Origin of the sequence: Acetobacterium sp., assembly GCF_041752335.1 — a bacterium.
Taxonomy (GTDB): domain Bacteria; phylum Bacillota; class Clostridia; order Eubacteriales; family Eubacteriaceae; genus Acetobacterium.
On record NZ_JBGSHG010000009.1, the window covers coordinates 1 to 57,671 of the forward strand.

A 57,671-nucleotide genomic window follows, 5' to 3' on the forward strand; every position below is an offset into this window, starting at 1 on the left:
CATCATCGATTTTTCCTTTGTTTATGAACTGGTAAAGGATCAATACAGCCCAATCGGGCGGGGATCAAAAGACCCGGCCATGATGGTTAAAATTTTTCTTCTGGAATTCCTGTATCGTCTTTCCGACGTGCAAGTCGTTAACCGAATTCAGACCGATATTGTGTTCCGGGAACTGTGCCCGACACAAACTTATATGGTCGTTTTTCGGAGGTTTCCCCGACACCAACTTATAAACTTATTGGAATAAGTCAGCCAGGAGCAGAATCCAGCAGTCCTTCATCCCGGAGGCCATCACTGCCGCCGGTTTAGACGTTTCATTTGGCCAATTCCTCAAAGGCAGCCTGATGTTTTTTAAGAATGCGTTTGGCAATGGCGTCAACTGCTTCGTCATCGATCACTTCTTCTTCCTGAAACTGGCTGAACTCAATCAGGTCATAGCGGGGGTACTGTTTTTAAAAATAATGGCCGCTATTTTCATCCATATGCCAGCTAACCGATGAAGCGACCATCGCCGGTAATTATGGCGAATTATGTGGCTATCATTTATTTTCAGTTATGAAACCAATCGAAAGAGCAAAAATGAACAAGAATTTGGCCTTGTCAAAGGTGTTTTTGAGAAATACATCTTTGACAAGCAGATTACTAAAAAGAAAAATTCAGTCAATGCCATATAGGCTGTTGGCAAAGGAGATGGCGTCTATCTTAGAGTCCTAAATCCAGATGGTTCCCTTAAAGAAATTAAATTTTTTAAAAAGTGGTCTTCAAGGTAAACCATTGATAATATGGATGCGGTTCAAGTCTTAATAAAATAGCTAGCTGTCAAAGTGAAAGGGTGTAAAAAATGTCAGAGCTTCAAAATCAGGCAATTATTAATGAGATCAGACAAATACTACAATCAGCTCGGGAAAATGTTGCAAGAGCTGTTAATAATGAGCTGTTAATAATGAGCTTTTATTCGCTTACTGGAACATCGGCAAAATCATTGTTGATAATGAACAAGCTGGATCGGAAAAGGCAGAGTATGGAAAACAGTTGTTGAAGTCATTATCAAAAGAACTGACCCGGGAGTTGGGCAAAGGGTTTTCGCGTTCGAATCTACAGAACATGCGATTATTATATTTAAATTATCCAATTTGCCAGTCACTGTCTGGCAAATTGAGTTTTACCCATTACTGCGAATTATTTACGGTATCTGATAAAAACGCAAGATCTTTTTATGAACAAGAAGCATTGAATTCAAACTGGTCAGTGCGTGAAATGAAAAGACAGATTGATACGTCGCTTTTCGAGCGAATGCTTCTCTCGGAAGGAAAAACGAATAAAGAGAAGGTATTGATGTTAGCTAAAGAAGGTATCGTTTATCGGAAACCGAATGATATTTTGAAAGATCCCTATGTTTTTGAATTTCTTGGAATACCGGAAAACAAGCCTATGCTAGAAAAAGACCTGGAAAAAGCGCTAATTATTAAGATTGAAAATTTTTTACTTGAACTTGGGAGAGGATTTATGTTTGTTGGTTCTCAGCAGAGAATTACGCTTGGGAACACACATTATTATGTGGATATGGTTTTTTACAATAAAATACTGAAGGCTTATGTTTTGATTGATCTAAAAATGGGAAGTCTCAAACCTGAAAATATTGGACAAATGAATATGTATGTTAATTATTATGCTAGTGAAGTAAATGACGAGGACGATGAAAAACCAATGGGTATCATTCTGTGTGCGGATACATCTGAGATCGTTGCAGAATATGCATTGGGTGGACTTGAAAATCAGATTTTTGCTTCCAAATACGTCTACTATATTCCCAATAAACAAGAACTAATTGAACAGGTCCAATCAGTTCTTAATGAAATTGGCGAGAAAAACAAGAAAATTTTGGACTGACACGAAGACAAGGGTGGTTTTAATCCCATTCGATTTCCGCCAAATAAAAAGGGCCAGCATAAACGCCGGCCCTGGTCCCCGACAGGACGTAAAACGTCTCGGGCAACTCTGTTAATGTCATTATACCATCAAAATTAGAATAATCAAGATTTGGGTCTGAAACAATTCAGCTTGTGTTGACCTACTTACTTGCTTCCTCAATCGCCACCGCAACCGAAACCGTTGCGCCAACCATTGGGTTATTACCCATTCCGATCAGTCCCATCATTTCAACATGGGCAGGAACAGATGAAGAACCGGCAAATTGAGCGTCGGAGTGCATTCGGCCCATGGTGTCGGTCATCCCGTAGGACGCTGGACCAGCTCCCATATTGTCAGGATGGAGGGTTCGGCCGGTACCGCCGCCGGAGGCAACGGAGAAATATTTTTTGCCTTGTTCCAGGGCTTCCTTTTTATAGGTACCAGCAACCGGGTGTTGGAAACGGGTCGGGTTGGTGGAGTTTCCGGTGATGGAAACATGAACCCCTTCGTGATGCATGATGGCAACGCCTTCTTGAACATCATTTGATCCGTAACAGTTAACCGCAGCGCGTTCGCCATCGGAATAAGGTGTTTTTGAAACGATGTTAAGCTCGCCGGTGGCAAAATCATAATCGGTTTTGACATAGGTAAAGCCGTTGACCCGGGAAATAATCAGAGCGGCGTCTTTTCCCAAACCGTTTAAGATAACCCGTAAAGGTTTGACCCGAACCTTGTTGGCTGAGCGGGCGATGCCGATGGCACCTTCAGCAGCAGCAAAAGATTCATGGCCGGCCAGGAAGGCGAAACATTCGGTGTCTTCTCTTAAGAGCATGGCGCCGAGGTTACCGTGACCTAAACCAACCTTACGTTGTTCAGCAACCGAACCGGGAATACAGAAAGCCTGTAAGCCTTCGCCGATCACTTCGGATGCGTCGGCAGCATTGGTAATACCGCGTTTAATCGCCAGGGCAGCACCTAAGGTGTAAGCCCAGCAGGCATTGTCAAAACAGATGGGTTGAATGCTTCTAACAATTTCAGCCACATCAATGCCTTTTTCATCACAGATAGCCTTTGCTTCTTCTAAAGAGGCAATGCCGTTGGCAGCTAAAACTTCTTCAATTTTAGCGATTCTTCTTTCATAACTTTCAAATAATGCCATGTGATTTCCTCCTATTCTTTTCTTGGATCGATGTATTTGACAGCATCGTCGAATTGTCCGTATTTACCAGAAGCTTTTTCTAAAGCGGCTGCTGGTTCAACGCCGTTATTGATACTTTCCATCATTTTTCCAAGATGGACGAAGGAGTAACCAACAATCTCGTCGTTTTTGTTTAACGCCAATTTCTGGATATAACCTTCGGCAATTTCAAGGTAGCGAGAACCTTTGGCAAGGGTACCATAGGTAGTCCCAACCTGGCTTCTTAAACCTTTGCCCAAATCTTCAAGTCCGGCGCCAATCGGCAGTCCGCCTTCGGAGAATGCCGTTTGGGTACGGCCATATACGATTTGTAAAAACAATTCCCGCATCGCGGTGTTAATTGCATCACAAACTAAATCTGTGTTAAGTGCTTCTAAGATCGTTTTGCCTGGCATAATTTCAGAGGCCATTGAAGCTGAATGAGTCATTCCCGAACAACCAATGGTTTCAATCAGACATTCCTCGATGATGCCATCCTTTACATTAAGGGTTAGTTTACAGGCGCCTTGTTGGGGGGCACACCAGCCAATACCATGAGTTAAACCTGAGATGTCGGTAACATCTTTTGCCTGAACCCATTTTCCCTCCTCTGGGATTGGGGCACAACCGTGGTTTGCATTATTGCCAACGGTACACATTCTTTTAATTTCGTGAGAATATTCCATTCATTAATCTCCCTTCAAAAAATTACTCCTTTAATTATAAACTTTAAAATTCAAAAAAAACAGGTAATATTTTGTTAATTGTGAAAAATGGAGAAAAATACCCGAATTGGACAAAAAGTTTAATTGAAGAAATGGGTAAATCGATGTAGAATAGGGCAAGAGCCTAAAATAGGTGAATTTTATTTTGGGACTGGGAACTTATCTTAACACTTAATTAAATAATAATGATACATAATCGGTCAGTTGATCTCAGGATTGATTGAGAAGGGGTGTAAACAATGGAATTGAAAAACAAACTTAGCCTGGGAGCAAAAAGAGTGGAGTACTTAATGGAAGAGTATTTCAATCGGGAAAAAACGCTGGGCTTTTGTAAGGCATGTCCAAATTTTTCCAAGTACTGGTCCTGCCCTCCTTACGCATTTGATGAAGCAATCTTTTTAAAACAGTTTAAATATATGCATATTATTGGCAGACAATTCGAGGTGCCCCGGGATGATCTGAGAAATGTTCGTGATCCCGAAGCGGTTAAAAGCTATAGCACCGATAAGCTCCAGGCGATCAAGGTGATGACCTGGAAAACGCTACTGGAAATTGAAGACGAGGTGGATGGCGCTATCGGCCTGATTCCCGGCAATTGCCCGATTTGTGAAACCCAGGGGATGGAATGTGCCAGAAAAACCAATCAGCCCTGTCGTAACTCAAAGCTGATGCGTTTTTCATTGGAGTCGTTAGGCTTTAATGTGACGGATCTGTTAAAGTATGAGGTCGGCATGTCGATGAAATGGGGGGACACCTATCGTTTACCGGAGGTGTTAACTTCCGTATCGGCGATCCTCTGTAACGAAGAAATTCCCAAGGATATCCTGAAAAAATATTTCCCGGATAAAAAGAAAAGCTGGGAAAAGAAGGATCAGCGAAATCCTGAAACGGAATTTCATACCTCGGAAACCATCAAACCGGAAGAAACCATCCACGGCGGCAGTGCTGCGGTTCTGGCCAAGGCAAAAATCATCGATGAGGAGATCCCACCTTATCGACCGCAGAAAAGCTGGGTCGGCTACAAGGCTGAAAAGAATCCTGAAGATGACGCCATGAAAAAGGGCTACGCGGTCACCATTCAAGGCGAAGAAAAACTGATTCCAGAACAAACTGCGGCAGAAGTCGAAGCTGAAAAGATCTATGATGAAGATACTGCTCCGGGAGCCAAAGCGGAAGAAGCTGCCGTGGCAGCGGTTGTCGAAGCGGCGCCCCCTGTGGCGGAAGTGGTTGAAGAAGAGGATGACGCCAAGTATCAATGGCTGGGCTTTAAGGCGCCTCTTGATGACGACGAAATTGTCAAACGCCCAATCCCCAAAATGACCGAACTGATTCTGGATGGTGAAGAAGTACCGGCGGTTGAAGATACTCAGGAACCGGCGGCAGCGGCCGAAGTTGCAGCGGAAGTAGTTCCCGAAGAAGATTGCACCCCGTATTATGATAAAACCGATGCGGAAATGGCAGCGGATGACGCAGCGATGGAAGAACCAGCAGTCAGTTTGGCAGCAGTTGAAGAAGCGGTTGCGGAAGTGGTTGAAGAGCCAGTTGAAGAGCCAGTCGAGGAAGAAGACGACTCCAAATATCAATGGCTGGGCTATAAGGCCCCGCTGGATGACGATGAACCAATTGTTAAAAAATCCACCCTGGCCAGCTTGAATATTCCCGAATAAAATAAAGTTGATGATCTAGATTGTGTTGGGGATGGGTGCATCGTCCCGGGCACAATCTAATTTGCGCTAAGGCAGCGGTCATCATCTTGGATAAACAGATAATATAGCACATGGTAGTTAGACAATTACCTAAATAAAACAATTTGAAGGAGAGAAATCATGTATTATTCAGCAGATATTGGCGTTATTGGCGGTTCTGGTCTCTACGAATTAAGTGCAGACGTGAAGAAAATTGAAGTGGATACCCCTTACGGCAAGCCCTCGGATGATATCAGCCTGGTCAAGGTGGGCGAAAAAACCGTGGCATTTTTGCCGCGACACGGCAAAGAACATACATTGAACCCTTCGGAAATTAATTACCGGGCCAATATCTTTGCCTTAAAAAGCCTGGGTGTAAAAGCGATTATTTCGCCCTGTTGCGTCGGCAGTCTGAAATTTGAGATGAAACCCGGGGATTTTGTAGTCACTGATCAGTTTATTAATATGACCTCTGGCCGTAAGGATACTTTCTTTGAAAAACCCAAGGTTAATCATATCAGCTCGGCTCATCCCTATGATCATAATCTCCGTGTCATGGCCATGGAAGCGGCGAAAGAGTGTGGCATTACCGCACACTTCGGCGGCACCGTGATTGTTATCAACGGCCCCCGTTTCTCGACCGTCGCCGAAAGCCGGATGTTTGCGATGATGGGTGCCGATGTCGTTAATATGACCCAGTATCCCGAAGGTTATCTCTGTCTGGAACAGGAAATCCCGGTTGTGAACATTGCTCTGATCACTGATTATGATGCCGGCCTGGAAGACCATCCGGATATTAAACCGGTCACCAATGAGGATGTCATCCGGGTTTTAAATGAAAATACCGAAAAAGTAAAAGCGCTGATCTTTAAGCTCATCGATAAATTAGAGGTGTAGGCTTGAAACCAGTTTATTTAGAAGATGGGGAGCTGAAGCTGATTGATCAGACCAGGCTTCCCACCGCGTTTATTGTCCATTCGTATACTGATTATCGGAAAATTGCCAAAGCCATTGTCGATATGATCGTTCGCGGAGCACCGGCCATCGGGGTAACCGCTGGCTACGGTGTTTATTTTGGTGCGTTGGAATATCAAAATGAGCCAAAAGATGTTTTTTATGATAAAATGAAAGAAGTTTGCGAATTACTGGCGTCTACCCGTCCCACCGCCGTGAATTTATTCTGGGCGATTAAGCGGATGGAAGACGTGATGGCGGCCAATGCCGATAAAGAACCGGTAGAGCTGGTTGCGATATTAAAGGATGAAGCCCAGGCCATCTGTGCCGAAGACATTCAAATGTGTCGCGATATGGGCAAACATGGCGCCGAGCTGATCCATCCGAATGATACCATTTTGACCCACTGCAATGCTGGTGCTCTGGCTACCGCCGATTACGGCACTGCCCTGGGGGTGATCCGGGCGGCTCACGAAGCGGGCAAAAACATTTCCGTTTATGCCGACGAAACCCGGCCTTTTTTACAGGGCGCCCGGCTGACGGCTTACGAGCTTCACGCCGACGGCATTCCGGTAACGCTGATCACCGATAACATGGCTGGCTGGATGATGAAGCTGGGCAAAATTGACGGTGTCATTGTGGGCGCGGATCGGATTGCGGCTAATGGTGATGTGGCCAATAAAATCGGTACCTATTCGGTGTCGGTTCTGGCCAAAGCCCACGGCATCCCGATGTATGTGGCGGCACCGACCTCAACCATTGATTTCGCCATGAAATCTGGCGATGAGATCGTCATCGAACAGCGGGACTGTCGCGAGATCAGCCATATTGGCGGGGTTCAGGTGGCACCAGACGGGGTCGCCATGGAAAATCCGGCCTTTGATGTCACCCCCCACCAGAATGTCACCGCCATCATCACCGAAAAGGGTGTGGTCTATCCCCCCTATGACATCAATATTCCCAAGCTGAAAGAATAAGAATAAAGCTAAAGGATGAAGTATGAAAGTAAATATATTATTTCCCGTTCTTGATGAAGAGCGGCGCCTGGAAAAGGGGATTTTAAAAACCCTGGTTTTCCTCAAAAAAAACAAGTTGTTTGATTATCAGCTGACCATCATCGATAACGGCTCCACCGATGCCACCGCGGCCATCAGCCGACGCCTGTGCGAAAAGCATCCCGAGGTCCATTATCTGAAAACCCCGGAACGGGGGGTGGGAGTCGCCCTGCGAACCGGCGCGGCGGACAATAGTTGTGATATTATCGGCTATATGGACATTGATCTTTCCACCAATATTGAGCATCTCAGACAGGTTAAGGATATTTTTGAAAATCAGCCCGATGTAAAGATTATCAAGGGCTCCCGACTGATGAAAAATTCCACTGTGATGGGACGTAAGCCTTCGCGAGAATTTACCTCCCGGGGACTCAATGGACTTTTGCATGTGGTGTTTAAAAATAAGTTTACCGATGCTCTCTGCGGCTTTGATTTTTACCGTAAAGAGACCTTTGACGATTTGATTGCTGCTTCCAGCCAGGACAATGGCTGGTTTTATTGCGTTGAGCTGCTGCTGCGGGCCGAGCGCCTGGGCATTGAAGTTCATGATATTCCGGTGATCTGGGAAGATGATTATGATACTAAGGTAAAGGTTGTTAAAACTGTGGTATCCTATCTCAAGCGGATCAAATTTTTAAAGTCAGAATTTATCAGAGAAGATCGTCAAAAGACTAAATCCTGACAGCAGAGGAGACAAGATGAAGGTACCAGCAAATAATTTACTACGACATTTTCAAGAACATCAGCAAGAATATGAAAATAAAGCATTGGAAATTTTAAGAAGCGGCAACTACATTCTCGGGAATGAAGTGGACCGCTTTGAAAAAGATTTTGCAAAATATATTGGCACCAATTACTGCGTTGGCCTGGGGAACTGTTTAGATGCCCTGTGGCTTTCTTTTCGTGTTTTGGGTATTGGCGCCGGCGACGAGGTCATTGTTCAGGCCAATACCTATATTGCCAGCGTGATGGGGATCACGATTAACGATGCCACCCCGGTTTTTGTGGAGCCGGACGCTTTCCATAGTATCGACGCGGATAAAATCGAAGCGAAGATTACCGAAAAGACCAAAGCCATTCTGGTGGTCCATCTTTACGGCACCAGCTGCGAAATGGATAAGATCGTGGCGATTGCCAGAAAACACAATTTCCGGCTGGTGGAGGATTGTGCCCAAAGCCATGGCGCCACCTATCAGGGTCAGATGACCGGCTCCTTTGGTGATATCGGCTGTTTCAGCTTTTATCCGTCCAAAAATCTCGGTGCTTTCGGCGATGGTGGTGCCATTACCACCAACAGCCCGGAACTGGATCAGGCCTTTCGGATGTATCGTTTTTACGGCAGTGAAAAGCGCTATTATAATAAGGTCGTCGGCACCAATTCGCGGTTGGATGAACTCCAGGCCGGGTTGCTTAACGTCAAGCTTCGTTATCTGGATCAGCTTAATGCTGACCGCAACCGCGTTTGCACGGCCTATCTAAACAAGATGAACAACCCGGTGATCCAGTTGCCCAAACTGCGGGACCAGGCCACCACGGTCTGGCATCAGTTTGTCGTTACCACCTCCTATCGGGATGAACTAAAGGATTATCTGGAAGCTGCGGGCATCGGCAGCATCATTCATTATCCGATTCCACCCCATTTGTCGGAAGCCTATGCCTATCTGAACATCGGCCGGGGCAGTCTGCCGATTACCGAAAAACTGGCGGATCAGGTGCTTTCGTTGCCTTTGTTCTATGGCATGACTGATGACGAAATCGATGCCGTGGTGACGGCCATCAATGCCTTTGTGCCCAGGGCGCTGGAGTCATAAATGACGGGGAATAATAATACCTGGGACAAAATCATTATCGGCGCCGGTCTTTACGGTCTTTACGCCGCCAAGACCTGTGGCGAGCGGGGCGAGCGGGTACTGGTGCTGGAATGGGAAAAATCACCATTTCAACGGGCTACCTATATCAACCAGGCCCGGGTCCATATGGGTTACCACTACCCCCGGTCCTATGCGACAGCGATTAAATCGGCGCATTATTTTAATCGTTTTATCAAGGATTATGATTTCTGCATTCACAGTGAATTTGATCAGGTTTATGCCACCAGTGACAGCTTCAGCTGGACCAATCGGGAACAGTTTACCCAATTTTGTCAGGCGGCGGAGATTCCCTGTGAAGAATTATTTCCCGAGAAATATTTTAAAAAGGGACTCTGTGATGGGGCCTACCTGACCAAAGAATACACCTATGACGCCGGGATTCTGGGCCAGTATTTTGTCGATGCCCTGGCAAAAATGAAGGGGGTTGAAATCCGCTACGGGGTCCGGCTGCAGACGATTGAAAAGGACTCGGATGTCTATGCCCTGACCCTGGAAAATGGTACAGTGGTAGAAACCGCTTTTCTTTTGAATGCCACCTATGGCTCCACCAATCAGATCCTTGATCTGGCCGGTTTTGAGCCCTTTAAGATTAAGTATGAACTGTGCGAAATTATTCTCTGCCAGCCGCAAAAGAAGCTGACAGAGGTGGGCATCACGGTGATGGACGGGCCCTTTTTTTCGGTGATGCCCTTTGGCAAAAGCGGCTATCATTCCCTGACCTCGGTGACTTTTACGCCCCATCTGTCGTCTTTTGACAGCTTACCCCGATTTAACTGTCAGGAACAGAGCCGAGGTTATTGCAGTCCCAAGCAACTGGGAAACTGTAATGATTGCATCGCCAAACCGCAATCGGCCTGGCCCTATATGTCCACTATGGCCGAGAAATATCTAAAGGAAGATTACGGTTTTAGCTATGCCGGTTCGCTCTATTCGATGAAGCCGATCTTAAAGGCTTCCGAGGTGGACGACTCGCGGCCCACGGTGGTCCGTAAGGTCAGCGAAAAACCGACCTTTGTCTCGGTGTTGTCGGGAAAAATAAATACGGTTTACGATTTGGATGAGGTATTGAAAACATGACAAAACAGCAAGAAAATAAAGGGGTCGGGCCGGATAAAGAAAAGAACTTTGTTTCGGCGGTGATCTATATTTATAATGATGAAGAGCGGATCCGGGATTTTCTGGGAAAAATTAACGGGGTATTAAACGCCAATTTTGAAAACTATCAGATTATCTGCGTCAATGACGCCTCGGACGACAACAGTCTGGCAGTCATCCGGGAGATTGGTAAAAGCATCGCCGGGACGGTGATCAACGTTGTCAATATGAGTTTTTATCAGGGCGTCGAGCTGGCCATGAATGCCGGCATTGATCTGTCCATCGGCGATTTTGTTTTTGAATTTGACAACATGGTCATGGATTATCAGGCCGAGCTGATGATGGACGTTTATTACCACAGTCTGACCGGCTTTGATATCGTCAATGCGGCTCCGAAAAAATGCGGCCGCAAGAGCTCCCGGCTTTTTTACAAGGTCTTCAACCGTTATTCCCACAGCCCCCATCCACTGCGGACGGAAAACTTCCGGGTGCTGTCACGCCGGGCGATTAATCGGGTTCATTCGATGAGCAAGACGATCCCTTACCGCAAGGCCGTTTATGCCAACTGCGGTCTGAAGATCGACACCATTGAGTACGACAATGATAGCTCCTGCACCAAGGCCTACGACAAAGAAACCCGGCATCAGCGGAAAGAAATGGCCGCTGATTCACTGATCCTGTTTACCAACGTGGCCTACAAGATGACCCTGCTGGCAGCGGTCTTTATGATGGTGGCCACCTTTGGCATCGGCATCTATACCCTGATCAGCTATGTCTATGAAGATGTGGTTTCCGGCTATACCTCAATGATGCTCGTCATCGTCTTTGGCTTCTTCGGCGTCTTTGTGATTCTGGCGGTGATCATCAAATACTTATCAATGCTGATGGAACTGGTCTTCAGCAAACAGAAGTATACCATCGAGTCAGTCGAAACGATCAGCGAGTAGCTGGATTCCCGGGAATTTCGACTTCAGCATTGGGATCAAAGGGATTGGTCCGGATCGAAAAAGAGTACAGGAAGGGATAGGACTTCCGCAGATGGTTCATATACAGCAGCCATTCCACCAGCAGCAGTTTATAGGCCCGTTCAATGTCGGTCATCAGGTGGCGGTAGTCATTGTCATTGAGTTCCAGCAGATTCTTGCGGCTGGACAATTCCTGCTCCGCATGGGAAAGCGACATGATCAGGTCGGTGAAGGTTTCATGTTCAACCAGAAAAGGATTTTCCAGCAGCTTCAGGAAAAGATCCCGGTGGGAAGTGAGATATTTACTGAGACTGATCAGACAGGGGCCGCTAAAACTCAGGTGATGGTTGATCCCTTTGAGGTTCTTAAGGGCATTTTTATAATCCTTGGTATCCCATTGGGGTTTGATCAACAGGGACTCCTGGAAATCAGATAAATTGTCATCTTCCCGGGAAAAGAACTGCATCAGTTCGACGCCGGCTTCGGAAAAGTAGACACTGAGCACCATGTTGATTTTCTTCAAACGTTCCTTTTTATCTTTATCTTCAATAACCTTGTGGAAAATCACCGAAACCAGCAGCACTTCAATCGGTAAAAAAGCAATGTCGCCGAGCAGATAAATAAAGATATGATGAGAATCTTTAAAGAATAAAAAATGTGCATAGTAAAGAATGGCAGACAGGGCGATAAAGCCAATGCCGATCAGGATGCCTTTGGAATATTTTTTCATAGATTATCTCCAGTTTTGTATAATTGATTTTGACTGTATTATAACGCAGTTTTATAAATATGACCAGCGTTCGAATTGAAGTTATCGAGTAAAAATGAGTGGCTACAAAAGAATAGAATAAAAAATATAGAATGAGAGACCTTTATGAATTATAGTATGTTTTCCTGGTTTGGTTATTTTATGCCCTTTGAAGATCGGATTAAAATCATTGCCGATGCCGGTTTTGAAGAGGCAATGATTTCCTGGGAGGATGAGTTTGAACCCTGGGTCTTAAAAAAAGAGGAATTCCCGGAAATTGTTAGAAAAAATGGTTTGGGCATCACCAATATTCACGCTCCCTTTATTGGTTACAGTGATATCTGGACGGCCTCGCGGATGGAGATTCAGCCCAAGCTGCAGATGTTCAAAGATTATTTAAAAGATTGCCAGGCTTTTGAGATCCCGGCGATGGTCATGCACACCAATGACCTGGATGAATTCCAGCCGGATCTGGACAAGGGGCGCGCTTTTTTCTCGGAGCTGGCGGATGCCGCTGAAAAATATGATGTCGATCTGGCGGTGGAAAATGTCTCCCGCCAGCATCTGCTTAGTTTTCTGCTGGAGCAGATTGATGCCCCCCGGTTTGGGATGTGCTATGACAGCTCCCATGATTTTTTAGAACAGCAGAACCGCGGCCGGATTCTAAAAAAATATAAACAGCGGATCAAGGCGCTGCATCTTTCTGACAATGATTTCAAGGAGGATCGCCACTGGATTCCCGGTGAAGGTAGCATTCGCCTGGATGAGGTGATGGCCGAGATTCTTACGGTGCCTACCATCAATACTATCTCTTATGAGGTTATCGCCAACGAAGCGTGGTGGGAAAAAGAACCCCGGGATTTTGCCCGGGCAGTGCTTCACAGTCTGGCCATAAACGATGGAAAACCGCGGCAAAAATAATCAATTGAAAAGTTGCCGATTCTATGATACACTTCCACTAATATAATAGAAAATTGATGAGGAAAGGGGTGGAAGACCCCTACAGCCCCCGCTACTGTAATTGCCAACGCGGTTCTTATACCACTGTCTTAAGGATGGGAAGGGAGAACCAAGGATACGCAAAAGTCAGGACACTCATAATCATTGATATTCTTCGGTGGGAAGAACAGGATTAAACCTTTTGTTTAGTATCCAGCCTCCACAGGAAGCTGGATTTATTTTTGCAAAAAATGCAAAAAAATAAAGAAAAAGAAGGAAGAAAATGAAAAAGAAAAGCATGCGAAGTTTATTAGTGATTTTTGTCGTGATAGCCCTAATGGTATCCTTTACCGGATGTCAACAAAGCAAAACGACAGCAGATGGAGCGGGCGTTGAAACAAAAAGCGGCTCGACTGCTTACCCGGTAACGGTAACCGATAATGCCGGAAACGCAGTGACTATCGAAAAGGAACCCCAGAAGATTGTATCCCTGTCGCCGGCCACGACCGAAATCCTGTTTGCCCTGGATCAGGGCGACAAGGTAGTGGGACGGACTAAATACTGTGATTATCCCGAAGCGGCTTTAGCGGTAACTGATATTGGTAGCTTTAACTCACCGACCCTGGAAAAAATTATTGAGCTGGCACCAGATATTGTGGTTGCCTCAGATTTTGTTTCTGACGATATCAAACAACAGCTGGAAGCCACCGGCGCTAAGGTGATCACCTTTAATGCCGCCGATATTGATGGCGTGCTGGCTAATATTGTCCAGGCTGGAGAAGTGACTAATGCCAATGATAAAGCCAAAGAAATCGTTGAAAAAATGCAAGCCGATCGAAAAGCATTAATGGAGAAAGCCAAAACAGCTAAAACTCAAAAAGCAGTCTTCTTTGATATCGGTAAATTCTACACCGCCGGTCCCGGTTCCACCCTGGACTCCATGCTCACCGACCTGAATGCGGTGAATATTGCCGCCGATGGCGCTGAGCAGTGGCCGCAGCTTAGCACTGAAGAAATCATTGCCGACAACCCGGATGTTTATATTTCTCTTTACACCAAACCAGAGGAGATCAAGGCCACTGCCGGTTTTGACAAGATCAATGCGATTATCAATGATCAACTGGTCTACTTTGAATACCTGACCCCGGAAAGTGATATGATCCAGCGACCCGGTCCCCGCATTATTGAAGGAATGACCTTGATTGCTGAAAGTATTTATCCGGAAATCTTTAGTAAATAAGAATTAATAAGTATGTAATGGGGCGAATGCTGTTCGCCCCCTGGTTTTCTTAACGAGAGACCCAAGGGGTGAACAGACAAAACAATTAATTGGAGAAATCATGAAAAATAGTGTCAAAAAATACAGCATTATCATATCCATCGCCATTTGCATGATCATCATTTATGTCTGTACCTTATTGGGGGTGGCATCCATTTCTTTTTGGGATGCCAATAAAATTTTGTTGGATCAGCTCTTTCGTATCGATCTGGGGATGGAGAATATCAGCGCCGGCGCCGTTGCCATTATCTGGAATGTGCGGCTGCCGCGGATTATTCTGGCTTTTATTACCGGTGGGGTGCTGGCCATCTGCGGCGCTGCCTATCAGGGCATCTTTAAAAATCCCATGGCCGACCCCTATATTTTAGGGGTCTCTTCCGGGGCGGCTCTGGGGGCGACCATCGGCATTGTGATGAATTTTTCCAGCAGTTTGTTTGGGATGAATGGCACCGCTATTTTAGCCTTTATCGGATCTTTTGCATCGATCCTGGTGGTCTATAATATTTCCCGGGTCGGTCGCAAGGTGCCGGTATCGACGCTGTTGCTCAGCGGTATCGCCATCGGCCAAACCATCAGTGCGATTATGTATTTGCTGATGATTTTTAATCAGGAAGAAATGACCCAGATTATGTTCTGGATCATGGGCAGTTTAAACGGCAAGGGCTGGGGCCAGGTTCTAACCGTGCTGCCCTATGTGATTGTCGGCGGGGTGATCATGCTGACCTCAGTCCGGGAGCTGGATATCATGCTGTTGGGCGAGGAAACGGCTACCCAGCTGGGGGTGGATACCGAGCGGTTAAAAAAGAAAATTCTGATTACCTCGTCGCTGCTAACCGCCGCCGTGGTCTCGGTTACCGGGATCATCGGCTTTGTCGGACTGGTGGTGCCCCATATTGTGCGGTTGGTAACCGGTCCGAAACACCGGGTCTTGATTCCTTTTTCATTGCTCTTTGGCGGGGCGTTTCTGATTCTGTGCGATACCCTGGCCCGAACGGTGGCCGGACAGGAGATCCCCGTGGGTATTATCACCGCCGCCTTCGGGGGCCCCTTCTTTGTCTATCTCTTGAGAAAACGCAAGCAAGGGGGTGCCTGAAATGGAACGGTTAATGCCAAGAATCATGCTGGATTTTAAGGATGTGGTCTCCGGCTATGGTGAAAAAGATATCTTGCAGGGCTTTAACGCCACTATCTGCCAGGGCGAGTTTGTCGGACTGATCGGTCCCAACGGTACCGGGAAGTCAACCCTGTTAAAATGCTTATCGGGTCTGTTGCCGGTGAAATCCGGGGTCATTACCCTGGAAGAAAAAGATAATACCAGCTATACCCAACGGGAACGGGCTCAAATGATTGCGGTGGTACCCCAGTCCTTTGATATCGACTATGATTTCACCGTCGAGGACATCGTTCTGATGGGACGAAACCCCTACCTGAGCTATCGGACTAAGGAAAGTCAGAATGACTATGCGATTGTGACCGAGGCGATGCGGGCCACCAAGACCCTCCAGTTTAGAAAACGGCTCTACAATAATCTCAGCGGCGGCGAAAAACAGCGGGTGATTATTGCCCGGGCGATTGCCCAGGAACCGGATATTATTCTGTTGGATGAACCGACCTCGGCGCTGGATATCCACCACCAGATTGAAGTAATGGAGTTGATCCGCAATCTGAATTTGAAAAAATCGATGACGGTGGTGGCGGTGCTGCACGATATTAATCTGGCGGCCCGTTACTGCAACCGGCTGATTTTAATGAAAGACGGCCGGGTAGTTGTGGACGGCACCCCCAAAGATGTGATCACCGAAGCCAATCTCAAAAAAGTCTATGAGATGAAAATGTTTATTCAGGAGAATAAGCTGTTTGGAAAACCGGAGATCATTCCGCTCCGGGTGATTAAAGAATCGGAAGACTACCGTAGTCTGCGGATTCATGTCATCTGTGGTGGTAACAAGGCTTCCCAGGTGTTAGAAGAACTGGAGGCCATGGGTCATCAGGTTACCGCCGGGGTGGTCAACCAGGGCAGTGACGACTGGACCATCTGTGATGTGCTGGGCATTCCGATGATTGAAGAAAGCCCCTTTACCGCCATCAGCAGCGAAAAACAGGCCGAAAATCTGGTCGTGATGGCGGAGAGTGATATGATTCTGATTTCAGATCTGCCCTTTGGTCACGGTAACATTGCTAACCTGATCGGTCTGGAAAAGCTGACCGGGGAGATTTATTTTCACCGGAATTGTCTGAACAATGATTTCACCGAAGGCGAGCTGAAAAAGCGGCTGGAGGCCATTAAAAAGCAGAAGACGGTCAATGAAATTGATGATCATCAGGAATTTATCGAAATAATCAAAGCGTTGACCCTGATTGAAGAAAAAAGCATTGACCCTAAGCATTGACTCTAATAAAAGAAAAATAGTTTGGCAAGGGGTCGGTATGCTGGTAGCAGCCGCCGCTTTGCGAAATTGCTAAGATAGATCGTGTCATTAAAAAAGGAGGCAGAATTATGAATTATTTTATGCTGGCCGGAGCCAGCAGTAATGTCGGCAAAACAACGGTCACCATGGGCATCATGGCGGCATTCAAGAAACGGGGACTGCCGGTAAAACCCTTTAAAACCGGTCCGGATTATATCGATCCGATGTTTCATCGCTTTGTAACCGGCGAACCTTCGATTAATCTGGACACCTGGATGTTAGACGAAGAAACGATCCGGGGCCTCTTTTTCAGACGGCTGGAGTCGGATGATCTGGGCATTGCGGAAGGAGTCATGGGTCTCTATGACGGCCATAGTCTGGAATCGGATGTCGGCAGCAGTGCCTATCTGGCCAAAACCATTGGGGCGCCGGTGATTTTGATCATCGACGGCCGGGGCATGGCTAAAAGTGCCGCAGCACTGGTAAAAGGCTATGTCGATTTTGATCCCGAGGCTAATATCGTCGGAGTCATCATCAATCGGATTTCATCAGAATCCCATTATCTGTTATTAAAAGAAATGATTGAAGCCTATAATGATGTGACCTGCCTGGGTTACTTTCCCAATAATCCCGACATTGTCATGGACAGCCGTCATCTGGGGCTGGTACCAGTCGAAGAAATTGCCGACTTCCGGGAAAAAGTGGATAAGGCCGGGGAACTGGCCGAAGCCCATATTGATCTCGATAAATTATGGGAAATCAGCAGGCATGACCAGGTGGTGAGTCCCTTTGTGGATCCTTTTTCAGGCTATGCTGACAAATATCAGGGGCTGCGGATCGGCGTGCCCAAAGACCGGGCCTTTAATTTTTACTATGATGACAATTTTATGGCTCTGGCCAACGCCGGGGTGGAAGTAGTCGAATTCAGTCCCTTGAATGATGCCAGTCTGCCAGAAAACATTGATGGTTTATATATCGGCGGCGGCTTTCCGGAAATATTCGGCGCCGAGCTGGCCGCCAACACGGCGATGATCGCCGATATTAAAAATAAACTGGAAGCCGGGCTGCCCTGTTATGCGGAGTGCGGCGGTCTGATGTATCTGACCAACTCGATGACCTTAAACAGCGGCGAAACCAATCCGGCCGTGGGCTTTTTCGCGGCTGATTCCCAAATGACCAAACGGCTGCAGCGGTTTGGCTATGTGAATATTGCCGCCTATCTTGGCGGCAAAACCATTGCGGTTCGCGGCCATGAATTTCACCACAGCCTGGTGACCACCGCGGAAGCCTTACCCACCGCCTATGTGATCACTAAAAAAGGCAAAACCTGGACCTGTGGGTACCGCCAGAAAAACGTCCTGGCCGGCTATCCGCATATTCATTTTTACAGCAACCCGCTGTTTTTAACCAGTCTCTTAAATGCCGTCCTGGAGCATCAAGCGGGGCAGGCATGAGGCGGGTCAGGGTCGAAACCCCGGGAACCTGCGGCGAATATATTCAGGGCTGGTATGATGGCAATCCTTGTCTGGTGTCCAGTCCAATTGACCGCTATTCCCGGATTATTATTGCCGAAGGACCAGGGAATCTGGAAGCCTTAAAACCCAAAACCAGAAAACAGGTAGAAGCGGTTTTTCAGCGCTTTGCGATTCCCCAGCAGGAAAAAGAGCATCTGCATTTTACCATGACCAGCGACATTCCGCTGGAAAAGGGCATGGCCAGCAGCACCGCCGACATCGCCGGAATGGCCGCCGGACTTTCCACTTATTTTGGTTTGGATCTGCCCCCCAGGGATATCGGTTCGCTCTGCACCGGCATTGAGCCGTCCGACAATCTGATGTTTGAGCGTTTGAACCTTTTTAATCACATCAGCGGTTCGGTATTAAAAGAATTTGATGGCACCGTGGAAGCAGACATTATGATTATTGATTTTCATGGTGGCATTGATACGATGACCTTCAATGAAAGCCAGGATGACTATTCCCCAGATGACTTAGTCACCTTTGCTGAAATTGTCGCTCAATTTGAAAAAGGGGTTCGTACTAAAAGCCTTAAGGATATTGGCGCCGCCTGTACCCAGAGCGCCATCCTTAACCAGAAACGCTTAAAAAAGAACTATCTGGATGGTTTGATTAGTCTGTCCCGGGATTTTGGCGGTTTGGGAACTGTCATTGGTCATAGCGGCACGGTGATTGGGATTATGTATGACAAGATCGATTTTCAGGAAGAGGGGTTCCTCGGAGCATTCAAAAAATATGTTCCCGAAGCGGTCTACGCCGAACTGTATCAAAATCGTCTGATACCAGGCGGAATAAAAATTACCACCGACGAGGTGTAAATCATATAGCATCGATTAATAAAGAAATAAGCACAAAAAAAAGCATTCAAGAAAGTGAGAAAAAATGGAATATATTAACAACCCCCGAGAAATTGAAGAGCGTAGTTTTGAGATTATCACCGCTGAAATGGGCGATAAGGTTTTCCCGGAAGCGATTGCCCCGATGGTCAAACGAATCATTCATACCACCGCTGATTTTGAATATGCCGATTTGCTGGAAATTTTGAACAACGGTTATGAAAGTGGGATGGCAGCCCTGAAACAGGGTAAGAAAATCTATGCCGACACCCGGATGATTCAGGTCGCCGTTAATAAAAAAGCCCTGGCCGATCACGGCATTGAAATTGTCAATTTTGTCCACGATGCCGATGTGGCTGCCGAAGCCAAAGAACGGGGCGTGACACGCTCCACGGTCAGTATGGAAAAAGCTTTGAAGGACGACAGCGTCGGTATCTTTGCCATCGGTAATGCCCCCACCGCTTTATATACCCTGATTGAACAGGTCAAACTGGGTAATGCCAAACCGGCGCTGATCATTGGCGCGCCGATTGGTTTTGTTGGGGCGGCTGAATCTAAGGAAGCATTGGATCAGATCGACAGCCCAATTATCCGGATCAACGGACGAAAAGGTGGCAGCCCGGTGGTGGCCGCCATTCTTAACGCCATGCTTTATCAACTGGGAAGGGAATGGTAAGGATGATGACAGCAAAAAAAGGAGTTTTTTATGGCATCGGGGTTGGTCCCGGCGATCCGGATCTGCTTACCGTTAAAGCCGCTAAGGTTTTAGATGCCTGCGATATGGTGATTACCCCGGTGAAAAAAATGGGCAGCACCAGTGTCGCCTTTGAAATTGTCAAAAGTCATATCGCCGATTTGTCAAAAGTCATTGAAATGAATTTTCCGATGATTTCGCTGTCGCAGGAACGGGAAGCGTTGCAGAAACAATGGCAAGAAAATGCTGACGAAATTGAAGTGTTGCTTAATCAGGGCAAGGATGTCGCTTTTATTACCCTGGGTGATCCGATGGTCTTCAGTACCTATTCTTATGTGATGGAATATCTGTTAAAACGAGATATTGAAGTGATAACCCTGTCCGGGGTACCATCATTTTGTAATCTCGGTGCGCAACTGAACATTCCGTTGACCCAGGGCGAAGAATCTTTGGGGATTGTGGCGATGACTCAGCCGGTGGAAGAAATCCGGGCGATCCTGGATGCCCACCAGAACATTGTGGTGATGAAAATTTCCGCCAACAATGCCTGGATGGCGGAAGAACTGGAAGCCCGTGGTCTGGAAAAGAGCTTTGTGCTGGTATCCAATATCGGCATGGAAACCCAGCAGGTAGTCCGGGATATTGATGTCTTAAAAGGCAAGATTCCTTACTTATCGACCCTCTTAATCAAAAAGAATTATCCCCTTCAGTAAGGGAGGTAAGCGATGTTAGATAAAACCATTGAAAAAAACGGCAAAACCCTGCGCTATGGTTATACCACTGGTTCCTGTGCTACGGCGGCAACCAAGGCGGCGCTGTTGATGTTTTTAAATCAGCAGAAATGGGAAACGGTTGAAATCAATACGCCTAAGGGCTGGGTGCTGGATCTGGTGCTGCACGATCAGACTTTTTCCGAAAACGAAGCCTCCTGTTCAGTCGTCAAAGATTCCGGCGATGACCCGGATGTGACCAATGGCGTCAAGGTTTTTTCCAAAATCACGCCTTCAGATCAGGACGGAATCGAGTTTGCCGCCGGCGTTGGCGTCGGAACCGTGACCTCGGTGGGACTCAGTATCCCACCCGGTGAACCGGCGATTAATCCCACCCCCAGAGAGATGATTGCCCAGGAGATTAACACGATTTTGAATTCTGATGCCGTTAAGCAGCTGTCAAATTTACCCAAAGGTTGGCGAGTGGAGTTGTCGATTCCCCAGGGCGTAGAACTGGCCAGGCGCACCTTTAATCCCAAGCTGGGGATTGCCGGCGGGCTGTCGATTATTGGTACCTCGGGGATTGTCGAGCCGATGAGCGAAGATGCCCTTAAGGCGTCGCTAAAACTGGAACTCTCGGTGCTCCATGCCAGAGGCTTTAAAGAAATCATCTTTGTCCCCGGTAATTATGGGAAAGATTTCTCAGACGAATTGGGGCTTGATGAAAATGTGCTGGTGAAAACCAGTAATTTTATCGGTTTTATGCTGGATGAGGCCGAACGGATGGGCTTTGAAAAAATTCTGCTGATCGGTCATCTGGGAAAACTGGTCAAGCTGGCGGGCGGGATTTTTAATACCCATAGCAGCGTTGCCGACGGCCGGATGGAAATTCTGACCGCTCACGCCGGTTTACTCGGGGCAACCCGGGAAACCATGGCAAAAATTATGGCATCCAAAACCACCGATGAAGCCACTGATATCATCTTGGCTGAAGATTTGCCAGACTATTTTAATCATCTGGCCGAGGTAGTACGAAAAAAGGTTTCGGATCGGGTTTACGGAACCATTGCAATGGAAGTGGTGCTTTTTTCCAAGATCCATGGCTTTTTAGGACAAAGCAAAGATGCAGAACAGTTGAGGAAACAATTATGTACCCATTAAAAATTATTGGACTGGGACCGGGACATCCGGATTATATATTACCGATCGCATTAAAAGAAATTGCCGCGGCGGAAGTGATTCTCTGTGGCACCCGCCATGCTGAAAGCTTTGATGCCAGCGGTAAAGAAATGCTCTTTATCGGAAAGGGAACCCCTCTCAGTGAGCTGATGGAAAAGGTTGCCCAGGTATACCAGAGCCGGAAAACTGCCCTGGTTGTTTCCGGCGATTGCGGATTTTACAGTCTACTGACCTATGCCAAAAAAGTAGTGCCGGAAAAGGACATTGTCTGTATTCCGGGGATCAGTTCGCTGCAGTATTTTTTTGCCAAGCTGGCCATCAGCTGGGAGGATGCAAAACTGATCAGTCTTCATGGCCGGGATCAGGATTTGGCAGCAGCCCTGGCGGAAAATAAAAAGCTGGGGATTCTGACCGACAAAAATAATAATACGGCCTTTATTGCCGGGATTCTGCAATCAGCCGGTTGTGAAAACAGCATGCTGTATGTGGGTGAAGAGTTATCCTATCCTAATGAAAAGATAACCCGCTTAACTGTGGCAGAAGCCCTGAGCTATCAGGAGGAAGGACTGGCAGTAGTGGTGGTAATCAATGAGTAAGATCGCAGGCTATAAGGACGACGCCTATATTCGGGGTAAGGCGCCGATGACCAAACGGGAAATCCGCATCCTGACCATTTCATTGTTGGGGATCAACCCTGGCGATGTGGTGGTGGATATCGGCGCCGGCACCGGTGGTCTCACCATGGAAGCGGCCTATGCCGCCGACCTTGGCAAGGTCTATGCCGTGGAAGCCAAGGAAACGGCGCTGGAGCTGGTCCAAAAAAACAAAGAACATTTTAACGCCGACCATGTCGTGATTATTCCCGGTAAAGCACCAGAGGCACTGGCCGAAATTAAAGAGCCAGTGGATCGGGTCATCATCGGCGGTTCCGGCGGTAACATGGAAGGTCTCTTCCAGTGGTGCAAGGCCAATACCCGCGCCGGCGGCCGGGTCATTGCCAACTTCGTTACCCTGGAGAATGCCGCTCAGGCCACCACCTTGATGAATCAGTATTTTGATAATGTTGAACTGGTTCAGGTGGGCATCAGCCGGGGCGAAGGCATCGGCGGTTTAACGATGCTCAAGGCGGCCAACCCGATTTTTATTATTACTGGCGATGTGAACTAAACAACCGTTTCGGTATTTGCGAAACTCAATAGAACGAACAATGATTGCATCCGAGTAGTTTCCACAACTAGAAGAAATCGCTAAGCGAATTTCTTCTAGTTCGTGCGAAACTGATCGGTAAGCTCGAGACACTTTCAGAATTGCCGGGAAACTGCTATTGACAAGAATCGATTCATAGTGTAAAATAAACTCAATTAAATAGTGAACTTGTCCTATATTCAAGGGAAAAAGGTGTAAATCCTTTGCTGTAATCGCAGCTGTAAAACATGATGACCGTCTCATAACCACTGTTAAGAAATTAGCGGGAAGGGAGATGTAAAGTTGATTGTTGAGCCAGAAGACCTGTTTGTAGTGATTTCTTATGAAACCTCCGATTTAGAGGACTGTAAGAGCATTATATTTAAATTTGTAAGTATGATTCTTTTATCCTTCTCCATTGGAGAAGGATTTTTTTTCGTCTTGCAGTCGTTAACGTCGGCAAGCGAATCCAGGAAGTGTGTGATTCTTGGGAGTTGGTTAATTTCTCCTAGCCAATAATAGAATCTCTTCGAATAGAAGGACATCTCCAAGTCAGTATTTAATGCCCTTCCTCGGGGATGATGTGTGACATCCCCGAATTTACCTTGCTTTCATTAATTTACATTTCCATAAAGAACACATCCTCAGCCTGAGTTTTTCTAGCAAAAACTCAGGCACTAGAAAAGCGGATCCGATTCTGGGCACGCTTTTTTTAGTTTTAAATATTGCTATTCGCAGATAAGATAAAATGGCTGATAAAAGTAATTGAAAACGATTTTATTTTGACAAGATAACGGTTTCATGGTAAAGTGATTATGTAATAAATTGCAATATGTCTTCTCGCAGTTTTCTGTCTGGAGATATAGGGCTTGTAGATATACCTGACTGTGAAGTTTTTCTGAGCGGAAGGGCGTGCATCTGGCATGTGTTTTTTTTGTGCTGTTTTGCTCCCTTTCCGCAAAGTTGGATAGGGGGCTTTTGTTTAGTTAAGGAGATTAAAATGGAGAAAAGAACGGGAATTGTGGGGATTGTAATTGAAGATTTTTCATCTGTAGAACGTGTGAATACCATTCTTCATGAATATCGGGAATTGGTTGTGGCAAGAATGGGTGTCCCCTATAAAGAGCGGGGGATATCGGTTATTGCATTAATTGTCGATGGCAGTAATGATGAAATCAGTGCGCTTACAGGTAAACTGGGAAGAATTAACGGCATATCAGTCAAGTCGATGATCACAAAAAAATAAATAAAGAAGAAGGTAACTTGTTAATGAATTTTTTGGATAAGTATCAGGATGAATTTGCGAAATATGATCAAATGGAACATGATTTTATTGATGATGACAAAATCTGGAGTCAATTGAAAAAGTGGGAAAATCCCGGGAAAGAAGATGTTCGTCGGGTTTTGAAGAAGGCCGAGCAATGTGTGAGACTCGATCCGGAAGAAATGGCCATTCTGATTCAGAACCAGGATCAGGAAACCATTGAGGAGATGTTCGCTCTGGCCAATCAGCTGAAACAGGAAGTTTATGGCGATCGCATTGTTTTCTTTGCACCCCTTTATATCAGTGATGAATGTGCCAATAATTGTAAATACTGTGGTTTTAGAAGCAGCAATCAGGACATGCACCGGAAAACCCTGACGATGGATGAAATCGAAGAAGAAGTCAAAATAATGATTGAAGAAGGTCAAAAACGAACAGTTCTTGTTTATGGCGAATCACCGTCGACCGAAGCAGATTTTATGTGTGAAACGGTGGAAAAAGTATATAGTGTCAAAACGGAGCATGGTGAAATTCGACGGGCTAATATTAATTGTGCACCACTGACTGTGGATGAACTTAAAAAACTGAAAGAAGTGGGAATCGGGACATTTCAGGTTTTCCAGGAAACCTATAATCATCAGACTTATCGCGAAGTACATCCTGAAGGAACGATCAAAGGCCACTACCGATGGCGAGCCTATGCCATGGATCGGGCTCAGGAAGCGGGTGTGGATGATGTTGGACTGGGGGTGTTGTTTGGATTGTATGATTGGCGTTTTGAGATGATGGGACTGTTATATCACACCATCCATCTTGAAGAAGAATTTAACGGCGTGGGACCCCATACGATTTCATTTCCGCGGATTACCCCGGCAACCGGAACGCCTTTCTCTGATCATCCGGAGTATGCTGTCAGCGACAGTGATTTTAAAAAGCTGGTGGCGATTTTACGCTTGTCAGTACCCTATACCGGATTGATTTGTACCGCCCGGGAACCGGATGCAGTGCGTCGGCAGGTGATCCCTTTTGGAGTTTCGCAGATCGATGCCGGTACCCGGATTGGGGTGGGGGCCTATGCACAGTCGAAACAGGCCAATGCCTTGCCGGATAAAGAACAGTTTTCGATAGGAGATGCCCGAACCCTTGATCATGTCGTTGCCGAAATCTGTGAGATGGATTGTATCCCTTCATTCTGTACCGCCTGTTATCGAGCCGGTCGAACGGGGGAAGAATTTATGAAGGTGGCAAAATCGAAATTTGTTTATAATTTCTGTATTCCCAATGCTATTTTTACGATGAAAGAATATTTGGTTGATTATGCTTCGGAGGAAACACGAGTCAAAGGTGATGAAGTAATTCGACAACATATGGAACAGTTCATTGGCCAACCTGTTTATGATACTATCGAGAAAAATTTGCAGCGAATTGAAAATGGCGAGCGTGATTTGCGCTTTTAGGAGCAAAGTTGATGAATCCAATGTTGAAAGATGCCAAAATGTTTTCCGAATGGTTGAACGAGGCACCCAAAAAAGAGCTGGCAGCATTGCTCCAATACTTTTGTGAAGCATCGAGAACTGAAGAGCGCTCACGGCTGTGTCAATTTGCCAATGAATTAAAAGAGTCGTATTATGGTAAAAAAGTCTATTTTCGGGGACTGATTGAGTTTACCAGTTTTTGCAAAAACAATTGTTACTATTGTGGTCTGCAGAAAAACAATCGGACGGTGACACGATACCGTCTCACTGAAAATGAAATATTGGCTTGCTGTCAAACCGGTTATGCCCTCGGTTTTCGGACCTTTGTCTTGCAGGGCGGTGAGGATGCCTATTTTACCGACGACAGGCTTTGCCAACTGATTGCGCAAATCAAGCAAAGCCTGCCAGGCTGTGCGGTGACACTCTCAATTGGTGAAAGAAGTTATGATTCCTACCAACAACTATTTGATGCCGGTGCGGATCGTTATCTGCTCCGGCATGAAACGGCTGATCACGAGCATTATGGTAAACTGCATCCGCCAGAACTCAGTTTAGAAAATCGCAAACGGTGCCTGTATGATTTAAAGAAAATCGGTTATCAGGTGGGCGCGGGATTTATGGTGGATTCACCGTTTCAAACATATGACACGCTGGCAGATGATTTTATCTTTCTGAGACAGCTTAATCCCCAGATGATTGGGATCGGCCCCTTTATTCCCCATCGCGAAACACCGTTTGCAGATTATTATCAGCCATCACCAGAGCGAACGCTGGTGATCTTGTCGCTGATTCGAATCATGCTGCCCAAAGCCATGTTGCCCGCGACAACGGCCCTGGGAACGGTTAACGAAGCCGGCCGGGAAAAAGGTTTGCTGGCTGGCGCCAATGTCGTCATGCCAAACCTTTCGCCATTGGAGAATCGCGACCATTATAACCTTTATGATCATAAACTGTGTACCGGAAAGGAAGCTGCTGAGCATTTGCCGGAACTTGTCCACCAAATTGAGTCCATTGGTTTAACCGCGGATTTTAGTCGGGGCGATTATGTGGATTTTGATCAAGGGGATTAAGTTTATTTAAGCAAAAATTGTCTGAGGTAAAATTTTATTGGTAATTAGCAACAGTATGATTTATTCTGGTGTGTTCGGAAATTTAAGGGTTACTAAAAAAGCGTATCGGCCGATACGCTTTTTTAAATGCGAAAAAATGTTACCCAAAGAGGCCGGATACAGAAACCCGAAGTTCCTTATAATAAAGCCGCATACTGGTCAATTTGATTCAGATGATTCAGGTCATTGAGCCAATCTTTGGGCAGTGCATCATAACCCAGATAGGCCCCTAAAACCATACCAATGATCATCCCTCTAGCAGCAGAGTCGCCACCCGACATGACGTTATCAATGAGTGCAGCTTTGATATTATCCTGATGTTTGAGGATAACAAAAAGCGAACTGGGAAAGGCGTCCTTGCCATGGCAGCTTTGGCCATTTTTAGTGATAAATTCAATCGTGGAATGATCGAGGTCTTTAACGACTGATTGAAAGTAACGATTAATTAGATTGCCGGAAAGGGGTTCCAAGCTTGTGATGGCATCATCAGGACGACCATCGTTTAAGATTTTCAACAAAACATCGGTTAAAAAATTTGCCATCTCGATGACCAGATCATTATTATGGGTCAGGCGGATCGTCGCTTCAATATACTCCTTTAAACGCGGATCCTGATGGTACTTAACAATAATTGGTGCGACGATGGCAAAACCCCCAAGTTCGTCAGACTGGGAACCCAGATTATTCTGTTTCGTCAGCAGACCGAGGCTTTCCTTTGATGCTTTATCGAGATAACCATCATAGGCCGACATATAAGCGAGCCAGTCCTGCTTTAATTTTTCAAGATCAAAAGCATCCATTGCTGATACGGATTTCAGGACGAGCAAACTCTGATCGCCGTAGTGAGTGAAATCGCCTTTTCGCTTGGTTGTATGATAAGTGGTCGATAATGGTGCAACAATGGATTCAATTTGGCCAAATTCATCGGCAATGCGGGTTGTATTATAAATCCAGTGTGCACCTAAAGCAAAACCATCCCCTAAAAATGCCCCATATAATAATCCTTTTAATTGATTCATAAAGTATTCTCCTTAAATTGTTATTTTCTATTTGTGTACCCAGATGTTATTTAAATATAGAAAAATTAGGTAATAAATTTATATCGTTACTGGTATTGAACTCTGCGATAAAATGGGTTAAACTGACAAAAACAAAGATAACAACGGAGGCAGTCAATGAGAATCCATTATTTACAACATGTTCCTTTTGAAAATCCCGGCAGTATTCTGGAATGGGCCAATGAAAATCAATGTCTGGTGACAGCGACCCATTTGTATGATAATGAAAAGTTGCCGGAGCTCAGCGAATTTGACTGGCTGGTGGTGATGGGGGGGCCCATGAACATTTATGAAGAAGATCAATACCCCTGGCTGAAGGCCGAAAAAAAATTTATCAAAGCCGCCATAGAAAGCAACAAGGTGGTGCTTGGTATGTGCCTGGGCAGCCAGTTGATTGCCAACATCATCGGTGGAAAGGTTGTTCAAAACAAACAAAAAGAGATCGGCTGGTTCCCCATTTCCTTTTCTGAAAAAGCCAAAGAGTCGCCACTGTTTGCTTTTTTCCCGGACAATCCGGTGGTTTTTCACTGGCATGGCGATACCTTCGTCGAGTTGCCCCGGGAAGCAAATGTCATTGCCGCAAGCGTAGCCTGTAAAAATCAGGCCTTTGTTTACCAACAAAGAGTTTTTGGATTCCAGTTTCATTTAGAAAATACCTTGCCGATTATCGAAGCTCTGATCAAAAACTGTGGCGCTGAAATGATTTCTGGTGATTATGTGCAACTACCAGAGGAAGTCTTGGCCCATCCGGAATACATCCTTCAGGACAATCAGTGGATGGCAGCATTTCTGAGCCAACTCAAACAGCTGGTTGCGGAAGGCCGGATTTAATAAAAATTTCGTTAGCAACAAATGACTGGTGAAAAATTGGGTATAAATAAATTTAGAAAGAATTGTTTGAAAGGAATTGTATGATGAAAAAGGTAATGCTTAACGAGATGACTGCGCTGGAAGTTCAGGAGATGTTAAAAAATACCAATCAGGTAACAGCCATTGTGACCTTTGGTTCCTGCGAGAGTCATGGCTGGCATTGTTGTCTGGGACCGGATTTTTTTGTACCATCGGAGGTGGCCAAACGGGTGGCTGAAAAACTGGACAATGTGGTGGTGCTGCCCTGTGTACCATTTGGTACCTCCATTCATTACAACCGTTATCCGATGTCCATTACCTTGCGGTATGAAACGGAAATTGCCATTGCCGAAGATATTTTAGAGAGCCTGATTAACAACGGCATCAAACACATTTATATTTTAAATGGTCATGATGGTAATATCCCAGCACTGGAAATTGCCGCTCATAAGGTCAAGAATCGCCATCAGGAGGCACGGTTTCTCTATTTGCCGGACTGGTGGACAAAGGTTGGACCGATTATGGGTAACCGTTTTGAGGTCTGGAATGGACTGGGACATGGTGGTGAAGGGGAAACCTCGATTATGATGGCCTTGCGTCCAGAACTGGTCAATCTGGAAGATGCGGTGTCCCAGGTGCCGGAAAACGTCATTAAGATCAATGAAAAGGTGGATATTATCTGGGATATCAAGGAACTCACCACCACCGGTGCCACTGGGGATCCCACCAAGGCCAGCATTGAAAAAGGTGAGCAGATGCTGGAGATCTTTGTGGATCTGGTTGCCAGCGCTATTGAAGAGATGGATCAGCGGGGCTGGGAGTATTGATTTTTTACTGGGAATAGTCATTTTTAGGTTTTACGAAAAGGTTTAATAAACAGAAAAGAGGTGGTCAATCATGAAAAAATTAATATTGATACTGTCAGCCATTGGTTTAGCCCTATTCCTGTCAGGCTGTTCGCTGATCCCGGGAATTTTTGGCAACAAGTCGGAGTCGGTGAAAAATCAGGAAATTACCTTGGCCTTGTCATTTGGAGAGCGAACGGGCACTTATACTGGTCAATTGGTAGAAGGTTTACCCCAGGGTACCGGTGTTTTTACTACTTCCAATGAGGATGAAGTTGCCTGGACCTATGAAGGAGCATGGGAACAAGGCCATTTTCAGGGAATGGGAGAAACCGTCTGGGAAGATGGGTTTATGCAGGAAGGTAACTACCAGAATGATCTTTTAAATGGGTCGGGACAAGAATATCTTGATAAGAATCTCTTATACGACGGTAATTACAACGATAATCGTTATGACGGACAGGGTACGCTTTACAATTATTATGGCGAGGTGATTTACGAAGGCGATTTTGACATGGGTTACTATAATGAGACCTTAGTGCAGCGGAAAGCTAGATTGGATCCATTTAAAGCCCAGACTGCTGAATTATCTTATGCCGAAATACTTGAAAATGCCAAAAATGGAACCGGAAAGAAAGTCAAAATGACAGGACGAGTTTATCAGGTTTATGAAAATTTTGAAAATCAGCAATACTTCTGTGATTTTATCTTGGATTTAAATGACGATCCCAATCAGATGGTGCAGGTCTATTATCGCTTAAACTCGGGAGAATCACCTTTGGTTGAAGGTCAAATGGTGACGGTCTGGGGCACCGTTGAATACCTCTATACTTACACCTCCGATGCCGGTCAAGAATATACTATTCCTAATATGGAAGGCTGGAGCGTGGAGTAAAAATTGATTATTTTCGAATTGGGAAAATGTTTGATATTGAAAGGGGTGATTAAATATTAAAAAAATAGTAATAATGCTGATAAGTGTTAGCTTGGTTCTGATAATTACAGGATGTTCAGCGACGGGGAATAACTCTGAATCGGTTACCGATCAGGAGCTCACGTTAACGATGGAATCAGGAGACGAAACTGGTGTTTACACAGGGGATCTGGTGGATGGTTTACCTCATGGTACGGGAAAGTTTACCGTATCGAACGGGGATGAAATAGCCTGGACCTATGAAGGGGCCTGGGAAAAGGGGCATTTTGAAGGAACTGGAAAAACGGTTTGGGATGATGGGTTTATTCAGGAAGGCAACTATCAAAACGATCTTTTGAATGGTGAAGGGAAAGAGTCTTTCGAAAAAAAGCTCTTGTACGAGGGTAACTACACCGATAATCGTTATGATGGTGCCGGAAAGCTTTATAATTATCATGGCGAAGTGATCTATGAGGGTGATTTTGACATGGGTTATTATCAGGAAACCACAGAACAACGAAAAACCAGACTGGACGCTTTTAAAGGCCAGACCGTCGAATCAACCTATGCTGAACTACGTGAAAATGCCAATAATGAAACTGGAAAGAAAGTAAAAATTACAGGTCGGGTTTATCAGGTTTATGAAAACTATGAAAATCAGCAATACTTTTGTGATTTTCTCTTGTACTACAATGATAATCCCAATCAGATCGTTCAGGTTTATTATCGGTTGAATTCTGGCGAGAAGGCCCTGGTTGAAAATCAGACCGTTACGGTCTGGGGAACCGTTGAATATCTCTATACCTATAGCACGGACACCGGACAGGAAAATACTGTGCCGAATGTGGAAGCCTGGAGTGTGGAGTAGAATTTAATAGCTTTACACGATAAAACTCCCAGTCACGTGACTGGGAGTTTTATCGTGTAAAGCAAAGAAAGTTAATCCAGGGTGAAGACATCCTTTCCGGCAAATTCAAAGGGGATCCGATACTCACCGCCGCCAAGGTATTCGGCAGCAGTATAGTCCCACCAGGATTTACCCTCATGACGAAGCCGCATTTGATTATCGCCGGGGGTTCCAAAATCAAATTCAATCAGGGTGTCACCGGCATTGTAACCGTCAACGGTAAAATCCAGAACCTTGATAATACCGCCATTTTCAGTGGTTGACACAACGACATAGTCACCACTGGCGACGCTGAGTGGGGTGGGGATGTATTCCCGGTAAGTGGTTTGGGAAATAGTCAGCACATTTTCGGTACCGGGCCGATACCAGACACCATAGAAGCGATTGATAAACTCCTCCTCACTAAGAACGGATTGGGTTGTGATTTGAGGACTAGTCAGGATATACTGGCCTTCGATTACCGGACTGGAAAAACCTTTGGCACTCACTGCCATGGCTTTAACCGTGGTTTCGCCAATGGGCAGGGGAATGGCACTGGTATATTTGGCCGAGGCCTGATTGGGAACACTGCCATCGATGGTGTAATAGACCGCGTCACCGGCGTTACCCTTGATGATTTCCAGATTTTGGGTGCCCTCATAGGTGCCCGGGGCCAGGTTGAAGCTGGGCTTTTTAACCAGATAACTGTCCTTGTTCGTTAGATAACTTTGATCCCCGGTTTCTTTGGCGGCCCGTTCCAGTAGGGCGAGAATCTCAGCCTCAGATTTTCCGGAGGTCGCATAGGAACTGAGCAGTTCGTCATAGAGCTTTTTCAATTCCTCCTGATCGGTAGTTATTTCAATTTTTTCTTCACTGGTCAAATTGGGTGTGGCAAATTGATTGTAAAGGAAAAAAGTGAGACCGGCTAGAATCAGTAGACTCCCGACAATTGCCAGGATGATGATCAGTATTTTTTTGCCTTTTTTCGGCGGCTGATTGGCAGGGGGTACGGTGGCGGACGTCTGGCTGGAATCTATTTCTGCATCAACTTCTGTCCGTTCCAGTTCAGCCCAATTTAATTCGTCGTTCGCCGGTGAGTCTTCACGGTTATCCGACTGGTATTCGTGATCCTTCATTTTAAACCCTCCTTGTCCGGGTTGGAATCAAAACGCAAAATAATTATGGTTGCGACAATTTCAAACGAATGGCCAGTAATCGACAATTGGAAAAATCCACAGGGTCTATATTAAATCTATACCCATAAATCTCTTTTATATGGCTGATGAGAAAGTTTTTTTATAAAAAACAACAATCTGTCAGATGGATTTTGAAATTTGGTTGATTTATAATGGTGCATAAGCGGCAACGAAGCATGTATGTTTTGCTTTGCCGATGATCAGAAAAAGATAGGATGGTGTGCATGTATAAAATACTAATTATCGAAGACGATCAGATTATTGCCAGGGCACTGAAAAATCATTTGGACAAATGGGAACTGGAAACCCAAATAGTTGCGGATTTCCATCATATTCTGGATCAGTTTGTGGCCTATGATCCCCAGCTGGTGCTTTTGGATATCTCGCTGCCTTTTTTTAACGGCTACCATTGGTGCAGTGAAATCCGTAGGATTTCCAAGGTGCCGATAATTTTTATCTCATCCACCAGCGACAACATGAATATCGTCATGGCCATGAACATGGGTGGGGATGATTTTATTGCCAAACCCTTCGTTTTAACGGTGGTGGTGGCAAAAATTCAGGCTCAGCTGGGATCCGGAAGCGGTCATTCAGAGACTATGTTTCAAAATGTAGTCGTTCAAAATCTTTAATAAATAATATATAGCATAATACTCTGCACGGAATCACTTTTGCCTAATATTGTAAGTATTTTATATTCAACAAATGAATAGTCATCAACTTCAGTAACATTATGGCGAATATCTCCCGCTTTTTCTACATTTTTATTTTCAATAAATAACCTGTTACTTATTATTTAACCGTGGTCACTGCAAAAAGTGATGTTGATGTCAGTCTTTTTAATCTTTGTTTTATTTAGAATCTGTTTGTCATTTTTGACAAAATTTTAAATGATATTTTCACGAGGAAGTAAAGCTTTATACATTAGCGTTCATATAAACCCATATAGCAGGGCGAATTGGATACGGTTCAGTGGTAGAACTGTATTCAAAGTAGTCGATGTATTCGTCATAATTATATACAGTTGCTGCATAACTTCCATACTTACCGGGTGTACGTAATCGCCATCCATTAGACCCAGATGAGGGTGTCCAATCTTTTGTATAAAGAGAGTATTTTTCAACTTCAACGACACTCAAAACGAACACTTTATCTTGTGTATTATTCCCTCCATTTGTAGCATATTTTGGATTATTGGCATTTGTCAAATTAGACATTGCAATCAATGACTGTTGCTCAGTTGAAAATGCGCTGTTTAAAAATATATCATTTAACCATAAACGAAGAGAACAAGTCTCCCATGTGGTATCTGATGAGGTGTTATTATATGGTTGCCGATCAAGACTACTATTTGAAAGCAATAAGACTTTATCACCTTCCTTTGTTACCACTCGCCATTCAATAAGCTCATTCAAATTGTATTTTATTTTATCTTGGTTATAACTGCCGAATGTTACCACATCACCTACACTTGCCTGATTGATTAGTAATAGCTGATATTTCGCCTGTTTTTCTTCGCTATCTTTGTAATCTCCAAGCTCATTTAACTGGTCAATAGCTGCTTTATACTGTTGGTCTTCAATCAATGACATGGCATTATTATATGTAACTGCTGGTTTGATAATTGTTTGGAAAATAAAGTAACTTATAATGCATAAAACAATACACAAACCTATAATTAGTGTCGTCTTCCTATTTTTGCTTTTGTACTTGTCTTTTTTGATTGGGGCTTGTTCGTCGCTACATACCCTCTTTGCACCACACTCGGGACAGAAACTTCCGTTATTTGTAAAGATAAAGCCACAAGTAGGGCAATTTCTTTGCTGTTTTTCGCTTGGCTTTCCGTAAGCATAGTTCATGGCAAAATCCTCCTTTTGCAATATTTTTAAAATAGTTATTACTTAGTAACCCGATAGGGTGTATTTCCTTGCGTTATAGGTCTCGCAGTAGCTGGTGTAGAATAAAAAGCACTAATCGATACGAGGGAAGTTTTAAAAAGTGGGTGTTAAAATTCTTGTTTTAGTTTGTTCTAAATCTTTTCATAGGCCTATTACTTCATAAGCTCTTCGGTTATGTCATCGTCTATTTCACTCTTCTTAGTTGCAACGTTATAGTTTGTTATCCTCTCCATGGATAGAGAACGAACTTCTAATAAAAAATCTTTGACATCATCTTCACGCAGTAGTAACCACAAAGAGGTAACAGCCCCAATCCCATAAGCTATAACGTAGATAATGTTTTGATTTCGTAAGGTTCTCAATTGTCGATTCAATTCTCCAGCGTCACCCGAGTAACTAAACGCATAACCGTAATCAGTATACTCATTAGGATCAAGCAGACTGCCAGCTTCATAGTAATTATCATAATATGTAATGCCACCGGCATCTTTGTTGCCAAAGAAAGTGACCATAACTAAAGATATTACAAAAATCAATATTAACGCTTTTGATTTGGTACTGAGTTTTAAAAAAGCACTTAACATAGTTCGCCTCATTTCCTTTCCAAAGTGATCGAATTGGGGGCATAAGAGGATTCTGATCTAAGAGTCATAACAATTTCATCATTGTTAACAACATTTATACTATATTCAACGGTTCCCCCGGTTAAGTGCGACCCGTATAAGGTGTAATCGCCATTGCTATCAGTTTTTTCAGATAATTCATAACTGCCGTTTGGGCCGCCGTTAAAACCAAACAATGAGGCGCTGGATGAGCCATTCTGAAAAGTGATAATCATTCCATTTGGTGATATCCACATACCATCAATACTGAATGATTGTGTACACCCGGAAAATGAAAGAACCACGGCCAATACCATAAGGACAATAAATAATTGCTTAAATTTTTTCAAGTTACTTTCTCCTTCATTTTTTATTTTTACCCTTTTGATATTAAAGGGGATATATATAAAATAACCATAGCTATGATCAAAAAATCGGGTTTTTAAAGATAAATATTAATTAAGGGGCCATACCTGTCCATTAAATGATTTAAAACTATTTGATTTAAATCCAGTAGGAAGTTGATATTGATTGTTACCGAGGTCTTTAGCAGAAGTAAATTGCAACCAGTTGTAGGTTTCTCCCGTGTTTACATTGGTGAACCTGCAATTCATAATACCATCCCCTGGTGTTCCAAAATCAAATTCAATTTTTTGTGGCCCTGGATATGTGCCTTCAACACAATAATTTTGTATAAAAATAGTACCGCCGTTTTCTGAAGTGTCAACAATTTGATAATCTCCGCCAGCACTCCACGTTTTTATTAAAAAAATACAACTAGAATTCGAAAATTTTAGAATCTCCTCAGGTTCATACGTATACCAGTATCCGTACAGCTGGTTGATGAATGTTTCATTTGAGAGTTTATTCTGTTTAATGGCATACTTGCTTTCCTGTACAGGTGTTTTGACGCCAACTTCATTGACTTCGATCACTTTAATCGTGATATCGCCCGGCTGCAGGGCAATGGGAGCCGTGTATTCGGTTGAAGTGATCCCCGGTTCGCTGCCATCGAGAGTATAATAAAGCTTATCGGAAGGATTGCCTTTGATGAGTTCAAGATTTTGAGTTCCCTGGTATTCACCGGAAGCCAAACCGAAACTAGGTTTTTTAACCGAGTAACTGGCCTTTTTATCCAGATAACTGGAATCACCAGTGGCTTCGGCTGCTCGTTCAAGAATGGTGATGATTTCAGCCTCGGATTTCCCGGCTTTGACATAGGCCCCAATCAGTTCATCGTAGAGTTTTTTCAGTTGATTTTTGTCTTTAGTCTCGGCAATTTTCTTTTCCAGCAGATCCAGCATGGTGGCATAGTCGTTGAGGGCGCCATAGAGTCTGGATGCATGAACAATCACCCGGGTGTCACTGAGCTGGTTGCTGATGACCCCGTCAAGAAGGGTTTTACCCTGGTCTTTGCGGTTGGTATTCAGATAGACATCGGCAAGCAGAACGCTGCCGTTGTCAGTTTCTGAAATGGCTTTGGCTGCTTCCAGCTGGGTTTCCGCTTCGGTGTAGTTTTTCAGCCCGATATTGGCTTCGCCTTTGCCTTCATAGGCTTTGACCTGTTTGTCATCAATGGTAATGACATCATTAAAGGCGAGGATCGCTTCCTCATATTTGCCTTCGTCCAGATATTTTTCGCCAAGGTCAAGGGACTTGTTGATTTCAGAGGCTTTCATCTGAGTTGGGATGAAGAATGCAAGGGCCGCTAGAAGCAGAATCCCGGCAGCAATGCCGACAATGAGAAAACGTTTTCTTCGATGCTTGTCCTGAACGGGCAGAGATTCGTCGGTTAGTTGTTCGGTCGGTTCATCCCCGTCATCGGAAAAAGCTGAAGGGGACTCCGTCTGAGTGCTAAAATTGGAAAGGACATCCTGTTCAGGAAGGGTATTCACTGATTCGTCAGGAGTGTCGTCAATTTCCAAAGAGGGTGTTGCTCCTTTTAAAATATCAATAAGCGTTTCTGTTTCATCGTTGATTTTGTCAGAGGAAACATCCAAAGAAAAATCCGGAACGATGAATTCGGAAGTGTTGCTCTTCGTCGAAGATTCCGCTTGGTTGATCAGCAGCTCGGTTTTCTCGTCGGAAGGCTCCGAAAGTCGATGGGATTCATGATCGGACAGGTTTTCGTCTTTTGAGTTATCGTCAAGTAGGATTTCTTCGACAGTTTTGCAATCTTGATCTGATTTTTTTTGTTTCATCACTTCTCCTCATTTACTGAGAATCTCATAAATTACATGAAATTCTATTAAATTGATTTAAATAGTACGTTCGTAAAAAACACATCGATTATTATATTGCTTTTAAATAAAATTATAATTTGATTAATATCAAGAAATGTTCTCGATGATTAACATTTGTCAATGAATTGATAGAAATCTAATTTCATATAAAATTAATAAAATAACATTTTGTTTAATTATATACTCTTTCAAAATTAAATCAAGATGTGACAGCGTTTGTGACAACAAAAAATTAAATTTATTGCAATATACTTTGAAAAATAAGAAAAAAATATTCTAATTCAGAAATTGTGATTTGACTAATTTAGAAATTGTTCTATAATAAAATTATCTAATAAATGTCAAAAGAACAAAAAAAATTGTTTTTATAGCAATACTGGATGAGAGTTGTGAAGTGTCATACGTTGAAAATAGCGCCTTAGCGGATTCAATCAGCGTTTGATTACTTTTAATTTTTATCAAAGTCATTTCAAGTTTAACTTTAATGTCACAGGCATTGTCACATCTTGTTATAAGCAAGTCACTTTGTTAAAATGAAAAAGGATAGGTAGTATGATCGGATGGGTAAACATGTTGTGAAAGTTTTAAAAGGGTTTAATCAACAAGAAAAGGGGAAAGATGAAAATGGCAGAATTTCTTCCGTTGGGTTCTGTTGTTCTTTTAAAAGGGACAACAAAGCGGCTGATGATTTATGGTAGGAAAGAAACACATGTTGAATCACAAAAAGTATTTGACTATATTGGGTGTCTTTTTCCAGAGGGGTACATTGATGATGATTTTGTTTTCTTTTTTAACAGAAATCAAATTGGAGAAGTTATCTATTCTGGTTTGACAGATGCGGAAGAAGAAGATTTTGTCAAAACACAACTGAATTTTGATAATGCTTCTGTGTTTAAGTGAGGTGAATATGAAAAATTCAATAATTTACGCTGTCCAAGCCAAGAAATTGATGAATTTATCAAAGAAGTTGAGGAGCGAAGCAGAGAAGCTGAACAAGCTTCTATCGGAATTGGGTTCATCATATTCAGGAAAGGATGCAGAAGTATATCGAAATGTGATCAGTAACATTCAAACGGAAATGAAATCCATAGCAACCGAAATGGACAGTCTGAGAAGTCGGTTGCTTTAAACTGAAGAGGTTAAAAATGAGCATAAAAGTAAATTTTGACAAATTAGAGGAAATGACTTTGAGCGCGCAATCGATCGCTCGAAATGTTGGGGGGATTTCGTCAGAAATCAGAGCCCTTCAATACAGCCTTCAGGGTGTTGACGCTTTACGTTCGATTAATCAGCTCAGTATCAGAGTCAATGATGTGAATCATAGATTATTAAAGTTATCAGAATCTCTTTCAAAGACGTGTTCGATTTATACTGCAGCAGAGCAAAGGATTAATCAGTCTTTTCAAAATAAGGGTGCAAAGAACCTTAATACTGAGGGAAAAACTACAGATGAAGCCATTTTTTTTGAAAATTTAAAGGTTGGGTTTAAAGGTATTAAAGACGGGCTTGGCGAATTTGGCGGGGTTGGAAAGGCAACAGTTTTTTTTACTGGGGCAATTGCGCAATGGGCAATGACAGGTAAATTCTCATTTACGGATACCGGGGCATCATCACTGGCGGAATATGTAAAAGACGGGAATAAAGTGCTTGAAGGCCTCTATGATTGGACACATAGTGGAATAGATACAGTCGTTAATGGTACGACAAAGTTAACCAAGAATGGTTTTAAAGAATTGGTTGGATTAGGTGATGTTTTTTCAGGTCATGCCTCAGAAGCCTCCACCTATAGCAAACGTTTTTTAAAAAATCTGAAATACCAATGGAAAGAAGGTTTGGATGATCTTAAAATTGGTGGAAAAGCTGCATTTAAAGTGGCAGGGGCAGCGCTGACCGTTGCGGTACATGCGTTTGATAATCAAGAAGAAATGAAAACAGAGGGTATCTCCCAACAACGGGCTGTTGCTGAAACAATAACAGAATCCACTATCGATATTGTAAAAGATGTTGCGATCGGTACAGCTGTAGCGGTTGGAGTTGGCGCGATTATCGTAGGGGGGGCGCCAGTAGTTGTTCCTACAGTTGCGGTCGGGGTTGTTACGGTTGGAGTCGGGGTCGGCCTGGATTGGGTCACGAATAACGTGATGCATACAAATAAAGGATTTACGGAAACTGTTTCAGATGGCTTTTTGAATTTTGTCGGTTTGTAACGAAGGCAGTAAATCCTCAGTTCGGATCGTAAGTTGTCGGTATAGATAGGTATCTTAGAGGGAGAATAAATGTAGTTTTGCAAATTCTCCAGTAGTAGATGAAAGGAAGATAAGGATGTTAAAAAATACCAGTGAGTATCTGCCCGTAGGAACCGTTGTGGTTCTAAAAAATGGCACAAAAAAATTAATGATTTTTGGTGTCATACAGTCAAATCCGGAAAAGCCTGAAGTGGAATACGATTATATTGGGGTTCCGTATCCGGAGGGAAATCTAGGTAATGAGTTTCAATACCTTTTTTATCATAAAGATATCAGAGAAGTATTTTTCAAGGGCTTTGAAGACATTGAGCGCCAGAATTTTATTAAATGCCTGACCGAATTCTATGAAAACAAGGAAAGCTTAAATAATTAGTGCCAAAAGACATAAAGATAACAAAAACCGAAGACAGATGCTTCGGTTTTTGAATTTTTTGGAAATTCTGATTAGGTGCATTAGTTCATGGTGGTAATATTTCCCGGGATATTAAGGGATGCGGGCAGACGATATTGGTTGTTGCCAAGATACTCTGCGGCAATGTAATCAGAACGGATGCCCGCATCATTCGTCACGTTAATTCTATTGTCACCTGGGGTTCCGAAATCAAATATAATTTTAGCAGAACGGTGGGTGCCTTCCGCCTCAAAATCTGCAATGAAGATTGCACCACCATTTTCTGTGGTATTTTCAATTTGAAAGTCTCCGTCAGAAGGATCGGATCCCCATCTTCCAATACGTATATGCTTATTGGAAAAATAAATTAGGCGACCACTTAAATTTTCCTGATACCAGACACCATATAGCTTATTGATAAATTCTTCGTTTGAGAGCTTATTCTGTTTTATCGAATATTTATTTTCCTGAACTGGACTTTTTACACCGGTCTCATTGACTTCAATGATTTTCACGGTGATTTCGCCCGGCTGCAGGGCAATAGGAGCCGTGTATTCCGTTGAAGTGATCCCCGGTTCACTGCCGTCAAGGGTGTAGTAGATTTTATCGACAGGAGCGCCCTTTGCGATTTCAAGATTCTGAGCCCCCTGATATTCTCCGGAAGCCAGATTGAAGGCCGGTTTTTTGACACTGTAACTGGCCTTTTTATCCAGATAACTGGAATCACCGGTGGCTTCGGCTGCTCGTTCAAGAATGGTGATGATTTCAGCCTCGGATTTCCCGGCTTTGACATAGGCCCCAATCAGTTCATCAAAGAGTTTTTTCAGTTGATTCTTGTCTTTAGTATCGGCAATTTTCTTTTCCAGCAGATCCAGCATGGTGGCATAGTCGTTGAGGGCGCCATAGAGTCTGGATGCATGGACAATCACCCGGGTGTCACTGAGCTGGTTGCTGATGACCCCATCAAGAAGGGTTTTACCCTGGTCTTGGCGGTTGGTATTCAGATAGACATCGGCAAGCAGAACGCTGCCGTTGTCAGTTTCTGAAATGGCTCGGGCTGCTTCCAGCTGGGTTTCGGCTTCGGTGTAGTTCTTCAGCCCGATATTGGCTTCGCCTTTACCTTCATAGGCTTTGACCTGTTTGTCATCAATGGTGATGACATCATTAAAGGCGAGGATCGCTTCCTCATAATTGCCTTCGTCCAGATATTTTTCGCCAAGGTCAAGGGATTTGTTGATTTCAGACGCTTTCATCTGAGTCGGAATGAGGAAGGCAAGGACAGCCAGAATCAGAACTCCAGCAGCAACGCCGGCGATGAGAAAACGTTTTCGTCGATGCTTGTCCTGAACGGGCAAAGATTCGTCGGTTAGTTGTTCGGTCGGTTCGATATCAAGTTGGGAGGATGATTTATCAAATTGACTTGCCGCATTGGGATTGGGCTGAGTAGTGTTGATATCAATAGGATGTAGATTTTTATATTTACGCATGATTTCCTCCGATCAAAAATGAAATTTCAAAAATGCATTTAAAGTTATATTTATGAGATTTAACTAATTTTATTTGGAAGTTTATTTTAAGTTGGAACTATCCGCAAAAGAGCATATTAATTTAAATTATATATCACAATTCAGTAGATATCAAGTAATAGTATCAATAAAATATGAATTACGATAAAAAAAATATAATAAAAAAACATGATATTGATTTTTATTCAAATTGATTTATAATATAAACAGTAGTTAAAATACAATTTGCTGAAACAGAGCAAATTATTTATGGAGTGAAATTCATTGGAAAGAAAAGCGTTAATAAATATAGAACAGAGGATCTATGAAGTATTTAGTCGACGTTACATTGTTATTGGTCTACTTGGTTGTGGCGGAATGGGGGCTGTTTTCTATGCGAAAAGCAATGATAATTTATCCATCGAGCGTGCGATCAAGGTTTTAGATAAACAGGGTTATAACGTAAACCTGGATATTTTTGCAGAAGCGTATGCATTAAAGAATTTAAACCATCCCTGCATACCAAAAGTCATTGAAGTTCTGGAAAAAGATGATTTTGTTTATATTGTACAGGAATATGTTCAAGGCGACTCTCTGAAAACGATTGTAAAGAATAATGGTAAAATTGATGAAAAAATTTTACTGGCTTGGATGGGACAAGTTGCCGAAACCGTCAAATATCTTCATGAACAGGGAATAATTCATCGTGATATCAAACCGGATAACATCATGGTCAATCCAGAAGGACAAATCAAGCTGATTGATTTCGGGTTGGCAAGGAGTAGGTCGGAAGTAGACGAAGTCGATGAAAAAGTGATTGGAACACTTTCATACACGGCTCCAGAGCGATTTTCAAAAGCAAGTGCAACAGTGCAGACCGATATTTATGGTTTTGGAACGACAATGTATATGGTTGCCACTGGTTTAAAACCGGAGAGTACACGAAAACATCCAAGAAGCGGTTTTGGGATAATGAAGAATAATTTAAAAAAAAATTGCTCACCTGGGGTCGTTGCAATCCTATCAAAATCGATAGCGATTGATCCGAACCAACGATATTTTCACTTCGATCAGATTTTATATGATATCGCAAAAGTTGAGCCGTTCAATCAGTTCCTACAGAAACAAAGATCCAGAGAAACCATAAAAATGTCATTGCTGACGTTGGGGTTTGTGTGCTTTATGGCCATGATTCCTTTAGGATTTTATAATTTGAAACTGGAAAAAGAGCAGCAATATAACACCATCATTAGTTCAGGGACAGAATTGCTGGATCAGGGGAAAGTAAAAGAATCTATCGATGAATTCCAGAAAGGTGTAGATCTTATGCCGGAAGGTTTGACAGCTCAGCAGGGAATCATGGAAGTATACACACGTCAAGGTGATTTTGATGAAGTAATTAACTATGGGATTGAATTATATCAAAAAGACGAGGAAGCCAAAAAAAATGCTGAAATTGCCTATCTTATTGGTAATGCTTATTTTGAATCAAACAAATTCGAGCAGGCGCTTCCATACCTGCAGGATGGAGTGGCGTTGAGTCCAGCGGTTGAGCATAATCTTGTTCTGGGAATGGATTATTGTGGCTTAAAACAGTTTGATCAGGCGGAGGAAGTTGTATCAGTGTTTCAGCAAGAAGTTGAAAATTCTGATGCAGCGGATTATCTTCTGGCACAGATTGCAGAACGACAGGGAGATAATATAAAAGCTCGAGCGAGTTATGAAAAAGTAATCAGTGAGACAAAAAAAACGGATTTGAAACGTAAAGCATGTTTATCTTTGGCGAGATTATATAAAGGCGAAAAAAATTATGCAGCGATAGTGACACTGTTGGAAACCTATCAAACTGAAACGGCTGGAAAAATGGATGTTGGTATTAATGAATATTTGGGGGAAGCTTATTATGGCATCGCAAAAAATGGTCAAGCTGAGTGCTACGAAAAAGCAAAAAAGGCGTTTCAGAGCTTGTTAGATGTTGGCTACACAAGACCATATCTATTCAGAAATATTGCTATTATTGAACAGGAAACTGGTAATTTTGATGCAGCTTTCGCAGTATTAAATAAAATGGAGACAGAATATCCGGATGACTATACGGTGCCGCTTCAGGAAGCCTGGCTGTTCATTGAAATGGAAAACCAGAAGCCGAATGAAAGCAGAAATTACAGCGATGCCAAATCTGCCTATGAAGAAACCATGGAAAAAGCTGGCAATTCCAGCAGCGATCAGGAAGTACAAATGTTGACAGCCAAAATAAATGAAATTAAGACAAAAGGATGGTAAGTGGATGAGTTTAGGGCTGATTTTTATCTTAGTGGGTGCGGCAGGTGCTTTGGTGATGGTGGTTTTATACATTATTTTTGTTCGACAGATTGGACGTAAAAGATTTGAAAATTTCAATGCCAGTTTATCTTATCGCCAGTATCAGGTAACTAAGGAACAAATTTCCATGAATCACATTGTATTTACTGAACGTAAAAAGTGGCACGAGGGAAAAGGCGTGCCGGGTGGTGTCCGTAGCGTCAATAGCATTTCTCTAGCGGAACCTTCAAGCAATTATGAGCTAAGAACCGGATTTTCAGGAGATCAGGAAGCGACAGAAAAGCTTTAAGAATAAATTTATAAAGTCTAAACTAAAATAAAATCTGTCACAAAATTTGTCACAGATTGTGCCGGGATCGGATTTTTTCTATAATCAAGAAAAGAACATCATTAATTAACAAGTGAAATAATATTTTGATGGGTTTCCTTATCGACATTATGCAACAGGAGGCGTTGGATGCATGACTATAAATGATGCTATAAAAGATGAAATGCTTGAGTACGCGAAGAAAAAATATGGCGAAATCTTTCAAGCGGATACTTTAATCAAATCCAACTGGGCTTACGCTTACGATGCCCTTTATGTTTATCCTGATGGAAAACCCGACGATAAATTCGAAATCCATCAGTATATCGATGAGACCAATATGGGTAGCTATGCTGATGGCTATTTTGGGAAATTGATCAAAAATGATTATGAAAGCGTCGTAGCTGATCTTGTTAAAGAGTCTGTCGGTGAAGCTGAAGTTTTCATTAGTTTTGACCAAGTGATTTTTGCCCAGCGCTTAAATGGTGATATTAAAGTCAGTGAGATTTATAGATTTGAAGAAAATTTTTCGTCTCAAATTGATATCTTTGTGACGTCTGACCAGCTTGGTGGCACTCAATTTATAGAAGCTCAACTCAAAGATTTGGGAGTCAAAATGGCGGATAAAAAACTTGTTTCACATCTTGATCTGTATGTGATTTCTGATGAAGAATATAGATTTTTAGATGAAGAAACCTTTAAGAATGGGCTGAAAAACCTCGAATTTTTCGATCGCCGGACAATACAGGTTGATTATTCGTTGAACATTGTTATCAGAAAAGTGGGTGATTTCTAATGGGTAGATTTTCAGCAGATGATCAACTATTACTGAGTAGCCTTATTTATTTTGATGGGGTGGTTGATCATGGCGGCAGTACCGTGAAAGAAATCGTTAACAATATTAAAACAAATGGGGTTCAACGTTACATAGAAAATGGGAAATTACCTGGAGCAATGAATACTGACGAATGGAATCAGGTGTTTGAGTCCATACTTAAACGACCGGATCTTTGTTTAATGAGACTGGCAAACAGTGTTAATGGAAATAATGGCTATCCGGATAATTTTCGAGCGGCGACTTTTATAACTGATCCATCTGCCGATCCGAGTGATGCCATTGTTATTTTCAGAGGAACAGCAGATTCGGTTGAGCAATGGTCGGATAATGTGGAGGGTGCCTTTGAATTTGATACAAAGCACCAGCAATATGCCTACCAATATACAGAAAATGTACTGGAGGATCTGTCATACAAAACAAATGTAATGGTTACCGGCCATTCAAAAGGCGGGAATCTTGCAGCTTATGCCACAACATTGGATAATTCAGGGAAAATTGATTCCTGTACAACCTTTGATTCGCAGGGGTTTTCAGACATGTTTTTTAAAAAGTACAGTGAACTAGTTGAAACCAATCATGCAAAAATAACGGCCATTGTTGCCCAAAAAGATAAGGTCAGTTTATTGTTGAGATCGGTTGCGAAACGGGAAATTTGTTACGAAACGATTAATCAAGACGATCCAACGATGTATCACAAATTTAATCTTTTGATTGGGCGTATGACAAAGAACAATCAGGTGGAGCGGTCAAAACAAGATCAGCAATTGAAGGGATTGCTTGATGACTTGATAGAAGATGCAAGATCATGGTCGCCTGATCTGCAGAATCTTGTCAGCGATTCGATTGGAAAGCAAATGACAAAAGGTAATATTGGTTCTGGGAATATAGCGGTCCTGGTCGTAGCGCTGTTGGGAGAAATTGAAGCAGAGGCATTGTTACACCACGATATCAGCGGTCTAATGAATACCGTTCCAAAAGCCATGTTAATTGTGCTTCTTCTTAAATCGGCTGAGAATTATAGTTCGATTGATGAAATATTGATTGATATGGGGAAAAAGGCTCTGATATTGGAAAAACTGTGCAGAGGTGTTGGCAGTTGCTTTTATGTGGAAGCCATGAAGATTTTCAATGAGTGGTTCAGAAGAATTACCGCTACAAACTGGTTGGAAAAAAATTCAGAATATCTGGCAGGTCAAGAAATAAAAATTGATACTGGCAGGCTCCAATATCTGGCGAATCGTTTGGAGCGGATTCAATACAGACAAAAGCGACTGGATGATTATTTCAGTACTTTGAAATTGTGCAAGGGACTGGATATGAATTTTTTTAATATCAGATTTATGGAACAGTTCAATGAAGCAGCGATGATAAAAGTCAGATCGTGTTCGGATTTTCTCCATAATGCGGCAGATATTTTTGAGAGTTGTGAAAATAAAATTATTGCTTCAGCAGAAAGGTTGAATGGGTAAGTCATTGAAATTAACTTTAATAAAATGGGAGAATATTCAGACACTAATTTTACCACCAAAAGTCTACGGAAATTTCTGGATCAAAAATGAAGTTCTTGGTGAGCTTGAAAACCTTATCAACATAGAAGGGATAAACAATCAATGGTTCTTGCGTTCGGGGAAAAAAGCAAGCATTGTCAATGATGAAAACTGTGAGATGGAACAGGTTGGTCTCAAATTAAATACCTTTTATAAAATAGTACTTCGCGAAACGAATGAACAGGCTTTGATTTTTACTGAACCGATTACTGAAAACAGACAAACTTTTTCAAAGTATCTTCTTCCTAAACAAGGTGTTATTAGACTGGGTAAGCTGGAAACGAATGAAATTGTATTTAAGACTCCGTTTATTTCTCGGAACCATGCGACCATCAGTATTAATCGAGACCAGCTGACGATTACTGATGAAAATAGTGCGAATGGTATTTTTGTCAATGGAAAGCGGATTGCCGAAGGGAAGTTGACTCCAGGGGACAGCATTTACATTATGGGCTTGGTGATTGTGATCGGAAAATCGTTTATCGCGATTAATAATCCTGATAATAAGACTACAGTGAATCCAAATATTTTAAAACGATATCCATCCCAGAGTGTTGAAATGAAGTCAAGACAATATGAGTCGGATATCGACTACCGATCTGGTTATTGTATTTATCGAGTGCCTCGGTTCAAACGAGAGATACAAGCACCCCAGATTCGTATTGATGCACCACCAAACCCAACACAGAATGAGAAAATACCGATCTTTTTATTGATTGGACCAACGATTACCATGGGGATGACGTCTGTTACCTTTGGGGTCATGGCCGTTTCCAATGTTGTGGTGGCTGGTGGCAGTATGCTGTCAACTTTTCCTAGTTTGATGATGTCGGCAGGGATGCTCGCAGGAACCGTTCTTTGGCCGACACTAACGAGAAGACATGAGAAGAAACAGCGGATTGCGAATGAAAAACACCGAGTCAACAGATATACCCGTTATTTAAATAAATTCGAAGAAAAAATCGAAAATGAAATAAAAAATCAAGGTGAAATACTTAATGAGAATTTTAAAAAGCCCCAATTTTATTTGCAGCGAATTGTGGACCGTGAATCCAATCTTTGGGAAAGAACAAGCGAGCAGGATGATTTTCTTGAAGTGAGGCTGGGGCTCGGTCAAATACCACTTGAGATCAAGCTTGAATATCCTCAGGAACAGTTTACGCTGGAAGAAGACGATCTTAAAAACAAAATGTATCAGCTGGTGAAAAGACCTAAGCTGCTTGAGAATGTTCCAATCACGCTCTCTTTAAAAAACGAAAAAAACTATGGTTTTTTAGGTAACTTCCATGACCGGATCCGTCTTTTTAAGAGTATTCTGGTGCAATTGGTTACTTTACATAGCTATGATTCACTGAATTTAGTATTTTTATATTCAGAAAACCAGGAAGAACTGTTGCAGCCTTTAAAATGGTTGCCCCATACATGGAACAGCGATAAGAGTGTTCGCTTCATTGGTCGAAATCAAAAAGAAATCAAAGATATTGGCACTTATTTGGAGAAGGAGATTTCTAAGCGTGAAGTCCTGAACGATGAAGAAATCGATGATTTGCCGGTAAAAATTTTAATCTTTGTCATGGATGAAAAAATTGGAGCACAAGCAGATTTTCTTCAACGAATTTTAGACGGTAAAAAACATCTGGGGATTTCGATATTGTCTTTTTATCGAGATTTTAACAGTTTGTCAAAAGAATGCTCAAAAGTTATTGAAATACGGGAAGGCGCTTCGAAAAAATACGATAAAGAAGATACCAGTGGATCCTACCAGAGATTTAATCCGGATTTGACCGATTATGAACTAGATCTGGTTTGCCGAAGCCTTGCAGATGTTTATCTGGGTTCTGGAATCGAGAAAGACTATTTTCCAACGATACTGGAGTTCCTGGATATGTACAAAGTGGGAAAGGTGGAACATCTTAACTGTCTCAGCCGTTGGGCGGAAAATGACCCGACTTTAAGCTTGGAAGCAATGGTTGGTGTAAATGAACGAGGCGAAACGTTTGGAATTGATTTTCATGAAAAATATCATGGTCCTCATGGTTTGGTAGCAGGAATGACAGGATCAGGAAAAAGCGAATTTATCATTACCTTCATTTTGTCCATGGCGGTCAACTATCATCCCAATGAAGTGGCGTTTATTCTTATAGATTATAAGGGCGGTGGGATGGCTGATATTTTCAGGAATTTACCACATCTGGTGGGTACCATTACAAACTTGGATGGCAGTGAAGTCAAACGCTCACTGATATCAATACAAAGTGAAATCACGAAAAGACAGGCCATTTTTAAAGAGGCCGGGCTTCGTTTGAATATGAGCAATATAGACATTTATGATTATCAGAAGCTATATCGGGAAAAACTGGTTAGAGTGCCTTTGCAGCATTTGTTCATTATCTCTGATGAATTTGCCGAACTGAAAATGCAGCAACCGGATTTCATGGATCAGCTTGTCAGTGCTGCCCGGATTGGTCGAAGTCTCGGTATTCATTTAATTTTGGCTACACAAAAGCCATCTGGAGTAGTAGATGATCAGATTTGGAGCAATAGCCGGCTGAAAATTTGTCTCAAAGTTCAAGAAAAGGCTGACAGCATGGATATGATTAAACGGGGTGATGCGGCGGAGCTCAAAAATACGGGTCGGTTTTTCATGCAAGTCGGATTTAACGAACTTTTTGAGTTGGGGCAGTCTGCCTGGAGCGGAGCACCCTATTATCCAGAGGAAACCTGGGTAAAATCGGTTGATGATGGACTGATTCTAATCGATCGAGTGGGTCAGATAATGAAGTCAGTAAAAATTGATAATCGGAATATTTATTTCCAGAAACCGAAAAAGCAAACTGAAGCAGTGGTTAGCTATCTCGAAAGTTTAGCCAATGAAGAGAGAATAGTAATACAGCCATTATGGCTTCCGCCGCTAAAGCCAGTAATGAGTCTGATGGAGTTACGCACTAAATACCAGACAGAAGAGTATCATAATCAGATTAAAGCTATTATAGGGGAGTACGATGATCCCGCAAATCAGCGGCAAGGATTGATGGAGATCAACCTTTCACAAGGGGGAAATACGATTGTTTATGGTTCTCCCGGGAGTGGAAAATTGGGCTTGATTCAGACCATGATCTATTCTTTACTGGAGAATTATTCTTCAGAGACACTCAATCTATATTTATTGGATTTCGGTTCAGAAACCCTTAATGCATTTAAAGGAGCCCCTCAAGTCGGTGATGTCCTATTTTCGACTGATAATGAGGCAGTGAAGCAGCTTTTCAAGATGTTATCCGAATTTGTTGCAAATCGGAAACGAAAATTTGCAAATTATGGCGGTAATCTTGAAACCTACAATAAAAAAAGTGGGGAGACATTGCCCAATATTCTGGTAGTCATCGAAAATTATACAAGTTTTTGTGAAAATTATGATGAGTTAGAAGAAAGCCTTGGTCAGTTGACGCGAGAAGGGATGAAATACGGAATTTTCTTTGTAATTACGGCGACATCCGGAAATTCGGTTCGTTATCGGATTGCACAGAACTTTAAACAAAATTTGGTGCTTCAGCTGAATGATCAAAACGATTATGCGGGAATATTGGGCAATACAAATGGGATTTATCCTTCAAATTTCAAAGGTCGTGGGATTTTCAAACACGATACTACTTTTGAATTTCAGACCGCAACAATAGCTGAAGAGCCGGAAATTATTTTTGACGAGATCTCGACTTTATGCAGAAAATTACAGGATACTAATTTTAGTCACCCAGCCCCTAAAGTACCGGTATTACCTGAAATTCTGACGCCAGATCATTTTAATTTCAAAGATAGGTTTACCCTTGACGAATTACCCCTGGGCCTTAGTCAGACAAAATTTACAACGGTGTCGGCTGATTTGACAGCCAATATGATTTTCCCGATTTTTAGTCAGAATATGATTCAAAAATCATATTTCGATGGTGTCGTTACATTACTTGGAAAAGAATTGGAAATTAAATGGCTTGACGGGGAGGAACAGCTTTATCCAGATGACGGTTTAGAGCCAACGATCATCTGGTTGTTTAACGAGATGGTCAAACGGAATAATGCATTTAAAGATGCACAAGGAGAACAAAGACCATTACCGGAATTCGATGATAAGTTAATACTGATCAGAGGATTGGGAAAGCTGCTGAATCAGCTTTCTGAAGACGGCCAGGACAAATTAAAACTTGTTCTTGAAAAAGGTGAAGCATCCTATCGAATCTTTTTTATCATTGCTGATGAAGAAAGTCAGATATCAAACTACTCATATGATTCATGGTGTAAAAAACAAATCAGTGGAAAGGATGGGGTGTGGATTGGCAATGGCGTTACAGAACAGTTTATTTTAAAAGCCAGCAAAACGACCCGCGAAATGTATGAGTCGATTGCTGAGGATGCCGGTTATTATTTAAAAAGAGGACAGCCTATCTTTATCAAAGTATTCAGTGATCCAGAAGAAAGGAGTTGATTAATTGGGGATTGAAAGAAAAATTCTGGTGGAAGTAACCCTACCGTCATCGGGGACAGCCTTTGATGTGTTTGTCTATCCGTTATCACCAGTAAGTGAAGTGATAAATTTGTTGGTGGGGGCTATACAAGATTTTTCCTGGGGCTATTATCAGGGAGATGAAACATCACTGCTTTGCTTTAAAGAAAATGGAGTTCCGTTGGATATCAATCGAACAATTGTGGAAAATGGCCTTAAAAATGGTTCAAAATTAATTTTAATCTAAGGAGAAAAATAATGAGTCGAGCAATTAGTGTACAACCAAGTGTATTGAAAAAAACAGCGGATTCGCTGAATCAGGGCGTTGCGGAGTATGAAAAAATCTACAAACAGCTTTTCAGCGAAGTCGATGGTATGGGGGCGGCATGGCAGGGGATTGACAATCTTGCATTTGTTAACCAGATTAAAGGTTTCATGGAAGATTTTCAGAAAATGGGCAGTCTGATGAAAAAATATTCACAATTTTTAACGGATAGCGCAAAAACGTATGAGTCGGCACAAAATGAAATCGTCAGCGGCGCAAAGCGTCTGACAAATTAGAGAGGAGAAATAGAAATGGCAGTAGTAGAAGGAATTAAAATATCATTAGGTGAAGTTAGCAAGACGGCTACAACCATACGATCGCTCAATAAGAGTCTGGATGCAAAACTCACAGATATGCAGTCTCAGGTAAATGCCCTATCCAGTACCTGGCAAAGTGATGCGGGAAATACGATTGTTCAAGACATGAAGAATATGTCCGGTCAATTTGAAGAGTACAAAAAAGTGATCGAAAGCTATGCCAATTTCCTTGATCAGACCGTAAAAAGTTATGATACGGTGGAAACCAATATCAATCGTAATGCCGAAGCGTTTAAGTAAGCACAAAATAGGAGGAAAATATGGCAAGTATGACTGGCAGGAGAGTGGTGAGAAGAGGACAGTTTATTCTGGTTGATCAAGGCGATGTTTATGAATTAAATGATGTACCACTGATCATTGGACGAAATCAGGATCAGTGCGAAATTTGTATCCCCCAAAAAACCATTAGTCGATGTCATGCTCAGCTGACACAGGAAAATGGCAAATGCTATCTGGAAGATTTGGGATCAGTTTCTGGTACATTCATCAATGAAGAGCGAATAGAAGCACATATAAAGTATCCAGTAAATGTTACAGATACGATTCGCATTGCGGACTATTCCCTTCAAATCGAATTAAAAATGGGGATACCAGTTGAAAACTCGCAGGTCGAAATGACGAATATCGATCAGGTACAAGCAGAAGCTATTTCTTTGGAAAACCCAGAAGTTCCCCCCAAAACTCTCGAGAGTCCGTTAATTGAGCAATTGCCGGATATATCTGCCGATGAGAATGAAGATGTAGAGTTCGATGGAAAAGGCAATGTTGGGTTGGTTGGGTGGTCTTCAGAAACGGCGATCATGACCGAAGTTGGAGAAGTGATTCAGAAGGCGCCAGCGTTAGAGAAAGACGGAAGATCCGAAAATTTAGAGGCATATTTAAATCGGCTGCTGAGTGAAGTATCATTCAGTACAAAGCAAACGACCACGGTGAAGATGATTGTTGAGTTGGTTATTGAGGGCGACAATCACGCCAAACAAACGATAGTTGACTTTCTCAATAAATGGACAGAGGATTTATCCGCGCCAGTTGTTCAGGGAATTCAGGATGAATGTATTAATAAGGAATCAGATGACTACACAAGAGCGATTGGTGTTCAGCCGGTTATTGAAACACCTCCCGTAGTTAATTCACCTCGGCAGGTGATTCGACGTGAGCCGCGGCAGGTAACTCAATCTGATGAAATAATAATGCCCATTAATCCATATCAGTCAATTTCGGAGTCGTCAGTCACAACATCCGATCCGGAAAAGCCACCAAATTATGGAAATTGTCCACTTTTGCTACCGATTCTGATTGAGGGAGAGCGGATTGAAATCCCGATTTCGAAAACGCCTTTCATCATTGGAAAAAGCTCGCAACATAGTGATTTTCCGTTGAATGCCCGAGGAATCAGCCGTTCTCATTGTCTGATTACTTTTCACGATGGTAATTATTTTATTACAGATTTAGGATCAACAAACGGGGTCTGTGTCAATAAGAAACGCTTAAAACCCCACAAAGAATGTAAGATAAAATCAACTGATAAAATAATTTTGGGGTCAAATCAGTTTTTATTTGAGATCCCAAGTTAGGGAAGAGTGATAGGGGGAGTCAATGGATCATATTATTGAAGCGATGATTGATGAAACACGCCAGATTCAAAAAGAATTGGAGGTCATTGCAGATGAACTCATGGAATTTAAAGGAATCGGTTCAGAGATCTGTTCGCGACTCCTGTATGAAACGGCAAGTGAATATCAGCAATTGGGGAATCAATTGAAAAAATAATTAATCGGCAGAAAATCAGTGAGAATGAAAGCATCTGATTTTGGAATCGACTTGGGTTTACAATGTTACGGGAATGAGATTAGGGATTTTTCGAAATCCCTAATTAAAAGCGATGGAGGACAGCATGACGTTGTTTAGTGAAACGTTAAAAAAACAGATCGATCAGTGTGGAATGACAGTCTATCAGTTGGCAAAAATATCCTGTGTCGACAGGACAATCATCCAAAAAAGCATGACGGGGGATCGTATTCCTAATCAGGAGGCGATTCAAAAGCTCAGAAAAGCCCTGAAATTATCCCCTAAAGAAGAGGCTGTTTTTCTGGAACACTATGAAATGACAAAAATGGGAGAATCGCTGTTTCTTCAGAGAAAAAACACGCTTCAATTTTTGAATGCCATCGGTCATACCTATCAGGTTGTGGACGAAATAAAAGCCTTACCGGTCAAGACATTGGAGTTTGAAGAGAATTCCATGAGAGATGTGGAATGTTTTAACAGTGCTTTACAAGTGCAAAAGCTTGTCCAAATAATGATTGAAGAAGTTGTTTTTCGGCTAGAAGAAAAACAAATGATGATTTATTTGCCTTTTGAATTTTATTTTTTTTATGATTTACTTAAACAGTACTTTCTTGACGAGCATAATCAATTTGAAATCCTCAATGTATTTCCGATTTCGAAAGAATGTGATGGGGTCGGTATGCAGGTTAACAGCTTGTCAGCACTTGAAACCATCCTGCCTTTTTTGATGACGAAAAAAAGCGGTTATTATCCTTATGTATATTATGATCATGATCACCATCAGGATTTAGCATTAATATTTCCTTATTATTTTATTACTGAAAACAAGGTCGCAGTGATTGCCGCTGACTTTAAGAGAGCTTTACTCTATGAGCATGAAACAGTGATTTCAGCATATAAAGAGGCCTTTTCAACTTTGAAAAAGCGCTGCCGGCTTTTAACCAGTAAATGCAGTCAGCGAATTTCTTATGCTGGGGAACTGGCAATAATGAATCGCAGGACGGCTTTTTTTGAACCGCTGCCGTGTCTCGATAAATTTTGTAGCAGGGTTCAAATTGAAAAACTGGTAATCAGTGACTGTGAGCAACGCGAGACAGTTATTGAGTTTATCCATCAATTTTATCGACAATATGCTGATTCTGATCGGAAAAGAAGGTGTTATTTCTCGATAAAATCGCTGCGACAGCTGGCGGAGACGGGAAGCCTGATTAATTTTCCGGCTCCCGTTGTTCGACCGCTGGACAAACATGAAACAGTAGCCTATTTTGTACTGCTTTTGGAGGAGTTGGAAGTAGTTGAGGCCCAGCTTTTTGCGATCCGGGAAAATGTGCTCAAACAGGAAGGTGCTTTTGAATTAAATTTGATCGAATCATCTGATGTTTTGATCCGCTTTTATCATCGGGAAAAAGCATTGCTGAATTCGGTGCTGATTGATGAACGGAATATCAGTCAAATGATTATCGATTTTTTTGAATTCTTGCCGGACAGTAAGTGGATTTGTACAACCAAAGAAATAAAAGACGAAATTAAAGGGTTGATCACAGGGTTGCAGGCATCAAAAAATGAAGAAATGTTTTGTTGAGAAGACTAAATTTAAAGTGTGAAGCGAATAATAAATTGTGGGACGTTCACAATGATGTTGTTCACTTAATGGAACTTGTGATTGAATTTTTTTACTGAGAAAGGATGTTAGGGGATTGAAAATGGGGAAAAGACTAGTCGGAAATCTGAAAATGAGCATACTAATAATGATGTGCTTAATTATGATATTGAGTTTATCGGCTTGTGCCAAGGTGGAGGCAAAAAAAGATTTTGACGCGCTTTCGACTGAAATAAGTCAATTACAGGATAGTATTTCAAATAGAATAGCTGAAGGGCAAACATTGCTGACAGACACGAAAACAGAAGAACTTGCCGATCCGAGTTTACTGGAAGCATTAAAGAAAGAAATTGACTCTTCAAAAGCTGATACGGTCAATGTTCCTACTGTCGGTACCGCAACAGATGAAATCAAACAACAGATTGAAGAGTTGGCGGGTAAAAAAGAAGAATTGGAGAGTCGATTACATTCTCTGAACAGTTCGATTACAGCAATCGGGGATAGTAAACAAAAATTGGTAGAGCAGATCGCTGCCGAAAAGGAAGCCAAACTTAATGAAGCAATTTCTCCAAATAGTACCTATTCGATTATTGCAACTGATGACAATGGGAACAAAGAAAAAATTACCGTAAGAATTGGGCAGTGGCTAAAAGGGTCAGAAACAGAGATGCTGGATAAAGCCTGGCAAAATGTTGGTGGAGAGAGTACAATGCCATTAACGGGAGCGTATGAAGGGGATGAATTTAAAAATGGAGGAACCTTTCATCCGAAAGAAGCAGCTTATGTATTTGGTTCTGTAACTATTGAGAATCTAACTCCAGATTTTAGTCCTGAAAATTTTTGCAGAGGTTCAAGTGGGGTTAGTTTAATACCTGAAATTGGCACTGGCAGTGTTGTTCAAGGGCGCGAATATACAAGTGGGACAAGTTGCGATATAGTGGGTGGATTTAACTACGTAGTTAATGCAAAAATGACCTCGAACAATTGGGGGCCAGTGCCTTTTGTAATCGGAGTAGAAAATGTATTTTCGCCTAATTATCCTGATGGAAATCCTCAAATAAACGAAGTTGAATTTTCCTTAAATGGTAGTATTTCAACACATACTCAAGGTGATGAAAAATTTATAGTTAAGAAATCATGGTGATTTAGCTGTTCAAAAGCTTTTTCCATTGGTTTTACAGCTGGTTAAAGGAGAATCAAATGAATATAAATGATGAAAAAACGGAGCCGCTAATTGTTGCAGGTCCCCGTCAACAAAAAAAGACGAGAAAATTTAAATTAGGATTAGGATTAGTAGTAGCCGCTGTTTTGCTGATGGGTATAATAGCTATTTTTGCGACCATGTATTTGCTTCATCAAAAAGCGGATTCAATTATATGTGAATCCTTATGGGGGGGTGCTGATAATCGGCTAGATATCATTCCTGACAATTCGAAGAATGCGGAGTGGATCTACTATATTGATGACCAAAGGGATCTCTCGAAAATCAAGAAAGACGGCACCTCACAGAAAAAATTGTTAGATGGAGGCTGCGATGCATTTTGCATTACAGAACCGTGGATATACTATGCAAAAGGTGATCCAGGTTTTAGTGAAGATAATAATATGACGATTGGCAAAATACGCATAGATGGGAATGAGAATACAGAACTGAGCAGGTTGACTATTAATTCAGAACAAGATGATATGGCACAAATTAAAGTGAGTGACGATTATATCTATTATGCTTTTGGGAAAAATGATTTATACAGTGAAACAATGCCTAATTTTGGAATTTATAAACTGAAAACAGACGGCAGTGACAGCTTAAAGATTTTGGGCGATGAAGTTAACAAAATAGTTGCTATCGAAGATGGGTGGATTTATTTTTCAGAGCCATCTACTGTTAGTGATAGTGCTTGTGATCTTTATCGAATGAACTTAGACGGAAAAGAAAAAATAGCACTAGCGACGGTTAGTTATTGTACACATCGTATAGGGGAGTGTGAACCAATTATAAACGGTGACTGGATATACTACATAAATTCTGCTGAAAATGATAGTCTTTTCAAGATGCGAAAAGATGGAACAGAAAAGCAGAAAATACATGATGGTTCATTGATTTCTATGTTTGAGCAGAATGAGTCGCTTTATTTTGTACATAGGTCCAATTCTGGTATGGATGGAGATATTGTTAAAATAGAGATGGATGGCGGTGAAACAGAAACCTTAGATAAAGATGCTTACTTTATTTTGGGCGTCGATGATAAATGGATATATTATATAGAACAGGGAAATGACTTTAGGAAATTTTTAAAAGTAGGGCTAAACGGCAAAGCTAAACAGAGAATATGGATGTTTGGAACGGGTTTTTAAATTATAATAAAAAACGATACTCAAGTTGAATAAGGATATTTATTGATGGGCGTTCGGTGAACGCCCAGGCACAACATATTAAGGAGAAATTAAATGGGTCTATTTGGATTATTTGGAAAAAAGAACAAATTGGATCTCTGGAGGATTGAAAATTAAATTTTATCGGAGGGGGAAGCGGTTTAGTTAACTGACTGGGACATTATGCCGTTAAAATTGATGCTAATTAAATATGATGCGATGGATGGAGAGTCACTGGAAATTAAAGACATTCTGAAAAATTGTTTTTCAAGATCTTGATATCAATAGTTTTGACGGAGTTCGTCAAAGGGAGATATTTATTGGCGGAAAAGATTTTATTTCAGAAAAA

At 42.6% G+C, this 57,671-nt stretch carries 54 protein-coding genes, 1 pseudogene and 2 riboswitches; of the genes and pseudogenes, 45 read left to right on the top strand and 10 right to left on the bottom strand.

The genetic code is table 11. The features are described 5' to 3' along the window. The 3 genes from ACEW8F_RS01510 to ACEW8F_RS01520 all read left to right on the top strand — a co-directional run. Positions 1-247: transposase (locus ACEW8F_RS01510; RefSeq protein ID WP_373481707.1), on the top strand; the 247-nt coding region annotated here is incomplete at its 5' end. 97 nt (positions 248-344) lie between these two features. After that, a complete protein-coding gene (locus ACEW8F_RS01515; protein WP_373481708.1) occupies positions 345-500 on the top strand; it encodes a hypothetical protein in 156 nt (51 codons plus the stop codon). Positions 501-981: 481 nt separating this feature from the next. After that, the gene (locus ACEW8F_RS01520; protein WP_373481762.1) at positions 982-1,890 is read left to right on the top strand and encodes a YhcG family protein; all 909 of its coding nucleotides are present in this window, start codon (positions 982-984) and stop codon (positions 1,888-1,890) included. A gap of 181 nt (positions 1,891-2,071) precedes the next feature. On the opposite strand, the gene ACEW8F_RS01525 is transcribed toward ACEW8F_RS01520, so the two are convergent. Continuing rightward, a complete protein-coding gene (locus ACEW8F_RS01525; RefSeq protein ID WP_373481709.1) occupies positions 2,072-3,070 on the bottom strand; it encodes a GGGtGRT protein in 999 nt (332 codons plus the stop codon). A gap of 11 nt (positions 3,071-3,081) precedes the next feature. Next, positions 3,082-3,774: an iron-sulfur cluster assembly scaffold protein gene (locus ACEW8F_RS01530; RefSeq protein WP_373481710.1), complete on the bottom strand. Its 693-nt coding sequence runs from the start codon at positions 3,772-3,774 to the stop codon at positions 3,082-3,084. Positions 3,775-4,052: 278 nt separating this feature from the next. Between ACEW8F_RS01530 and ACEW8F_RS01535 the strand changes: the two genes are divergently transcribed. The 7 genes from ACEW8F_RS01535 to ACEW8F_RS01565 all read left to right on the top strand — a co-directional run bounded on the left by ACEW8F_RS01535 (position 4,053) and on the right by ACEW8F_RS01565 (position 11,420). Then, positions 4,053-5,480 (top strand): DUF2284 domain-containing protein, encoded by a 1,428-nt coding sequence (locus ACEW8F_RS01535; RefSeq protein ID WP_373481711.1) that lies wholly within the window; start codon positions 4,053-4,055, stop codon positions 5,478-5,480. 159 nt (positions 5,481-5,639) lie between these two features. Beyond that, the gene (mtnP, locus tag ACEW8F_RS01540; RefSeq protein ID WP_373481712.1) at positions 5,640-6,395 is read left to right on the top strand and encodes an S-methyl-5'-thioadenosine phosphorylase; all 756 of its coding nucleotides are present in this window, start codon (positions 5,640-5,642) and stop codon (positions 6,393-6,395) included. 2 nt (positions 6,396-6,397) lie between these two features. Then, positions 6,398-7,429, top strand: a complete 1,032-nt coding sequence (gene mtnA / locus ACEW8F_RS01545) for an S-methyl-5-thioribose-1-phosphate isomerase (protein ID WP_373481713.1) — start codon at positions 6,398-6,400, stop codon at positions 7,427-7,429. Positions 7,430-7,451: 22 nt separating this feature from the next. Continuing rightward, positions 7,452-8,189: a glycosyltransferase gene (locus ACEW8F_RS01550; RefSeq protein WP_373481714.1), complete on the top strand. Its 738-nt coding sequence runs from the start codon at positions 7,452-7,454 to the stop codon at positions 8,187-8,189. 16 nt (positions 8,190-8,205) lie between these two features. Then, a complete protein-coding gene (locus ACEW8F_RS01555) occupies positions 8,206-9,318 on the top strand; it encodes a DegT/DnrJ/EryC1/StrS family aminotransferase (RefSeq protein ID WP_373481715.1) in 1,113 nt (370 codons plus the stop codon). Beyond that, positions 9,319-10,455 (top strand): FAD-dependent oxidoreductase, encoded by a 1,137-nt coding sequence (locus ACEW8F_RS01560; RefSeq protein ID WP_373481716.1) that lies wholly within the window; start codon positions 9,319-9,321, stop codon positions 10,453-10,455. Further along, a complete protein-coding gene (locus tag ACEW8F_RS01565) occupies positions 10,452-11,420 on the top strand; it encodes a glycosyltransferase (protein ID WP_373481717.1) in 969 nt (322 codons plus the stop codon). The genes ACEW8F_RS01560 and ACEW8F_RS01565 overlap by 4 nt, the downstream gene beginning before the upstream one ends. Here ACEW8F_RS01565 and ACEW8F_RS01570 read toward each other — a convergent pair. Further along, positions 11,410-12,168, bottom strand: a complete 759-nt coding sequence (locus ACEW8F_RS01570) for a hypothetical protein (RefSeq protein ID WP_373481718.1) — start codon at positions 12,166-12,168, stop codon at positions 11,410-11,412. The genes ACEW8F_RS01565 and ACEW8F_RS01570 overlap by 11 nt on opposite strands. Before the next feature lie 144 nt (positions 12,169-12,312). Here ACEW8F_RS01570 and ACEW8F_RS01575 point away from each other — a divergent pair, with 144 nt between their 5' ends. The 14 genes from ACEW8F_RS01575 to hydE all read left to right on the top strand — a co-directional run bounded on the left by ACEW8F_RS01575 (position 12,313) and on the right by hydE (position 26,742). Further along, positions 12,313-13,107 carry a sugar phosphate isomerase/epimerase family protein gene (locus tag ACEW8F_RS01575; protein ID WP_373481719.1) on the top strand — a complete coding sequence of 265 codons (795 nt, stop codon included), beginning with the start codon at positions 12,313-12,315 and terminating at the stop codon, positions 13,105-13,107. 23 nt (positions 13,108-13,130) lie between these two features. After that, a riboswitch (cobalamin riboswitch) is annotated at positions 13,131-13,304 on the top strand. Between the two features lie 104 nt (positions 13,305-13,408). Next, entirely contained in the window at positions 13,409-14,365 is a 957-nt protein-coding gene (locus ACEW8F_RS01580; RefSeq protein ID WP_373481720.1) for an ABC transporter substrate-binding protein, read from the top strand. Positions 14,366-14,465: 100 nt separating this feature from the next. After that, on the top strand, positions 14,466-15,497 hold the full coding sequence (locus ACEW8F_RS01585; RefSeq protein WP_373481721.1) for a FecCD family ABC transporter permease: 1,032 nt from the start codon (positions 14,466-14,468) through the stop codon (positions 15,495-15,497). Between the two features lies 1 nt (position 15,498). Continuing rightward, on the top strand, positions 15,499-16,794 hold the full coding sequence (locus tag ACEW8F_RS01590) for a heme ABC transporter ATP-binding protein (RefSeq protein ID WP_373481722.1): 1,296 nt from the start codon (positions 15,499-15,501) through the stop codon (positions 16,792-16,794). 107 nt (positions 16,795-16,901) lie between these two features. Beyond that, a complete protein-coding gene (locus ACEW8F_RS01595) occupies positions 16,902-18,266 on the top strand; it encodes a cobyrinate a,c-diamide synthase (protein ID WP_373481723.1) in 1,365 nt (454 codons plus the stop codon). Then, positions 18,263-19,147, top strand: coding sequence for a GHMP kinase (locus tag ACEW8F_RS01600; RefSeq protein ID WP_373481724.1), 885 nt, complete (start codon positions 18,263-18,265; stop codon positions 19,145-19,147). Before ACEW8F_RS01595 ends, ACEW8F_RS01600 begins: the two co-directional genes overlap by 4 nt. Positions 19,148-19,211: 64 nt before the next feature. Next, on the top strand, positions 19,212-19,841 hold the full coding sequence (locus tag ACEW8F_RS01605) for a precorrin-8X methylmutase (RefSeq protein WP_373481725.1): 630 nt from the start codon (positions 19,212-19,214) through the stop codon (positions 19,839-19,841). A 2-nt stretch (positions 19,842-19,843) separates the two neighbouring features. Beyond that, complete coding sequence (cobI, locus tag ACEW8F_RS01610) at positions 19,844-20,572, top strand: precorrin-2 C(20)-methyltransferase (RefSeq protein WP_373481726.1); 729 nt, start codon at positions 19,844-19,846, stop codon at positions 20,570-20,572. A gap of 12 nt (positions 20,573-20,584) precedes the next feature. Further along, positions 20,585-21,730: a cobalt-precorrin-5B (C(1))-methyltransferase CbiD gene (cbiD, locus tag ACEW8F_RS01615; protein ID WP_373481727.1), complete on the top strand. Its 1,146-nt coding sequence runs from the start codon at positions 20,585-20,587 to the stop codon at positions 21,728-21,730. Then, on the top strand, positions 21,718-22,344 hold the full coding sequence (gene cbiE, locus ACEW8F_RS01620; protein WP_373481728.1) for a precorrin-6y C5,15-methyltransferase (decarboxylating) subunit CbiE: 627 nt from the start codon (positions 21,718-21,720) through the stop codon (positions 22,342-22,344). The genes cbiD and cbiE overlap by 13 nt, the downstream gene beginning before the upstream one ends. Beyond that, positions 22,337-22,915: a precorrin-6Y C5,15-methyltransferase (decarboxylating) subunit CbiT gene (gene cbiT, locus ACEW8F_RS01625; protein ID WP_373481729.1), complete on the top strand. Its 579-nt coding sequence runs from the start codon at positions 22,337-22,339 to the stop codon at positions 22,913-22,915. The genes cbiE and cbiT overlap by 8 nt, the downstream gene beginning before the upstream one ends. 179 nt (positions 22,916-23,094) lie before the next feature. Next, a riboswitch (cobalamin riboswitch) is annotated at positions 23,095-23,280 on the top strand. A 653-nt stretch (positions 23,281-23,933) separates the two neighbouring features. Continuing rightward, positions 23,934-24,179, top strand: coding sequence for a TM1266 family iron-only hydrogenase system putative regulator (locus ACEW8F_RS01630; RefSeq protein ID WP_373481730.1), 246 nt, complete (start codon positions 23,934-23,936; stop codon positions 24,177-24,179). A 23-nt stretch (positions 24,180-24,202) separates the two neighbouring features. Next, a complete protein-coding gene (hydG, locus tag ACEW8F_RS01635) occupies positions 24,203-25,654 on the top strand; it encodes a [FeFe] hydrogenase H-cluster radical SAM maturase HydG (protein WP_373481731.1) in 1,452 nt (483 codons plus the stop codon). 11 nt (positions 25,655-25,665) lie between these two features. Then, entirely contained in the window at positions 25,666-26,742 is a 1,077-nt protein-coding gene (hydE, locus tag ACEW8F_RS01640) for a [FeFe] hydrogenase H-cluster radical SAM maturase HydE (protein ID WP_373481732.1), read from the top strand. A 176-nt stretch (positions 26,743-26,918) separates the two neighbouring features. Here hydE and ACEW8F_RS01645 read toward each other — a convergent pair whose 3' ends face one another. Further along, on the bottom strand, positions 26,919-27,800 hold the full coding sequence (locus tag ACEW8F_RS01645) for an ADP-ribosylglycohydrolase family protein (RefSeq protein WP_373481733.1): 882 nt from the start codon (positions 27,798-27,800) through the stop codon (positions 26,919-26,921). A 156-nt stretch (positions 27,801-27,956) separates the two neighbouring features. Between ACEW8F_RS01645 and ACEW8F_RS01650 the strand changes: the two genes are divergently transcribed. The 4 genes from ACEW8F_RS01650 to ACEW8F_RS01665 all read left to right on the top strand — a co-directional run bounded on the left by ACEW8F_RS01650 (position 27,957) and on the right by ACEW8F_RS01665 (position 31,314). Next, positions 27,957-28,670 carry a type 1 glutamine amidotransferase gene (locus ACEW8F_RS01650; RefSeq protein WP_373481734.1) on the top strand — a complete coding sequence of 238 codons (714 nt, stop codon included), beginning with the start codon at positions 27,957-27,959 and terminating at the stop codon, positions 28,668-28,670. Positions 28,671-28,750: 80 nt separating this feature from the next. Next, positions 28,751-29,515 carry a creatininase family protein gene (locus tag ACEW8F_RS01655; RefSeq protein WP_373481735.1) on the top strand — a complete coding sequence of 255 codons (765 nt, stop codon included), beginning with the start codon at positions 28,751-28,753 and terminating at the stop codon, positions 29,513-29,515. A gap of 70 nt (positions 29,516-29,585) precedes the next feature. Then, positions 29,586-30,428: a hypothetical protein gene (locus ACEW8F_RS01660; RefSeq protein WP_373481736.1), complete on the top strand. Its 843-nt coding sequence runs from the start codon at positions 29,586-29,588 to the stop codon at positions 30,426-30,428. Positions 30,429-30,597: 169 nt separating this feature from the next. Further along, positions 30,598-31,314: a hypothetical protein gene (locus ACEW8F_RS01665; protein WP_373481737.1), complete on the top strand. Its 717-nt coding sequence runs from the start codon at positions 30,598-30,600 to the stop codon at positions 31,312-31,314. Positions 31,315-31,385: 71 nt separating this feature from the next. Here the strand turns inward: ACEW8F_RS01665 and ACEW8F_RS01670 are convergent, their stop codons facing one another. Next, positions 31,386-32,468, bottom strand: a complete 1,083-nt coding sequence (locus tag ACEW8F_RS01670; RefSeq protein WP_373481738.1) for a chitobiase/beta-hexosaminidase C-terminal domain-containing protein — start codon at positions 32,466-32,468, stop codon at positions 31,386-31,388. A 284-nt stretch (positions 32,469-32,752) separates the two neighbouring features. Between ACEW8F_RS01670 and ACEW8F_RS01675 the strand changes: the two are divergent. Continuing rightward, positions 32,753-33,100: pseudogene (locus tag ACEW8F_RS01675) on the top strand (response regulator); the annotation flags it as partial. Positions 33,101-33,445: 345 nt separating this feature from the next. Here the strand turns inward: ACEW8F_RS01675 and ACEW8F_RS01680 are convergent. The 4 genes from ACEW8F_RS01680 to ACEW8F_RS01695 form a co-directional block, all read right to left on the bottom strand. Continuing rightward, positions 33,446-34,387 carry a DUF6273 domain-containing protein gene (locus ACEW8F_RS01680; protein ID WP_373481739.1) on the bottom strand — a complete coding sequence of 314 codons (942 nt, stop codon included), beginning with the start codon at positions 34,385-34,387 and terminating at the stop codon, positions 33,446-33,448. Positions 34,388-34,578: 191 nt separating this feature from the next. Continuing rightward, positions 34,579-35,010 (bottom strand): hypothetical protein, encoded by a 432-nt coding sequence (locus tag ACEW8F_RS01685; protein WP_373481740.1) that lies wholly within the window; start codon positions 35,008-35,010, stop codon positions 34,579-34,581. 8 nt (positions 35,011-35,018) lie between these two features. Continuing rightward, entirely contained in the window at positions 35,019-35,378 is a 360-nt protein-coding gene (locus ACEW8F_RS01690; RefSeq protein WP_373481741.1) for a hypothetical protein, read from the bottom strand. Positions 35,379-35,483: 105 nt separating this feature from the next. Further along, entirely contained in the window at positions 35,484-37,229 is a 1,746-nt protein-coding gene (locus ACEW8F_RS01695; RefSeq protein ID WP_373481742.1) for a chitobiase/beta-hexosaminidase C-terminal domain-containing protein, read from the bottom strand. A gap of 660 nt (positions 37,230-37,889) precedes the next feature. Here ACEW8F_RS01695 and ACEW8F_RS01700 point away from each other — a divergent pair. From ACEW8F_RS01700 to ACEW8F_RS01710, 3 genes are all read left to right on the top strand, one after another. Then, the gene (locus ACEW8F_RS01700; RefSeq protein ID WP_373481743.1) at positions 37,890-38,171 is read left to right on the top strand and encodes a DUF4176 domain-containing protein; all 282 of its coding nucleotides are present in this window, start codon (positions 37,890-37,892) and stop codon (positions 38,169-38,171) included. Positions 38,172-38,416: 245 nt separating this feature from the next. Next, positions 38,417-39,478, top strand: coding sequence for a hypothetical protein (locus ACEW8F_RS01705; RefSeq protein ID WP_373481744.1), 1,062 nt, complete (start codon positions 38,417-38,419; stop codon positions 39,476-39,478). A gap of 115 nt (positions 39,479-39,593) precedes the next feature. Beyond that, a complete protein-coding gene (locus ACEW8F_RS01710) occupies positions 39,594-39,890 on the top strand; it encodes a DUF4176 domain-containing protein (RefSeq protein WP_373481745.1) in 297 nt (98 codons plus the stop codon). A gap of 80 nt (positions 39,891-39,970) precedes the next feature. On the opposite strand, the gene ACEW8F_RS01715 is transcribed toward ACEW8F_RS01710, so the two are convergent. Further along, a complete protein-coding gene (locus ACEW8F_RS01715; RefSeq protein ID WP_373481746.1) occupies positions 39,971-41,395 on the bottom strand; it encodes a chitobiase/beta-hexosaminidase C-terminal domain-containing protein in 1,425 nt (474 codons plus the stop codon). Positions 41,396-41,698: 303 nt separating this feature from the next. Between ACEW8F_RS01715 and ACEW8F_RS01720 the strand changes: the two genes are divergently transcribed. The 13 genes from ACEW8F_RS01720 to ACEW8F_RS01780 all read left to right on the top strand — a co-directional run bounded on the left by ACEW8F_RS01720 (position 41,699) and on the right by ACEW8F_RS01780 (position 57,304). After that, positions 41,699-43,696 carry a protein kinase gene (locus tag ACEW8F_RS01720; protein WP_373481747.1) on the top strand — a complete coding sequence of 666 codons (1,998 nt, stop codon included), beginning with the start codon at positions 41,699-41,701 and terminating at the stop codon, positions 43,694-43,696. A 4-nt stretch (positions 43,697-43,700) separates the two neighbouring features. After that, positions 43,701-44,024, top strand: a complete 324-nt coding sequence (locus ACEW8F_RS01725) for a hypothetical protein (RefSeq protein WP_373481748.1) — start codon at positions 43,701-43,703, stop codon at positions 44,022-44,024. 172 nt (positions 44,025-44,196) lie between these two features. Further along, positions 44,197-44,838 carry a hypothetical protein gene (locus ACEW8F_RS01730; protein ID WP_373481749.1) on the top strand — a complete coding sequence of 214 codons (642 nt, stop codon included), beginning with the start codon at positions 44,197-44,199 and terminating at the stop codon, positions 44,836-44,838. Positions 44,839-44,921: 83 nt separating this feature from the next. Beyond that, the gene (locus ACEW8F_RS01735; RefSeq protein WP_373481750.1) at positions 44,922-46,349 is read left to right on the top strand and encodes an Mbeg1-like protein; all 1,428 of its coding nucleotides are present in this window, start codon (positions 44,922-44,924) and stop codon (positions 46,347-46,349) included. Beyond that, positions 46,342-50,901: a type VII secretion protein EssC gene (essC, locus tag ACEW8F_RS01740; protein ID WP_373481751.1), complete on the top strand. Its 4,560-nt coding sequence runs from the start codon at positions 46,342-46,344 to the stop codon at positions 50,899-50,901. The genes ACEW8F_RS01735 and essC overlap by 8 nt, the downstream gene beginning before the upstream one ends. A 4-nt stretch (positions 50,902-50,905) precedes the next feature. Continuing rightward, positions 50,906-51,166 (top strand): hypothetical protein, encoded by a 261-nt coding sequence (locus ACEW8F_RS01745; RefSeq protein WP_373481752.1) that lies wholly within the window; start codon positions 50,906-50,908, stop codon positions 51,164-51,166. 11 nt (positions 51,167-51,177) lie between these two features. Next, positions 51,178-51,480 carry a WXG100 family type VII secretion target gene (locus ACEW8F_RS01750; protein ID WP_373481753.1) on the top strand — a complete coding sequence of 101 codons (303 nt, stop codon included), beginning with the start codon at positions 51,178-51,180 and terminating at the stop codon, positions 51,478-51,480. 15 nt (positions 51,481-51,495) lie between these two features. Next, on the top strand, positions 51,496-51,801 hold the full coding sequence (locus ACEW8F_RS01755; RefSeq protein ID WP_373481754.1) for a pore-forming ESAT-6 family protein: 306 nt from the start codon (positions 51,496-51,498) through the stop codon (positions 51,799-51,801). A 20-nt stretch (positions 51,802-51,821) separates the two neighbouring features. Beyond that, entirely contained in the window at positions 51,822-53,135 is a 1,314-nt protein-coding gene (locus tag ACEW8F_RS01760) for an FHA domain-containing protein (protein ID WP_373481755.1), read from the top strand. 22 nt (positions 53,136-53,157) lie between these two features. Next, positions 53,158-53,331, top strand: coding sequence for a hypothetical protein (locus ACEW8F_RS01765; RefSeq protein ID WP_373481756.1), 174 nt, complete (start codon positions 53,158-53,160; stop codon positions 53,329-53,331). A 124-nt stretch (positions 53,332-53,455) separates the two neighbouring features. Further along, a complete protein-coding gene (locus ACEW8F_RS01770; protein ID WP_373481757.1) occupies positions 53,456-54,931 on the top strand; it encodes a helix-turn-helix domain-containing protein in 1,476 nt (491 codons plus the stop codon). 121 nt (positions 54,932-55,052) lie between these two features. Continuing rightward, a complete protein-coding gene (locus tag ACEW8F_RS01775; RefSeq protein ID WP_373481758.1) occupies positions 55,053-56,093 on the top strand; it encodes a hypothetical protein in 1,041 nt (346 codons plus the stop codon). 56 nt (positions 56,094-56,149) lie between these two features. After that, positions 56,150-57,304, top strand: a complete 1,155-nt coding sequence (locus tag ACEW8F_RS01780) for a DUF5050 domain-containing protein (protein WP_373481759.1) — start codon at positions 56,150-56,152, stop codon at positions 57,302-57,304. Positions 57,305-57,671: the final 367 nt, after the last annotated feature.

Coding starts and splice junctions, on each gene's coding strand:
- ACEW8F_RS01515 (WP_373481708.1), top strand. CDS start 345: ATGTTTTTTAAGAATGCGTTTGGCAATGGCGTCAACTGCTTCGTCATC.
- ACEW8F_RS01525 (WP_373481709.1), bottom strand. CDS start 3,070: ATGGCATTATTTGAAAGTTATGAAAGAAGAATCGCTAAAATTGAAGAA.
- ACEW8F_RS01530 (WP_373481710.1), bottom strand. CDS start 3,774: ATGGAATATTCTCACGAAATTAAAAGAATGTGTACCGTTGGCAATAAT.
- ACEW8F_RS01535 (WP_373481711.1), top strand. CDS start 4,053: ATGGAATTGAAAAACAAACTTAGCCTGGGAGCAAAAAGAGTGGAGTAC.
- mtnP (WP_373481712.1), top strand. CDS start 5,640: ATGTATTATTCAGCAGATATTGGCGTTATTGGCGGTTCTGGTCTCTAC.
- ACEW8F_RS01550 (WP_373481714.1), top strand. CDS start 7,452: ATGAAAGTAAATATATTATTTCCCGTTCTTGATGAAGAGCGGCGCCTG.
- ACEW8F_RS01555 (WP_373481715.1), top strand. CDS start 8,206: ATGAAGGTACCAGCAAATAATTTACTACGACATTTTCAAGAACATCAG.
- ACEW8F_RS01560 (WP_373481716.1), top strand. CDS start 9,319: ATGACGGGGAATAATAATACCTGGGACAAAATCATTATCGGCGCCGGT.
- ACEW8F_RS01565 (WP_373481717.1), top strand. CDS start 10,452: ATGACAAAACAGCAAGAAAATAAAGGGGTCGGGCCGGATAAAGAAAAG.
- ACEW8F_RS01570 (WP_373481718.1), bottom strand. CDS start 12,168: ATGAAAAAATATTCCAAAGGCATCCTGATCGGCATTGGCTTTATCGCC.
- ACEW8F_RS01575 (WP_373481719.1), top strand. CDS start 12,313: ATGAATTATAGTATGTTTTCCTGGTTTGGTTATTTTATGCCCTTTGAA.
- ACEW8F_RS01580 (WP_373481720.1), top strand. CDS start 13,409: ATGAAAAAGAAAAGCATGCGAAGTTTATTAGTGATTTTTGTCGTGATA.
- ACEW8F_RS01585 (WP_373481721.1), top strand. CDS start 14,466: ATGAAAAATAGTGTCAAAAAATACAGCATTATCATATCCATCGCCATT.
- ACEW8F_RS01590 (WP_373481722.1), top strand. CDS start 15,499: ATGGAACGGTTAATGCCAAGAATCATGCTGGATTTTAAGGATGTGGTC.
- ACEW8F_RS01595 (WP_373481723.1), top strand. CDS start 16,902: ATGAATTATTTTATGCTGGCCGGAGCCAGCAGTAATGTCGGCAAAACA.
- ACEW8F_RS01600 (WP_373481724.1), top strand. CDS start 18,263: ATGAGGCGGGTCAGGGTCGAAACCCCGGGAACCTGCGGCGAATATATT.
- ACEW8F_RS01605 (WP_373481725.1), top strand. CDS start 19,212: ATGGAATATATTAACAACCCCCGAGAAATTGAAGAGCGTAGTTTTGAG.
- cobI (WP_373481726.1), top strand. CDS start 19,844: ATGATGACAGCAAAAAAAGGAGTTTTTTATGGCATCGGGGTTGGTCCC.
- cbiD (WP_373481727.1), top strand. CDS start 20,585: ATGTTAGATAAAACCATTGAAAAAAACGGCAAAACCCTGCGCTATGGT.
- cbiE (WP_373481728.1), top strand. CDS start 21,718: ATGTACCCATTAAAAATTATTGGACTGGGACCGGGACATCCGGATTAT.
- cbiT (WP_373481729.1), top strand. CDS start 22,337: ATGAGTAAGATCGCAGGCTATAAGGACGACGCCTATATTCGGGGTAAG.
- ACEW8F_RS01630 (WP_373481730.1), top strand. CDS start 23,934: ATGGAGAAAAGAACGGGAATTGTGGGGATTGTAATTGAAGATTTTTCA.
- hydG (WP_373481731.1), top strand. CDS start 24,203: ATGAATTTTTTGGATAAGTATCAGGATGAATTTGCGAAATATGATCAA.
- hydE (WP_373481732.1), top strand. CDS start 25,666: ATGAATCCAATGTTGAAAGATGCCAAAATGTTTTCCGAATGGTTGAAC.
- ACEW8F_RS01645 (WP_373481733.1), bottom strand. CDS start 27,800: ATGAATCAATTAAAAGGATTATTATATGGGGCATTTTTAGGGGATGGT.
- ACEW8F_RS01650 (WP_373481734.1), top strand. CDS start 27,957: ATGAGAATCCATTATTTACAACATGTTCCTTTTGAAAATCCCGGCAGT.
- ACEW8F_RS01655 (WP_373481735.1), top strand. CDS start 28,751: ATGATGAAAAAGGTAATGCTTAACGAGATGACTGCGCTGGAAGTTCAG.
- ACEW8F_RS01660 (WP_373481736.1), top strand. CDS start 29,586: ATGAAAAAATTAATATTGATACTGTCAGCCATTGGTTTAGCCCTATTC.
- ACEW8F_RS01665 (WP_373481737.1), top strand. CDS start 30,598: ATGGAATCAGGAGACGAAACTGGTGTTTACACAGGGGATCTGGTGGAT.
- ACEW8F_RS01670 (WP_373481738.1), bottom strand. CDS start 32,468: ATGAAGGATCACGAATACCAGTCGGATAACCGTGAAGACTCACCGGCG.
- ACEW8F_RS01680 (WP_373481739.1), bottom strand. CDS start 34,387: ATGAACTATGCTTACGGAAAGCCAAGCGAAAAACAGCAAAGAAATTGC.
- ACEW8F_RS01685 (WP_373481740.1), bottom strand. CDS start 35,010: ATGTTAAGTGCTTTTTTAAAACTCAGTACCAAATCAAAAGCGTTAATA.
- ACEW8F_RS01695 (WP_373481742.1), bottom strand. CDS start 37,229: ATGAAACAAAAAAAATCAGATCAAGATTGCAAAACTGTCGAAGAAATC.
- ACEW8F_RS01700 (WP_373481743.1), top strand. CDS start 37,890: ATGAAAATGGCAGAATTTCTTCCGTTGGGTTCTGTTGTTCTTTTAAAA.
- ACEW8F_RS01705 (WP_373481744.1), top strand. CDS start 38,417: ATGAGCATAAAAGTAAATTTTGACAAATTAGAGGAAATGACTTTGAGC.
- ACEW8F_RS01710 (WP_373481745.1), top strand. CDS start 39,594: ATGTTAAAAAATACCAGTGAGTATCTGCCCGTAGGAACCGTTGTGGTT.
- ACEW8F_RS01715 (WP_373481746.1), bottom strand. CDS start 41,395: ATGCGTAAATATAAAAATCTACATCCTATTGATATCAACACTACTCAG.
- ACEW8F_RS01725 (WP_373481748.1), top strand. CDS start 43,701: ATGAGTTTAGGGCTGATTTTTATCTTAGTGGGTGCGGCAGGTGCTTTG.
- ACEW8F_RS01730 (WP_373481749.1), top strand. CDS start 44,197: ATGACTATAAATGATGCTATAAAAGATGAAATGCTTGAGTACGCGAAG.
- essC (WP_373481751.1), top strand. CDS start 46,342: ATGGGTAAGTCATTGAAATTAACTTTAATAAAATGGGAGAATATTCAG.
- ACEW8F_RS01750 (WP_373481753.1), top strand. CDS start 51,178: ATGAGTCGAGCAATTAGTGTACAACCAAGTGTATTGAAAAAAACAGCG.
- ACEW8F_RS01755 (WP_373481754.1), top strand. CDS start 51,496: ATGGCAGTAGTAGAAGGAATTAAAATATCATTAGGTGAAGTTAGCAAG.
- ACEW8F_RS01760 (WP_373481755.1), top strand. CDS start 51,822: ATGGCAAGTATGACTGGCAGGAGAGTGGTGAGAAGAGGACAGTTTATT.
- ACEW8F_RS01765 (WP_373481756.1), top strand. CDS start 53,158: ATGGATCATATTATTGAAGCGATGATTGATGAAACACGCCAGATTCAA.
- ACEW8F_RS01770 (WP_373481757.1), top strand. CDS start 53,456: ATGACGTTGTTTAGTGAAACGTTAAAAAAACAGATCGATCAGTGTGGA.
- ACEW8F_RS01775 (WP_373481758.1), top strand. CDS start 55,053: ATGGGGAAAAGACTAGTCGGAAATCTGAAAATGAGCATACTAATAATG.
- ACEW8F_RS01780 (WP_373481759.1), top strand. CDS start 56,150: ATGAATATAAATGATGAAAAAACGGAGCCGCTAATTGTTGCAGGTCCC.